Raw genomic sequence first — 57,671 nt, 5'->3', positions numbered from 1 at the left:
GGCACGCGACCTCTGGTGACCTGGTGGCGGTCAAGTACCTACTGGGGAACGCCGGGTCCAGCGCCCGGACGCGGTTCCGGGAAGAGGCGGTCCTGCTCGGCCGAGTCCGCGACCCCCACGTCGCCCGCCTCTACCAATTGGTCGAAGGCGAACAGGGCCTCGCGCTGGTCATGGAGGCCGTCGACGGCGTTCCGTTCCGGGAGATCCTCGCCCGCTACAGGTCCCTCGCGCCGGAGGCGGCGCTGACCGTCCTCAAAGGATCGCTACTCGGCTTGGCCGCTGCGCATGCGGCTGGGGTGGTGCATCGCGACTACAAACCGTCCAACGTGATCGTCCCGGCCGACGGCCAGAGCAAACTCATCGACTTCGGCGTCGCGACCATGACCGGCGCCGCGTCCGCTTCCGGGACGCCCGCGTACATGGCACCCGAACAATGGCTCGGCGAACCGGCCGGGCCCACCACTGACGTCTACGCCGCCACCTGCGTCTTCGTCGAGACCATCACCGGACACCGCCCGTACGCCGACGACCCGCGCAACGGACACCTCACCGGCCCCGTCCCCACCGACGAAGTCCCGGACGAACTGCGCCCGCTGATCGAGCGCGGCATGGCCAAGGCAGCGGAGTCACGCCCACCCGGAGCCGCCGCGTTCGTCAACGAACTCGAAGCCGTCGCACAAGCCGCCTACGGACCCGACTGGGAATCCCGTGGCGCCCATCTCCTCGCGGGCATCGCCATGGCGCTGGCATCCCTGTTCCCCCTCGCCGCCCTCACCGCAGGCGCCGGAACCGGTGCGGGCGCCGCAGGCGCGGGCGCGGGGGCGGCCGGAGCAGGCGCCGCGGGCGCGGGAACGGGGACGGCCGGGACAGGAGCGGCAACAGCGGGCGTCCTCGGCGGCAAGGCGGCCGCGGCGATCGCGGCGGCGGCCGTCCTCACGACGACGGCGGGGGGCTACGGCGTGTACCAGGCCGTCAAGCCGTCCGGGCCGCCGAAGCACCGGCCGGCCGCGTCCGCGTCGCCCACACGGGCGATGACGGTCGGCCGCATCTCGATCCGCACACCCCAGAGCTGGCAGTCACATCTGATCTCGTTCCCGGACCCCACACTCGGGCAGAAGAACGACAGCTACTTCGTCACGTTGGGCGGGCCCTGCCAGAGGGCGAGCGCGGGCGGGTACGGTCCGTTCCAGCTGCCCTGGTGCAGGGGTTTCGTCGTGATGGGACCGAGCTTCGCCGACCACGCGGACATCTACGTCGCCGACAGGTACTCCCCGGACGACACCTTCGCCTCGCGCTTCGGCCAGGACGAGGGCATGAGCTGCCCCACCGACTCGAAGCTGCGCGCGGGCACGAAGGACCTCGGGGCACGCAAGACCGTCGACAGGTCCGCCCGGCTCGGCAGCCACACGGCGCGGTACATCGAATGGTCGGTACCGTGCTGGACGCGCGACTACAGCAAGGACGGCATTCCCAAGGCGCGGACGTCCACCGCCTACACCGAACGGCTCTGGTACCTGCCGGACTCGAAGATCCTCATCGTGGACTTCTGGCAGACCCCGGGCCTGGAGAACGTCCTCGCCAAGGCGGCCTGGACGTAGCGGTGAAGGCTCCCCAGAGCGATCACCACGGCGGACGCCGCCGCCATGTCATGTGGCCTGCTGGAACGCGATGCTGCGCACGGACGCCGGGGCGTTGTCGGCAGCAGCCGGCAGGGGCCGGGTTCGTCCGGCGCGGACGCCGTTGGCGATGACGACGATCTCGGCGATCTCGTGCACGGCGACCACGGCCGCGAGGCCGAGCACGCCCAGCAACGCGAGCGGCATCAGTCCGACCACGATGGCCAGGGACAGGCCGACGTTCTGCAGCATGACGCGCCGGGCGCGCCGGGCGTGCTGCAGCGCTTGGGGCAGGTGGCGCAGATCCTCGCCCATGAGGGCGACGTCGGCGGTCTCGATCGCGACGTCGGCGCCCATGGCGCCCATGGCGATGCCGAGGTCGGCGGTGGCCAGGGCGGGTGCGTCGTTGACGCCGTCGCCGACCATCGCCGTCGCCCGCCGCTCGCGGAGCGTGGTGATGACGGCGGCCTTGTCCTCGGGACGCAGGTCGGCGTGGACGGTTTCGATGCCCGCCTCGGCGGCGAGGGCCTGAGCAGTGGCATGGTTGTCGCCGGTCAGCATCGCGACCTCGTAGCCGGTGTCGCGGAGCCGGGCGACGACCTCGGCGGCCTCGGGACGCAGTTCGTCGCGGACGGCGATCGCACCGATCACCCGGCCGTCGTCCTCGACCAGCACACAGGTCGCGCCCGAACGCTGCATTCGCGTGACCGTTTCGGCCAGGGCACCGGGTTCCAGCCAGCCGGGACGCCCCAGCCGTACCGGACGGCCGTCCAGGGTTCCGGTCAGGCCGGCGCCGGGAACGGCCTCCACGCCCTCGGCGGTGGGGGCGGCGTCAGTGGGGGCGGCGGCCAGGATCGCCCGCGCCAGGGGGTGTTCGCTGCGGGCCTCCAGCGCGGCCGCCAGTTCCAGCACCCGCGCCTGCGAGGCGCCGGGGACGGCGACGACGTCGAGGACGGCGGGCCGGTTGCGCGTCAGAGTGCCGGTCTTGTCCAGGGCGATCGTCCTGACCGCACCCAGCGCCTCCAACGCCGCGCCGCCCTTCACCAGCACCCCGAGCTTGCCGGCCGCGCCGATCGCGGCGACCACGGTGACCGGGACGGAGATGGCCAGCGCGCACGGCGACGCGGCGACCAGCACGACCAGGGCGCGTTCGACCCAGGTCCGCGGGTCGCCGAGCAGGCCGCCGACGACCGCGATCATCGAGGCGGCGATCATGACGCCGGGCACCAGGGGACGTGCGACCCGGTCGGCCAGCCGCTGACCGGCCCCCTTGCGGGCCTGCTCGGCCTCGACGATCGCCACGACGCGGGCCAGCGAGTTGTCCGCCGCGGTGGCGGTGACCTGGACCTCCAGCGCGCCGGTCCCGTTGATGGACCCGGCGAACACCTCGTCGCCCGGCCCGGCCTCGACCGGCACCGACTCCCCGGTGATGGCCGAGACGTCCAGCGCGGAGCGGCCGGACCGGACGATCCCGTCGGTGGCGATCCGCTCACCGGGCCTGACCACCAGCAGGTCGTCCACGACGAGCTCACCCGGGGCGACGACCGTGTCGGAGCCGTCGCGGCGCACGGTCGCCTCCTGCGGCACCAGCGCGAGCAGCGCCCGCAACCCGCGGCGGGTGCGGGCGAGGGAGTACTCCTCCAGCCCCTCGCTGACCGAGAACAGGAACGCCAGCATCGCGGCCTCGCCGACCTCGCCCAGCGCCACGGCGCCGACGGCGGCGATCGTCATCAACGTGCCGACGCCGATCCTGCCCTTGGCCAGGCGGCGCAGCGTGGACGGCACGAACGTCCACCCACCGGCGGCCAGCGCCAGCAGGTGCAGACCCGGCACCGACCACGCCGGCCCGCCCGTCCAACCGGACACGTAACCGGCGAGCAGCAGCACGCCGGAGAGCGCGGCCCAGCGCAGCTCGCCCACCTGCCAGAGCCGCTCCGGCTCGCGCTCCTCGGCCTGGCCTTCCGGCCCGGCCTCGTCACGGCCACAACCGCAGGCGTCGCTCACCGCGCGCTCCCGCTTCGCGCGTCGTCGCCGTGGGCCGGGCGCAGCGCGACCGCGTGCCCGGTCGCGGCCAGCAACCGCTCGGCCGCTTCCAGCACGTCCATCAGCTCCGGGCGGGTCAGCGCGTAGAACGACTGGCGTCCTTCGGCGCGGTAGTCGATCAGCCCGCAGTCCCGCAGGCACGCCAGGTGCTTGGACACCGTGGACTGGGCCAGTCCGAGTTCGCCGGTCAGATCCACCACGCGCGCCTCACCGCGCGCCAGCCGCTGGACGATGCGCAACCGTGTCTCGTCCGCCAGCGAGTGGAACAACGCGGCCGCCGGGGAGATCCCCGCCGCGATGTCGGCACGCACACACCGTCCACCCTCACCATCAATCGCCATATGGCGATGATATCCACTACTCTGAATGCATTGGAAGGCGCTGGCGATCAGCGGCGGCCCTCGGGAGACTGGCCCGGTGACGACCGACCCGGAGGCGGCACGCCGCGCCGCCCTTCTGCGCCGCGGCTTCGCCCTGGAGTACGTCACGCTCGGCTGGAACGTGATCGGCATCGTGGTCCTGGCCGTCACGGCGTGGAACGCCCGGTCCGTGGCGCTGGCCGGTTTCGGGCTCGACTCCCTCATCGAGATCGGCGCCTCGCTCGTGGTGATCTGGGAGCTGTCCGGCACCGGGCGGGCCCGCCGGCGGCGCGCGCTCAGGCTGATCGGCGGGGCGTTCGCCGCGCTGGCGATCTACCTGCTGATCCAGTCCAGTTGGGTCCTGGCGAACGGGTACCACCCTCACCCTTCACCCGCGGGCATCACCTGGACCGCGATCACCGCTGCGGTGATGTTCGTCCTCGCCGCAGGAAAGGCACGCACCGGCGCCGCGCTCGGGAATCCGGTGCTGCGCGCGGAAGGCCGCGTCACGCTCGTCGACGGCGTCCTGGCCACCGCCGTCCTGACCGGACTGGTCCTCAACACCGCGTTCGGCTGGTGGTGGGCCGATCCGCTCACCGGCTACGTCCGCCCGGGAGAGCGTGAAGACCAGCAGCCCGGCGCCGAGGGTGACGGTGCCCGCCGCCATCAGGGCCCGTGCGCTGACGCCGCGGCTGAGGAGCCGTCCGGCGAGGTTGGCGGTGACGATGACGGTGACGCCCATCGGCACCAGCCCGAGCCCCGACTCCAGCGGCGTGAACCCCAGGACACCCTGCAGGTACAGCGGGGAGAAGAACAGCAGCGCGATCACCACGCCGAAGAACACGACGGCCGCGACCGTCGAGGCCCGCACCGCCCGCGAACGGAACAGCTCCATGGGCAGCAGCGGTTCGGCGGTGCGCCGCTCCCACCCCACGAACACCGGCGTCAGCAGGGCCAGGGCCGCGGGCACCGACAGCGCCGCGCCGATCCCCTGGACGGCGCGGCGCGACGATCAAGGAGCCCGCTTCGGGCGCGAGCGCCGAGGCCGGCGCTCCGGCTGAACACGTCGGCGAGCCGTCCGCCGAGCAGCAGGAAGCCGCCGAACGTCACCGCGTATCCGGTGACCGTCCACTGCAGGGTCGCCGCCGAGATCGACAGGTCCCTGCCGAGGTCGGGCAGGGCCGCGTTCACGACCGTCAGGTCGCTCTGGTCCAGCCCGAGCGCGGACGAGATGACCACCAGCGACCAGAACTGGCGTCCGGAGAATCGAGCCCGGCCGGCGTCCACGACGCCGACGGTCTCGGTGGGTGCGCTCATGAGGAGTGGCCGACCTCTCAGCTGTAGGGCCGAATTCCGTCGGCCTCACGCTCCTCGACAGGCGGCGGGCCGGCCAGTGCCCCCCTCAGTGGTGGCAATCGGAGAACCACCACCCCGCCCGACGCTCGAGCCGTATGGCGCCACACCCCTCGGCAAGGAAGCATGCCGGTATGAGAACCCCGTTCGGTCGTCCGTCGCTCCGCCCGTATCTCGCCCACAAGCAACCTCGCGCGACCTCGCCAGACGGGCTGACCGCCCATTTCCTGGGCACGAGTTCGGTGTTGTTGTCCGACGGCGAGACCACACTCCTCTGCGACGGCTTCGTCACCAGGCCGAGCCTGCTGCGGGTCGGCCTGGGGAGGATCGCCCCGGACCGGACGCTGGTCCGGAGCGCGATCGACCGGTTGAAGGCGCACTCCCTCGACGCGGTGTTCTGCGCGCACTCCCACTACGACCACGCGCTGGACGCGCCGGTCTGGTCCCTGGAGACCGGCGCCGACCTGATCGGCTCGGAGTCGACCGCCAACATCGGACGCGGTCTCGGCGTCCCGGCATCGTCCCTGCGCGTGGTCGCGGACGGGGACGTCGTCACCTACGGACGGTTCGAGCTGACCTTCGTCGAGTCGGCGCACAGCCCAGGTGACCATTTCCCCGGGACCGTCACCGAACCCCTGGTCCCACCAGCACGCGCGGGCGCCTGGCAGACCGGCGAGGCGTTCTCCGTACTGGTCACCCACCCGAGCGGCCGGATCCTGCTGCACGCCAGCGCCAACTTCCGGCCCGGAATGCTGACCGGACACCGCGCCGACGTCGTTTACCTGAGCATCGGAGCCCTGGGCGGACAATCCCTCGACTTCGTCCACCGCTACTGGGATGAAGTCGTTCGCGCCACCAAGGCGCAACGGGTCGTCCTCGTCCACTGGGACGACTTCTTCACCGGTCTCAACAAACCCCTCCGTCCCATGGCCCGCTACGCCGACCGAATCGACACCGCCATCGCCGAACTCCTCCCCCTGGCCCGCCACGACAACGTCGACGTCCAACTCCCCGTCTCCTGGCAACCCACCAACCCCCTCAACGACCTGACGCGCTAGGCAACCCGCCCCAGCGGACGGATTGGGAGCTCCACATGCCAGAAAGTCCGCTACGGGACACCCACCCCTGGCCGCTCCGCGGCCGCCGGTGCGAGAACGAGAGCCTGGACGTCGTCTCGCCGCGAGGACAGCGCCAGACCTATGGCCCTCCGCTCTGCCCCGGCAGAACATGGCACGTTCACGCCCCTGCCCGTCCGTGACGAAAGTGTCCGTGGCGGCACGGGCAGTTCGTCGGGGCGTCCGCACAGCTCAGGCAAGGTCCAGGCGCCCAAGGCCGCCGATTCGTTCGTGGAGGACGCTGACTGTGTGAGTCAGAAGACGCAGACGGAATGGGGCGGAAGGGGCAGCATCGGGGACGGGCGGGGTGTCTGCTGAGGGGGAGCGGGCGCCCGGGGGCGCCCCGAGAAGGTCACCGAGTCGTCGTGGGAGGTTGGCAGGCAGGTGCCGCAGAAACGCGCTCCGGCGCGGAACGACGGTTCACCGGCTGCGCCGCGGCGACCGGTAGAAGCGGCCGGCGCCCGCGGCTCGGGCCTCAACGCCCCACTCCCCCCAAACGCCGCGGGCGCCGGTCTTTCCGTCCCGACACCGCGAGCCCCCTCCCCGGGAGGCTCGGAGAACGGACCCCCGTTGATCGAGAGGAAAATCCCGGTGCGTCCCGATGATTTCTGGGGCGCGCTGACGACCGCAGAGCGGGATGCGCTGCGGGCGGTGGCACGGCCCCGGTCGTTCCCCGCCCGGACGCCGCTGTGCCTGCAGGGCGACGAGTCGGACCACATCATCGTGATCGAGTCGGGGTGGGTGAAGGTCGCCTCGTCCACCGAGGACGGGCACGCCGTGGTGCTCGCCGTGCGGGGGCCGGGCGACCTGGTGTGCGAGAGCGCGGTGCTGGGCGCGCGGCACCGGTCGGCGACCGTGACGGCGCTGTCGACGGTGCGGGCGCGGGTGGTGCCGGCAGCCCGCTTCACCGCGTTCCTGGACGCGCACCCACGCGTGTGGCGACTGGTGAGCGGCACGTTCGTCCGCCGCCTGGACGACGCGGACCAGCGGGCCCGCGCGCACGTGGCGGTGCGCGGCGACCAGCGCCTCGCCCTGCTCCTGGCGCACCTGGCGGAGCTGTCGGCCCGGCACGCGTCACCCGCGCCGGACGGCGGCGTCGACATCGCCCCTCCCCTGTCGCAGCAGGAGCTCGGCTCATGGATGGACGCGTCGCGCGAGACCGTCGCGCGAGGCCTGAACCGGCTCCGCCAGGAGGGCCTGGTCCGCACGGGCTGGCGCCGGATCACCGTCGTCGACCTGCCCGGCCTCCTGGAGTTCGCGCGCCGCCCCGCCGACGACCTCGAGTGACCACCTTTACGCTGTAGATCATTACCGGGGGCGCTCCTTCACAGGGCGCCCCCGAACGTTCGGTGGGTGGCGATCGCACGCTTGGCACTCGCGTGTGATGGCCACCCACCGGGCAGATCAGGCGGAGCCGGTCAGGTCACGGACGTGTAGGCGACGACGCCACGGCGCATCGCGTCCATCGCACGCCGCGCGGTCTTGCGGATGTGACTGTTGGGCTCGGCCGCGTCGGCGACCTGCCCGAGCAGGTCCAGCAACTGCTTGACGGCGCGGACGAAGTCACCGGCGGTCATGCCGGCGTCGAACAGCACCTCGTCCAGCTCGTCGCCCTTCGCCCACCGGTACGCCGTCCACGCGAACCCCAGGTCGGGCTCCCGCAGGAACGACACGTGGTTGTCCTTCTCCACCGCGTCGAGCTGCCCCCACAGCCGGACCATCCCGGCGAGGGCGTCCTGCGCGGCGCCCGTGGGCGTGCGGGGCGTCGTCGCGTCGTCCGGCTGCCGAGACTCGTACACCAGCGCCGACACGCACGCGGCGAGCTCGGCGTGGTCGAGCTTCTCCCACAGGCCCTCACGCAGCGACTCGGCCGTCAGCAGGTCCAGCTCGTTGTAGATGCGGCCAAGGCGGCGGCCCTCGTCGGTGACGCCCTCACCGTCGAGGTACCCGAGCTGCTCCAGGACGGCGCAGACCCGGTCGAACGTGCGGGCGATCACCTGCGAGCGGCCCTCGACGCGGCGGCGCAGCAGCTCGGTCTCCCGCTCGAGCCGGAAGAACCGCTCGGCCCAGCGGGCGTGGTCCTCACGCTCGTCGCAGCCGTGCACGGGGTGCGCGCGCAGCTCGGCGCGCAGCCGGCCGATCTCCGCGTCGTCCCCGGCGGGGGTGTCCCGGACGCGCCGCCGGTCCGCGGCGTCGCCCGACACCTTGTTCCGCAGCGTGGACGCCAGGTCGCGGCGCATCTGCGGGTTGCGCGGGCTGAACGACTTCGGCACCCGGATCCGGTCGACGGGCTCCACCGGCCGCGAGAAGTCGTGGATCGACAACCGCTGCACCGACGCCCCGGCGGTCAGCACCAGCGGCGCGGCCCCGTCCGAGCGGCGGCCGAGGCCCGGGTCCAGGACGACGGCCAGGCCGGACCGCCGCCCCGACGGCACCAGGATCACGTCACCGGGACGCAGGTGCTCCAGCGACCGGGCGGCCTCGGCGCGCCGCGACGCCGACCGCTCCCGGGACAGCTCGGCCTCCCGGTCCGACAGGCGGCGGCGCAGAGCCGCGTACTCCATGAAGTCGCCCAGGTGGCATTCGGCGGCCTTGGCGTACCCGGCGAGCGCCTCCTCGTTCTTGCGGACCTGCTTGGCCAGCCCGACGACGGCCCGGTCGGCCTGGAACTGCGCGAACGACTGCTCCAGCAGGTTGCGGGCGCGTTCGGCCCCGACCGCGCCGACCAGGTTCACCGCCATGTTGTAGGACGGCCGGAAGCTGGAGTTCAGCGGGTAGGTGCGGGCTCCGGCGAGCCCCGCGACCGACGCGGGCTCCACGCTCGGCCCCCAGACCACCACGGCGTGGCCCTCCACGTCGATGCCGCGCCGTCCGGCACGCCCGGTGAGCTGCGTGTACTCGCCGGGGGTGAGGTCGACGTGCGCCTCACCGTTCCACTTGTCGAGCTTCTCGATCACCACGGTGCGCGCGGGCATGTTGATGCCGAGCGCGAGCGTCTCGGTCGCGAACACGGCCTTGATCAGCCCGCGGGTGAACAGCTCCTCGACGATCTCCTTGAACGTCGGGAGCATCCCCGCGTGGTGCGCGGCGATGCCCCGCTCCAGCGCCGCCAGGAAGTCGTGGTAGCCGAGGACGTGCAGGTCGGCGGGGTCGAGGTCGGAGGTGCGCAGCTCCACGTGCGCGCGGATCTCCTCCGCCTCCTCCTTGGAGGTCAGCCGCAGCCCCGCGTGCAGGCACTGCAGGACGGCCGCGTCGCAGCCGTTGCGGGAGAAGATGAACGTGATCGCGGGCAGCAGCCCGGCCCGCTCGAGCCGCTCCACGACGTCCGGACGCAGCGGGGGCCGGAAACGCTGCGGACGCGGCGCCCGGCGCCGCCCGGTGCGCCGGCCCTGGTTCACCTTCGCGCGCCGCACCTCCTCCACGGCCATCCGGGTGAGCTGCGGGTTCAGCTTCGCGCGACGCCCCTCGCCCTTGCCCTGCTCCATGAACAGGTCGTACAGGCGGGTCCCGACCATCATGTGCTGGAACAGCGGGACGGGCCGGTGCTCGTCGACGATCACGGCGGTGTCGCCGCGGACCTCCTGCAGCCACTCGCCGAACTCCTCGGCGTTGGACACCGTCGCCGACAGCGCCACGAGCCGCACCGACTCCGGCACGTGGATGATCACTTCTTCCCAGACCGCGCCGCGGAACCGGTCGGCGAGGTAGTGCACCTCGTCCATGACCACGAACGCCAACCCGGCGAGGGTCTGCGACCCGGCGTACAGCATGTTCCGCAGGACCTCGGTCGTCATGACGACGATCGGGGCCTCGCCGTTGACGCTGTTGTCGCCGGTGAGCAGGCCGACCTTCTCGGGCCCGTAGCGGCGGACGAGGTCGGCGTACTTCTGGTTCGACAGCGCCTTGATCGGGGTCGTGTAGAAGCACTTGCCGCCACCGAGCAGCGCCAGGTGGACGGCGAACTCCCCCACCAGGGTCTTGCCGGAACCGGTGGGCGCGGCCACCAGGACGCCGCTGCCGCCCTCCAGCGCCCGGCACGCCTCGATCTGGAACGCGTCCAGCTCGAAGTCGTACAGGGTCCGGAAGTCCAGCAGGGCGGGCCCGTTCCCGTCGGTGCGGGCCCGGAAGGCCCGGTACCGCTCCGCCGGGGACTGCTCGGCCGACCGCGTGTCGGGGGTGCTCATGTCTCCGAGCCTACGGTTTCGCCCGCCCGGATTCCCCATTCGGGGCTCAACATCTTCACTCGGACGATCTTCCCGCATCGGACACGCGCCCGCCTCCGATTTTACCGGCGGTCCCAGCCTTGACCCGCTGTTCTCTCTTCAACGCTCCGGCTTTACCCGCGGTTCCGCTTCTAGCGGCCCTCGCCGCGCCCTCCGCGCCCGCCGCTCTCCAACTCGGCGTCGATGCGGTCCAGGTCGAGCGGGGCGGCCTCGTCGTCGGACAGGCCCGCGTAGGGGTCGGGGGCGTTGGCCCGCCGCCGGTCGTTGAAGTACGCCAGCAGCTCCGCGACCTCGAACAGCACCACCGTGGGGATCGCGAGGGCCAGCATCGTGAAGGGGTCCTGGCTGGGCGTGGCGACCGCCGCGAACACGAAGATCCCGAAGATCATCATGCGCCGGAACCGGCGGATCGTGTTGTGCGGCAGCACCCCGGCCATGTTCAGGATGATCACGAACAGCGGCAGTTCGAACGCCAGTCCGAAGATCAGCAGCATCGCCTGCGCGTAGCCCAGGTAGGACTCCACGCCGACCAGCACCGTGGAATTGCCCGGAGCGAGCCCGATGAGGATCTTCAGGCCCTTGTCCATCGTGACGTACGCCAGGCCCGCGCCCGCCACGAACAGCGGCACCGCCGCCCCGATGAACGCGTACGTCCACCGCTTCTCCCGCTTGTACAGGCCGGGCGCGACGAACGCCCACAGCTGGTACAGCCAGATCGGGGAGGAGATCACCGCGCCCGCCAGCAGCGCGACCTTCATATGGATGAAGAAACCGTCGAAGATGCCGTGGACGACCAGATCGCACTTGTGGTTGATGCAGTGCTTGGGGTCGATCCGCGTGAACGGCTCGGTGACGAAGGTCCAGATCGGGCCGAAGAACAGCCACCCGACTCCGGTGCCGAGGGCCAGGCCCAGGATCGCCTTGATCAACCGGTTGCGCAGCTCACGCAGATGCGCCATGAGCGGCATCCGGCCCTCGGGGTCGACGGGCTGCCTCTTCATCTTCATGGTGGGCATTCAGGGGTCGGGGAGCGGCGCTCGGCCGGTCCGGGCGGAAGCCGTGGAGGCCGGGACGGTCAGCCGTTGGCGCGGTACTGGCCGCGCTCGACCGGCACACCCTCGATCGGCTCGCCGGACGCCAGCGCGCCGGGACGGCGCTCGGCCGCGGCCGCCTCACGCTCCAGCCGGGCCGCCTCCTCACGCAGCCGGGCCGCGCGATCACGGGCGTCGTCGGCCGGGGCGGCGGGAGCGGAGGCCTGCGCCCTGTCGGCGGCGGGCTTCGGCTCGTCGTCGTCGTCCTCGACCAGGCCCTTGGTCTCGGCCTTCAGGATGCGCGCGGACTTGCCGAGGGACCGCGCCAGCTGCGGCAGCTTCGCCGAGCCGAAGATCAGCACGACGATCAGCAGCAGAATGAGAATCTCGGAGGTGCCCAGTCCAGCCATGTCAGTCCTTCTCAGCAGGTGGTACTCACGACGATCGTACGCCCTCACCGGAGCCCGCAGGGGCACGGGAGTCCCGCAGGTCCCCCACCTCGGCATTCAGCGCCGACTGTTTCGGCTCGAGCCTCCGGCGCGTCCGCTCCAGTTCACGCGCCAGACGCCGCACGCCCAGCCACACGCGGAACGAGCACCAGGCCAGCACCGCCAGCCCCGCGAAACCGAGCGTCACCGCGATCGCCGTCCACGTCATCCCACTCACGGTAGCCGCCCCCTCACGCCAGGTCGTACAGGGCGAGGGCGCGCGCGGCCTCGCCCCGGACGGCCCCGGCGAGTGACGCGGGCGACACGATCCGCCCCTGGTCGCCCAGCCGCATCGCCAGCGCCCGCACCCACCGGGTGTCGGGGGTCCGCAGCACGATCCGCAGCCGCCCCTCCCCCAGCTCGGTGACCGACTCGCACGGATAGGAGTCGGCGACCCACCGGCCGCGCGGCGTCAGCTCCATCGTGACCGCCTCGTCCCGCGGGGACGGCCGGAACAGCCCGGCGTCCACGTCGATCGGCTCCGCGCCGTCCGGCACGTCCGCCGGGGCGTCCAGCACGGCGAGATCGGCGATCCGGTCGAGGCGGAACAACCGGACGGCCTCGGCGCGGCGGCACCAGCCCTCCAGATACGTCGTGCCCTCCACCACCAGCACCCGCATCGGGTCCACGTCCCGCTCGGTGTTCTCATCGCGGGTCGGCACGTAGTAGGTCAGATGGACGCGGCGCCGGGCGTCGATCGCGGCGCGCACCCGCGCGAGCGTGTCGCCGCGCGTCTCCACCTCCACCGCGACCTTTCCGGCGGCCTGCGCCGCCGTGCCCGCCGCGTCCTCCAGCTTGGCGATCAGCCGGGACAGCGCGTCCCGGTCGTGCAGCTCCGGCAGGCCCGCCAGCATCCGCAGCGCCACCAGCAGCGACGCCGCCTCGTCCGCCTTCAGCCGCAGCGGCCGCGCGATCGACTCGGCGTCGGTCACCGTGATCTCCCCGCCCTCGTAGGACAGGTCGATCGGGCAGTACGGGTCCGGCGCGCGCAGCTCCACGCACCACAGCATGTTCAGGTCGTCGATCAGCTGCTTCTCGGTCACCCCGAACGCGGCGGCCGCCTCGTCCACCGCCACCGCGTCCCGGTTCACCACATACGGGACGAGCGCCAGCAGCCGCGCCAGCCGCCCCGTCGACGTCGCACCGGGCCGCTTCGGCGCGTCACCCCGCGCCGCGCCGCCGCGGGCCGCGACGTCCTGGGACGCCTCCTCCTGAGGCGCCCCCATGCCGATACCGCTCATCGCTCCCCCGCCCGCGCCGCCGCGCCATCGACACCCGCGTCGACGCCCGCGGCCGCGCCCGCCGTCTCGTTGGCCGTCTCGTTCGCCGCCAGGACGGCCTTCAGATGCCCGATCACCGCGTCCCGCAGATCCGGCGGATCCAAAACCACCACGTCGGCGGAGAACCGCGCCAGATAGGGCGCGAACCGGTCCAGGTCGCGGAACGTCAGCTCCGCCTCGTCCCAGGCGCCGTCGCCGACCGGCCGCACATCCCGCGCCCACCGGCGCGGACCGTGCGCCGCACCGGCCCGCAGCCGCACCGTCGCCGGACGCGGCTCGGCGGTCCGGTCGTCCCGGTCGAACGCGATCGCCCGCACGTCCGCACCCTCGGGCACGGTCACACTGCCCACCGGGCCGTCCGGACGCACCTCACCGGCGATCCGGCTCAGCCGGAACACCCGCGGCTCACCCCGGTCGCGGTCGTGCCCGACCACGTACCAGCGGCCCCGCCGGCTCACCACACCCCACGGCTCCAGGTGCCGGCGCGCGCCGTGCGTGCGCCCCACACCCTGGTACTCGAACGTCACCGGACGGCCGTCCCGCACCGCCTCCCACAGCGGAGCGAACGCCGGATCGGCGGTGTCGACACGCGGCTCCACACCGACCGCGGTCGGCACGTCCGTCTCGACCCCCGCCGCGCGCAGCTTCAACAGCGCGCCGGACGCGGCCTCCGCCATGCTCGCCTGCTGCCACACCCGCGCCGCCAGACCCAGCACCGCCGCCTCGTCCGGCGACAGGTGGATCTCCGGAAGCTCGTAGGCCTGCTGCGGGATCCGGTACCCGATCTCCTCACCGCCGCCACCGGAGGCGTCGCTGCCGACCTCGAGGGGCACGCCGAGTTCGCGCAGCTCCTCCTTGTCGCGCTCGAACATCCGCTTGAACGCCTCGTCACCGTCCGGATACCCCGGAACGGCCCGGCGGATCTGCTCGGCCGTCAGGTAGCGCCGCGTGGCCAGCAGGCAGACCACCAGGTTGAGCAGGCGCTCGGTCTTGCGCCGCGACACTTCGCCACCACCTCTTCCGCGTCCGAATCCCTCGCCCAGCGGGCGCGCGCACCGGCCGACCGGCCGTGGACGCGCCCCGCGACGCCGCAGCCGGCGCACGAGCGCGCCGCCTCGTCGCCGCCCCCAGGAGGACGCTACCGTCTCCGGTGTGATCCGATGGCGCGAAGGCACAGTACGAGGCATCCGGCGTGAATGGCCCGGAGCGGTCGAGTTGGACGTCACGGTCGGGGGCGACGGCGACTGCCGCGCCCTGGCCTACCCCGCGCTCGTGGGCAGACCCGAACCGGGCGACACCGTCCTGCTCAACACTACGGCCTTGGCGATGGGTCTGGGGACCGGAGGCTACGCCATGGTCACCGCGATCCCCGACCGCCTCCCGCCCGACCCCACCGGCCCCGGCCACCTCGTCAAGGCCCGCTACACCCCGCTGCAGGCCACCGTCCTCGGCGTCGACGAGCAGGACTCCCCCCACCACGCCCTCCTCGAGGACGCCGACTCCCTCACCGGCATGCCGGTGATCGTCGCCGACCTGCACTCCGCGCTCCCCCCGATCCTCGCCGGTCTCCTCGCCGACCGGCCCGGCACCCGCGTCGTCTACGTCATGCCGGACGGCGGCGCGCTCCCCGCCTGGTTCTCCATGTCCATCGCCAAACTCAAGGACGCCGGGGCGCTCACCGCCACCGTCACCGTCGGGCAGGCGTTCGGCGGCGACCTCGAGGCCGTCACCGTCCACACCGGGCTGCTCGCCGCCCGCCTCGTCCTCGACGCCGACGTCGCCGTCCTCGCCCAGGGCCCCGGCAACCTCGGCACCGGCACCCGCTGGGGCTTCTCCGGCGTCTCCGCGGGAGAGGCCGTCAACGCCGCGTCCATCCTGTCCGGACGCCCCGTCGGCTCACTCCGCGTCAGCGAGGGCGACGCCCGCGAACGCCACCAGGGCGTCTCCCACCACAGCCTCACCGCCTACGGACGCGTCGCCCTCGCCCGCGCCGACATCCCCGTCCCCGAACTCGGCGGCCCCTTCGGCGAACGCGTCGCCGCCCAGGCCGCGACCCTCGGCGACCGGCACACCCTCGTCCCCACCGGCGTCACCGACCTGCGCGACGTCTGCGCCGCCGCAGAGAAGGACTGGGGCGTCCGCATGTCCACCATGGGCCGCAAGCTCGACGAGGACCTCGCCTACTTCCTCACCGCCGCGGCCGCCGGCCGCCACACCGCCGCACTCCTCTAGGACGTCCCGCCCCCGGGGCGTTCGGCGCGGGCCGGTCGCGGCCTCAGAACGCCCCGAGGACGTCCACCACGAACACCAGGCTGTCGTCCGCGCGGATCCCCGCCTGCGGCAGCCCTCCCAGCGGCTTGTAGGCCAGGTCCGGCGGGACGACCAGCAGCAGCCGGCTCCCCACCTTCCGCCCCACCAGCGCCTGGTCCCAGCCCTTGATGACCTGACCGGTCCCGATCGTCACCGCGTGCGGATGCCTCCCCGTCCAGGACGAGTCGAACTCCTTGCCGTTCCGCCAGAACACACCCTTGTACTGCAGCGCCAGCAGCTGCCCCTTGCGGACCTGCGCGCCGTCGCCCTGCACCAGCGTCCGCACCTGCAGCGACCTCGGCGCCGGACGCTTCGGCACCGTGATGGACGGCGCCTGCCCGGCACCGCCGTCCCCCACCTGCGGCAACGACGCGTCGCTCACCGCCTGGCTCTTCCCCTGCGCCATCGCCGACGCCCGGAACACGCCCCGCACGTCCAGCACGTACACCAGGGTGTCGTCCGGGCCGATCTGCCGACCCTGGTCCCCCGCGTCCCCGTACCCCTGCTTCGGCGGGATCTTCGCGACCACCCGCGCCCCGGGACGCGCCCCCTCGAACGCCTTCGCCAACCCCGGCACGATGTCCCACGTCGGGAACGCCTCCGGCTGCCCCGTCAGGTAACTCGACGCCAGCATCTTGCTGCCGTCCTTGCTCCACCGGTAGCCCACATAGTCCGCGATCACCAGATCGCCCTTGCGCGCCACCTCGCCCTTCCCCTTCGCCAGGGTCCTCGTCGCGAACCCGTCCTTCGGCGTCCCCTTCGGGATCCTCACCTCGGGACGCTGCCCCGCCGTCCCCTTCACCGACACCTGCACGTCCGACCCGCCGCACCCGGCGGCGAGGAACAACGGAGCGGCCAACACCACGGCCGCGGACACGGCGGAAACACGACGACGCATACAGGGGGTCCTTCACGGGGGGCGTCACGACATCCAGACTGGCCGCTCACCCTACCGGCCGGTCACCTCCCGGCAAGCGCCACCTCACCCCGCCGCCCACCGGCGCCAACGCGGCCCGCACGCGGCGCACGCGACGCGAACACAGCACGGACGCGGAACGGCCCGCGGGTTCGGCTGGGAAGCCGGGCCCGCGGGCCGTCCACTCGCCGTCACATACCGGCGATCAGCTTGTCCACCCGCTCGTCCACCGAACGGAACGGGTCCTTGCACAGCACCGTCCGCTGCGCCTGGTCGTTCAACTTCAGATGCACCCAGTCCACCGTGAAGTCGCGCCGCTTCTCCTGCGCCCGCCGGATGAACTCACCACGCAACCGCGCCCGCGTCGTCTGCGGCGGCACCGACTTCGCCTCGAAGATCTCCACGTCCCGCGCCACCCGCGCCACCGACCCCCGCCTCTCCAGCAGGTAGTACAGCCCGCGCTCCCGATGCACGTCGTGGTACGCCAGATCCAGCTGCGCCACCCGCGGCGAACTCAGCGGCAGATCGTACTTGCGCCGGTACCGCTCGATCAGCTTGTACTTCGTCACCCAGTCGATCTCCCGGCCGACCAGATCCAGATCACCGGTCTCCACCGCGCGCAGCGTCCGCTCCCACAGGTCCAGCACCCGCTTGGCCACCGGATCGCCGCCGCGCCGGTCCACGAAGTCCTTCGCCTTCCCGAAGTACTCCTTCTGGATCTCCAGCGAACTCGCCTCCCGGCCGTTCGCCAGCCGCACCTTCCGCCGGCCCGTCATGTCATGACTGACCTCGCGGATCGCGCGGATCGGGTTCTCCAGCGTCAGATCCCGCATCACCACCCCGGCCTCGACCATCCGCAGCACCAGGTCCGTCGCGCCCACCTTCAGCAGCATCGTCGACTCGGACATGTTCGAGTCCCCGACGATCACGTGCAACCGGCGGAACCGCTCGGCGTCCGCGTGCGGCTCGTCCCGCGTGTTGATGATCGGACGCGACCGCGTCGTCGCCGACGACACACCCTCCCAGATGTGCTCCGCCCGCTGCGACACGCAGTACACCGCACCGCGCGGCGTCTGCAGCACCTTCCCCGCACCGCAGATGATCTGCCGCGTCACCAGGTACGGGATCAGCACGTCCGCCAGCCGCCCGAACTCCCCGTGCCGCCCCACCAGATAGTTCTCGTGGCAGCCATAGGAGTTCCCGGCCGAGTCGGTGTTGTTCTTGAACAAGTAGATGTCGCCGGCGATGCCCTCTTCCCGCAGCCGCCGCTCGGCGTCCACGAGAAGCTCCTCGAGGATCCGCTCACCGGCCTTGTCATGCGTCACCAGGTCGACGACGCTGTCGCACTCCGGCGTGGCGTACTCGGGGTGACTGCCCACGTCCAGATAGAGCCGAGCGCCGTTGCGGAGGAACACGTTGCTACTGCGGCCCCACGACACGACCCTGCGGAACAGATAGCGAGCCACCTCGTCCGGTGACAACCGCCGCTGACCGCGGAAGGTGCAGGTGACGCCGTACTCGTTCTCAAGCCCGAAGATGCGCCTGTCCACACAGCGAGCCTATGCGTCCGGACGCCGACTTGGCAGCCTCCGCCGCCCCTTGATTCACCGGACCGAACGTGCTCCCGTCCCTCCGGGGCCTCGACCTTTACGGTGTAGATCAATTAATGGCGCGGAAAGAGCCCGCCACGGCAACCCGCGACGGGCCCTCCCCACAACAACCGACGACCCGCGTCAGGACTCCGGCGAACCCTCGCCCTCACCCTCGTCGTCCACGGCGGCCGCACCCGGCTCCTCCGACAACAACGCCGACACCCGCGCCTCGGCCAACCGCCGGAACAGACGATGTTCCCGATTCCGGTCCAGCACCGCCACCTCCAGCGAACGCGCCTCAAGCCGACGCTCGCTGTCCTGAGCCTCCAGCGAACGCACCGCCACCCGCAACGCCTCCGCCAGCGGCAGACCCTCCCCGAACCGCTCCTTCAACGCCTGCGACACCGCGTCCGCCTGACCGCCCATCGCCAGGAACCCGTGCTCGTCCGCCACCGAACCATCGAACGTCAACCGGTAGATCTGATCCAGATCCGCCGACTCACCGACCTCCGCCACCACGAGCTCCACCTCGTACGGCTTGTTGGTCTCCGTGAAGATCGTCCCCAGCGACTGCGCGTACACGTTCGCCAACCCGCGCGCCGTCACATCCCGGCGGTCGTACTGGTACCCGTTCACATCCGCGTACCGCACACCACCCAGCCGCAGATTCTCGAACTCGTTGTACTTCCCCACCGCCGCGAACGCGATCCGGTCGTAGATCTCACTGATCTTGTGCAACGCCCGCGACGGATTGTCCGCCACGAACAGAATCCCATCCTCATACTGAAGGACCACCACACTGCGGCCACGCGCGATCCCCTTACGCGCATAGTCCGCCTTGTCCTTCATCTGCTGTTCGGGCGACACGTAGAACGGCATGGACACCGGCCTGCATCCCTTCTATCGCAGCGGGGCGGTCGGACCGCCCGGCGCCTCGTAACGACCCTCGACCACGCTGCGCGCGAGCGCCCCCACCTCGTCCTCGCCCAGCCTCCGGTACCCGTCCGCCGTCACCGACGCCACCACCGGGAAGATCCCCCGCGTCAGATCCGGACCACCCGTCGCCGAATCGTCGTCCGCGGCGTCGTACAACGCCTGAACGCACACCAGCGCCGCGTCCTCCACCGACAGATCCGCCCGGAACAACTTCTTCAACGAACCCCGCGCGAACGGCGACCCCGAACCGATCGTGTGGAAGTCCCGCTCCTCGTACCGGCCGCCCGCCGGGTCATAGGAGAAGATCCGCCCCCGGTCCTCCACCTCGTCGTACCCCGCGAACATCGGCACCACCGCGAGCCCCTGCATCGCCATGCCCAGGTTCCCGCGCACCATCGCGGCCAGCCGGTTCGCCTTGCCCTCGATCGAGAGCGTCCGCCCCTCACGCTTCTCGTAGTGCTCCAGCTCCACCTGGAACAACCGCATCAGCTCCAGGCCGATCCCCGCCGTCCCCGCGATCGCGATCGCCGAGAACTCGTCCGCCCGGAACACCTTCTCGATGTCCCGCTGCGCGATCACATGACCCGCGGTCGCCCGCCGGTCCCCCGCCATCACCACACCGCCGGGGAACGTCACCGCCACGATCGTCGTCCCGTGCGGGATCTCCTCCGCCCCGGCGGCCACCTGCGGCAGCACCCGCCGCCCCGGCAGCGCGTCCGGCGCGTACGCCCCCAGGAACTCCGTGAACGACGAGGTGTCCGGACTCCCGAACAACCCTGGCAGACGCCCGCCAACCGCATCCTGCGACGCCACGCGACTCCTTCCCTCCAGCACGGCACCGGCTCCAGCCCCGCGAACACGACCTCACCGGCGCGGACACCTAGACCCTACTGTTCACCCCGCGCCCACCGCATACCCCGAAAGCCCCCACCCGCTCCGCCCACGGCGAACCCCCACACACCAGGCCCACACCACCAGGCCCGGCCCGCCGCCCGCCACACACACCAAGGCCGGACGGCCCACCCGGACCACCCGGCCTCCTCACCCCAGCCCGACCTCGGCCTCTCGGCCCACTCAGCCGGACCGCCCCGCCACGGCCAGCGCGAACGGATCAGCGAACGGGCCACCGAAACACCACTCCGCCTCCCACACCACGTCCCGCAGAGCCTTCCGATGCCGCACATCCGCGTCCCGGACGCGCCCCCAGCCGTCCGCCCCGACCCCGGCCGGATCCACATCCGGAAGCGTGAACGACAACCGCACCCCTCCCCCAGCACCCGGAACCTCCGTGATCAGCGAACCCTCCAGATACGCCGCCGCCCGCCGAATCACCCCCGGATCGTCCCCGAGCAGCCCCATCCCCGAGTTGCAGCCCACACACAGCGCACCCCGCACCGCCTCCGAGTCATGACAGTGATCGATGTGCTCCGGCTCCCGATCGCTACAGATCGCACACAGACCGCGCTGCAACTCCACCAGAGCGTCCGCCTCGGCCTCCGTGATCCCGTACTTCAGACGAAGCTTGTAGTGCCGCGCCGAACCCGTGTGGTCCGCCCGCTTCACTCCGCGCCGCATTTCCAAATGCCGCCGGGACTGTCCCAGGATCGCCGTCGACCCGAACTCAAGCCACAGACTCCGCGAATGCGAACTGCGCCCTTCCAGGTAGTCGGCGGCCTCCTCGAGCCGGCGGACCTCATCCTCGAACTGCCCGATGCCGTTGTTGCACTTGAAACAGAGCATGCCCCGGACCTGCCCGGTGTCATGGTCGTGGTCCACGTGCGAGGCGGGCTGGCCCAGGCAGATGACACAGATTCCGCCCTGCGCGGCGAGGAGCCGATCGGCCTCGCTCTCGGTGATCCCGTACCGCAGCTTGAGAAGGTAGTTCCGCCCACTCCCGTGGTTGCGTTCGCGGTTCTCCTTGATGATCCGGTTGTAGCAGGGCTTGCAGTACTGGGCGATCCCCGTACTTCTGGCACGGTTGCGGGCAAAGTCCTCGACCGGTTTGGTCCGCTCACAGCGGGGGCAGTACTTCATACCGTCCGGAACGATCCGACGCCGCTGGAACTCCTTCACCTCCCGGCCTTCGGCGGCCGCCTTCTTCCGATGCGAGCCGGCGTTCCGCAGGGCGAAACAGTCCCGACAATAAAGCGCAAGACCGTCCTTGGACGCCTTGCGCTTCCAGAACTCGGAGACCGGCTTCGCCTGACCGCAGTCGCGACACACCTTGGCCTTGTTCACCACTCCCACCCACCCCGGGGGCACCCCCGAAATCGAAACGTGGAACCGTCGTCGCGTTCGACTCTAACGGCTCACACGTTCGACCACTCTAGTTACTTCGGATCATCCGAGTCGCAAATCGGACAAATGCGGATCACTCCCCGCCTTTCTGGACGAAGCCACGGACAAATTCCTCCGCATTTTCCTCGAGGACCTCGTCGATTTCGTCCAGAATTGCGTCGACATCGTCCGAAAGCTTCTCCTGCCTTTCCTGGACGTCGCTTTCCGGGGCCGCCTGGGTCTCCTCGACCTCTTCAGTGCGGTGGGTGGTCTGCTTCTGACCGCCGGTGTCCTTCGTGGCCATGTCCCGTACCTCCACTCTGCCGGTACCCCCAACCCTATCCCCGATCACTGGCGGCGAGCGGGCACCGACGCCCAGGTCAGGCCGGGCGGCCGACGCGGGGGGCCTGGTGGGGTTATCGCCCGTCCGGCAACCACTGAAACGGGCATACCGGTCACGAATCCGCGTCGGTCGACGGCGTTCCGTGACGCCGCGCAGGACGGGTTGCGGAGCATGCGAAAAGGCCCTCCCGGACATCGTCCGGGAGGGCCTTTCGTCCGGCTTGGTCAGCGGTGTCCGGTGAGGGTGGCGACGAGGTCGGCGGCGGTGCGGCAGCGGTCGAGCAGGGCGCCCACGTGCTGCCTGGTGCCGCGGAGCGGTTCCAGGGTGGGGACGCGCTGGAGGGACTCGCGGCCGGGGACGTCGAAGATGACCGAGTCCCAGGAGGCGGCGGCGACGGAGTCGGCGTACTGGCTGAGGCAGCGGCCGCGGAAGTAGGCGCGGGTGTCCTCGGGCGGTTCCTCGACGGCGTGCCGGATCTGGTCCTCGGTGATGAGGTGCTCCATGCGTCCGCGGGCGGCGAGGCGGTTGTAGAGGCCCTTGCCGCGGCGGATGTCGGTGTACTGGAGGTCGACGAGCTGGAGGCGGGGGTGGGACCAGTCGAGGCCGTCGCGGTTGCGGTAGCCCTCGAGGATTTCGAGTTTGGCGACCCAGTCGAGTTCGCGGGAGAGCTGCATGGGGTCGTCGCCGAGGCGGTGCAGGACCGATTCCCAGCGGTCGAGGACGTCCTTGGTCATGTCGTCGACGTCGGCGCCGAAGCGGTCCTCGACGTACTTGCGGGACTGTTCGAGGTACTCCATCTGGAGTTGGACGGCGGTCATCTTGCGGCCGTCGCGGAGGGTGAGGAGGTGTTTGCAGGTGGGGTCGTGGGAGATGGCGCGGAGTGCGGCGACGGGCATGTCGACGGAGAGGTCGACGGTGAGGAAGCCGTCCTCGATCATGGCGAGGACGAGGGCGGTGGTGCCGAGTTTGAGGTAGGTGGAGATCTCGCTCATGTTGGCGTCGCCGATGATGACGTGGAGGCGCCGGTATTTCTCGGGGTCGGCGTGGGGTTCGTCGCGGGTGTTGATGATGGGGCGCTTGAGCGTGGTCTCGAGGCCTACCTCGACTTCGAAGAAATCGGCGCGCTGGCTGATCTGGAAGCCGTCGCCGCGGCCGTCGACGCCGATGCCGACGCGGCCGGCGCCGGTGACGACCTGGCGGGAGACGAAGAAGGGGGTGAGGTGCCGGACGATGTCGGCGAAGGGGGTCTCCCGCTTCATGAGGTAGTTCTCATGGCAGCCGTAGGAGGCGCCCTTGTTGTCGGTGTTGTTCTTGTAGAGCTGGATGGGGTGGGTGCCGGGGACGAGGCCGGCGCGGTGTGCGGCGTCGGCCATGACGCGTTCTCCGGCTTTGTCCCAGATGACGGCGTCGAGGGGGTTGGTGGTCTCGGGTGCGGAGTACTCGGGGTGGGCGTGGTCGACGTAGAGCCGGGCGCCGTTGGTGAGGATGACGTTGGCGAGGCCGAGGTCCTCGTCGGTGAGTTGGGTGGAATCGGCGACCTCGCGGGCGAGGTCGAAGCCGCGGGCGTCGCGGAGGGGGTTCTCCTCCTCGAAGTCCCAGCGTGCTCTTCTGGCTCGTGCCGCCGATGCCGCGAGGTAGGCGTTGACGACCTGGCTGGAGGTCACCATCGCGTTGGCCCCTGGTTGGCCGGGTACGGAGATGCCGTACTCGGTCTCGATGCCCATCACCCGCCGAACGCTCATATCGTCGAGCCTATCGGGGTGGGCGGGGTGGAGCCATGGGGCCGGGGTCCGGTGTTGCGGCGTGGTGGGTTTCGGTCGGCTCGGGTCCGGGGCGGCGGGTGAGCTGTGGGCGGGGCCGTGGGCGTGTTGGTGGTGGACGCGTCGTGGGCGTTTCGGGGGTGGGCGCGCCGACGGCGCGGTCCCCGGGTGAGGGGCCGCGCCGTCGGTGTGTGTCGTGCCGGCGGGTGCTACAGGTATTGGCCGGTGTTGGCGACGGTGTCGATGGAGCGTCCGGCTTCGGCGCCCTGTTTTCCGGAGACGAGGGTGCGGATGTAGACGATCCGTTCGCCCTTCTTTCCGGAGATGCGGGCCCAGTCGTCGGGGTTGGTGGTGTTGGGCAGGTCCTCGTTCTCGCTGAACTCGTCGACGCAGGCGGCGAGGAGGTGGGCGACTCGGAGGCCCTTCTGGCCGGTGTCGAGGAATTGCTTGATGGCCATTTTCTTGGCCCGGTCGACGATGTTCTGGATCATGGCGCCGGAGTTGAAGTCCTTGAAGTAGAGGACTTCCTTGTCGCCGTTGGCGTAGGTGACCTCGAGGAAGCGGTTCTCCTCGCTTTCGGTGTACATCCGTTCGACGACGCGCTGGATCATGGCCTCGACGGTGGCGTCGGGGCTGTCGCCGTGTTCGGCGCGGTCGTCGGGGTGGAGCGGGAGTCCGGGGAGGATGTACTTGGAGAAGATGTCCTTGGCGGCTTCGGCGTCGGGGCGTTCGATCTTGATTTTGACGTCGAGGCGGCCGGGCCGCAGGATCGCGGGGTCGATCATGTCCTCGCGGTTGGAGGCGCCGATGACGATGACGTTCTCCAGGCCCTCGACGCCGTCGATCTCGCTGAGGAGCTGGGGGACGATGGTGTTCTCGACGTCGGAGGAGACTCCGGATCCGCGGGTGCGGAAGATGGAGTCCATCTCGTCGAAGAAGACGATGACGGGGGTTCCGGCGGACGCCTTCTCGCGGGCTCGTTGGAAGACGAGCCGGATGTGGCGTTCGGTTTCGCCGACGTATTTGTTGAGGAGTTCGGGGCCCTTGATGTTGAGGAAGAAGCTCTTGCCCTCTTGGCCGGTCTTGTCGGCGACCTGCTTGGCGAGCGAGTTCGCGACGGCCTTGGCGATGAGGGTCTTGCCGCATCCGGGGGGGCCGTAGAGGAGGACGCCCTTGGGGGGCCGGAGGTGGTGTTCGCGGAAGAGGTCGGCGTGCAGGTAGGGCAGTTCGACCGCGTCGCGGATCTGCTCGATCTGGGGGCCGAGTCCGCCGATCTCCTCGTAGGAGATGTCGGGGACCTCTTCGAGGACGAGTTCTTCGACCTCGGCCTTGTGGATTTTCTCGTAGGCGTACCCGCTGCGGGTTTCGAGCATGAGGGAGTCGCCGGGGCGGAGCGGGACGCCGCGGAGGGGTTCGGCGAGTTTGATGACGCGTTCCTCGTCGGCGTGCGCGATGACGAGTGCGCGTTCTCCGTCGTCGAAGAGTTCCTTGAGCATGACGACTTCGCCCTGCTCTTCGAATTCGAGGGCCTCGACGACGTTGAGGGCCTCGTTGAGCATCACTTCCTGGCCGCGTTGGAGTTCGTCGACCTCGACGGCCGGGCTGACGTTCACGCGAAGTTTGCGTCCGCCGGTGAAGATGTCGACTGTTCCGTCGTCGCGGGCTTCCAGGAAGACACCGAATCCGGATGGTGGTTGTGCGAGCCGGTCGACCTCCTCCTTGAGGGCCACGATCTGTTCGCGGGCCTCCTTGAGGGTCGCCACGAGTCGTTCGTTCTGGCCTGTCACGGCGGCCAGGTTTGCTTGTGCCTCGTGGAGACGTTCTTCCAGTACGCGTACTTGGCGCGGGGATTCCGCGAGCTTTCGGCGCAGCACGGAGATCTCCTCCTCCAGGAAGGACACCTGCGTCTGGAGGTCTCGAACCTCCTTTTCGTGCTGCGCCTTGCGCGCCCCAGCTTCGTCACGAGCGGCCACGCCCCGTCACCTCCTCACGAAGAGCCGACGACCTACTGAGACCCTACCTATCTGGAGGGCTTCCGTAACCTGCCCATTCGGTGTTCGTGTCGTGCCGGGGTCGTCCGGGCGGGGGCGGGCCGGGGGCGTGGCGGGGTGGTTCCGGTCGCGGTGCGCGACGGCGGGGGCGGCTTGGAGGGTGCTTGGGAGGGTGTTTGCCGAGTTCGGCGGGTGTGGTGTCGGGTGCGGGCGTGTCGGGTGGGGGATGGGCGCCGGGTGGGGCGCCGGTGATCGGATTGTGATCTAGGACTCGTCGTCGCCGGGCGTGGCGGGAGTCGTGTTCGCCGCGGGGGTGGTGTCCGCGGCGGTGGGCGTGCCGTCCGGGGCGCCGGTGTCGGGCTGGGCGCCCTTGGCGGGGCGGCGGCGGCGCAGGGGCGGGGTGACGCCGTCGGCGAGGCGGCGGGCGGTGACGAGGAAGCCGGTGTGGCCGATCATGCGGTGGTCGGGGCGGACGGCGAGGCCCTCGACGTGCCAGGAGCGGAGCATGGTCTCGAAGGCGTAGGGCTCGGCGAAGGCGCCGTGGCCGCGGAGTTCCTCAACGATGCGCGACATCTGGGTGGTGGTGGCGATGTAGGCGCAGACGAGGCCGCCGGGGATGAGGGCCTTGGCGACGGCGTCGACGGTCTCCCAGGGGGCGAGCATGTCGAGGACGACGCGGTCGACCTCGGTCTCGGTGAGGGAGTCCTCGAGGGAGCCGACGGTGAGCTTCCAAGACGGGTGGGGGCCGCCGAAGAACTTCTCGACGTTGGCGCGGGCGATGTCGGCGAAGTCGGGGCGCCGCTCGTAGGAGGAGAGGGTGCCGTGTTCGCCGACGGCGCGGAGGAGGAAGCAGGAGAGGGCGCCGGATCCGGCGCCGGCCTCGATGACGCGGGCGCCGGGGAAGATGTCGGCCTGGGCGACGATCTGGGCGGCGTCCTTGGGGTAGACGACGGCGGCGCCGCGGGGCATGCGGACGGCGAAGTCGGACAGCAGGGGGCGGAAGGCGAGGTATTCGACGCCGCCGCTGGAGCGGAAGACGCTGCCTTCGGGGCTGCCGATGACGGTGTCGTGCTCGATGCTGCCCTTGTGGGAGTGGTACTGCTTCCCGGGCTGGAGGGTGATGGTGTTGATGCGGCCCTTGGGGTCGGTGAGCTGAACCTGGTCGCCGGGGCGGAAGGGGCCGTGCGGGATCCGGCCGGTGGCCGGGGCCTGCGCGGAGGTGGTGCTGGTGTCGCCCGAGGTCGGCGGCGTGGGTTCGCTCATGGACGTCAAGGCTAGCGGGCCCGCGGGACCGCTCGGGGCGTCCGGGTGGGGGTGCGGCGGGGTCAGATTCCGGCGAAGGCGCGGTCGACGTCGGCGATGGCGAGGACGCCGTAGACGCCGCCGTCGGGTTCGAGGAGCAGGTATTCGGTGGCGGGGGCGCGCCGGAGGGCGTTGATCAGGGCTTCCCCGGTGAGGTCGACGGGGAGGAACAGGTCGGGTTCGAGGCCGCGGGACAGGTCGCCGACGGTGATCCAGGGGCGGCGCTGTTCGGGGGTGGCGTTGACGGCCTTCTCGCTGACGAGGCCGAGGGGGCGGCCGTCGTGGTCGGTGACGACGAGGGCTCCGGCCTGGGCCTCGTGGGCGCGGCGGACGGCTTCGGCGAGGGGGGTGTCGGTGGTGACGAGGGTGGCGCGGCGGGCGAGGCGGCGCGCGGACAGCAGGGGGATGCGGTCGCGGACGCGTTCGGCGCGGAGGGCGTGGGTGGCGCCGATCCAGATGGTGGAGGCGACCATGGCGGACCAGAGCAGGGCGAGCCAGCCGAAGCCGCGTCCGGGCAGGGAGGCGAGCCAGACGCCGGTGAGGAGGCAGGCGACGGCGACGGCACGGCCGATCCAGGCGGCGGCGACGGCTCCGCTGCGGGCGTGTCCGGTGATCTTCCAGATGGCGGCGCGGACGAGGCGCCCGCCGTCCAGGGGGAGGCCGGGCAGGAGGTTGAAGACGCCGACGAGGAGGTTGGCGATGGTGAGGGCGTCGACGAGGAGTCCGGCGACGGGTGGCAGCGGCAGCAGGTAGTGGGCGGCGATGCCGAGGGCGGCGAGGACGAAGTTGACCAGGGGGCCGGCGAAGGCGATGAGGAATTCGCGGCCGGGTGTGGGGGCTTCGCGTCCGATGGAGGTCTCGCCGCCGAGGATGTTGAGGGTGACGGAGCGGACGGGCAGGCCGAGGCTGCGGGCGGTGACGGCGTGGCTGAGTTCGTGGACGAACACCGAGCCGTAGAGCAGGAGGGCGTAGGTGAACGCGACGAGGTAGCTGGCGGGGCGTCCGATGGCGTCGTGGACCTGGCCTTCGAACATGACGGTGACGAGCAGCGCGATGGGGAACCAGCTGGGTGAGACGTAGACGGGGACGCCGAAGGGGCGGCCCATGGGGATGCCGGGTGGGCGCCGTGTGGGCGGTTCGTCCTGGGGGCCGTCGTTGGAGGGCGTGTCTGAGGGGCCGTGGGCGCTGCCGGGGCCGTTGGACGGGCCGCCGGGGCCGTTGGACGCAGCGCCGGCGGGGCCGCCGGGCGGGGTGGTGTCGGGGCCGCCCGCCTCGTGGTCGGCCGGGGCGGTGGGCCCGGGGGCCGGGCCGTCGGCCGGGGCGCCGGTGGGGCGGCCGACGGGGTCTCCGGAGGGTCCGGAGCCGTTGGGGCCGCTGCCGCCGTCGGTCACGGGTGCGCTGTCAGTCACGTTGTCGATGCTACGGCCCCGGAGAAGGGGTTCCGCTCGTCCGGGCGGTGCGGGATTTCGTCGGCGGGGTCGCCTACCCTTGCTGGGCATGACGACGACCGGGGCCGGGAGCGGGACGGCGAGCGCGGCGGGAACGGCGGACGGGGCGGCGCCGGAGGCGGCACCGGGCCGGGATCCGGGCGCGGCGGGCGGGAAGCCGGAAGGAGAGCCGGGCGGGCCGGCGGCGGTGGTCGTGGACGGGCCCGCGGGGGCGGTCGATCCCGAGGTGACGGGGTCGCTGTCTCCGTCCCGGGCGGGCGATTTCATGACGTGTCCGCTGCTGTACCGGTTCCGGGTGATCGACAAGATCCCGGAGAAGCCGAGCCCGGCGGCGGTGCGGGGCACGCTGGTGCACGCGGTCCTGGAGCGGCTGTACGACCTGCCGACGGCGGGCCGCACCCCGGCGGCGGCGCTGGAGCTGCTGGGCCCGGAGTGGGAGCGGCTGTGCGAGGAGAAGCCGGAGCTGCTGGCCCTGTTCGAGGCGGACGCGGAGGGCGACGCCGAGCGGGAGGGCTGGCTGGCGGAGGCGCGGCGGATGGTGGAGTCGTACTTCTCGCTGGAGGATCCGCGTCGGCTCGAGCCGGCGGAGCGTGAGCTGTTCGTGGAGACGGTGCTCGATTCGGGGTTGCGGCTGCGGGGGTACATCGACCGGCTGGACGTGGCGCCGACGGGTGAGGTCCGGGTCGTGGACTACAAGACGGGGTCGGCGCCGCGCGCGGAGTTCGAGGCGCGGGCGTTGTTCCAGATGAAGTTCTACGCGCTGGTGCTGTGGCGGTTGCGGGGCGAGGTGCCGCGGTTGCTGCAGTTGATGTACCTGAAGAACGGCGAGGTCCTGCGGTACGCGCCCGACGAGGCGGATCTGCGGGCGACGCAGCGGAAGGTGGAGGCGCTGTGGCTGGCGATCCGCCGGGCGACGGAGTCGGGTGAGTGGCGTCCTCGGCCGTCCAGGCTGTGCGACTGGTGTGATCATCGGCAGCGGTGCCCGGAGTTCGGGGGGACGCCGCCGCCTCTGCCGACGGGGCCGGTGGCCCGGCGGGACGTGGTGGTGCCGGAGCCGTCGCCGGGTCTCGACGATCTCTGATCCCCGGTCGCGGGCCCCGTTTCCCGCGTCGTCGGCCTCGAGGCGCGTCATTCCGGGATTCGAGGCGTGGTGTGCCCGGGCGGTGGGCGGTGTGGGCGCGGTGTCTGAGCCTCGCGTACCGCGCCGGGGCGTCGTTCCTCCTTCTTGGGGAGGAGTGCGGATCGCCGCTCAGGAGGGCAATCGACCTGGTGTGACCTCCTAGGGTTGAGGCGTGTCACCCCGCATCCGTGGTCTTCGCACCTTCCGTGCCTGGCTGGCGGCGCGGCCGCAGGCGGCCGACGCCGTGCTGGCGCTCGCGCTGCTGGCCGTGGGGCTGCCGGAATTGTTCCTGACGGACCGTTCCGCGACGGAGTTGCGGTTGTTCGCCGCGCCGGACGCGCGGCAGGCGGTGCTGGTGACGGCGGTGACGTCGATGCTGGTGCTGCGGCAGCGGTTCCCGCTGACGACGCTGGGGATCGTCCTGGCCGGGGAGTGCCTGCTGGCGACGTGGCGGTACGTGCCGTCGATCCCGGACACGGTGTCGTTCATGGTCGCGGTGTACAGCGTGGCGGCGCACCGGGCGCTGGCGCACAGCGCGCTGGGCGGGGTGGTGGCGCTCGTCGGGTTCAACGGGCTGTTGCTGACGTTCCCGATGCAGCCGACGCTGCTGGAGTTCCTGACGAACAACGCGCTGCTGGTCGGCGTGTGGTCGCTGGGCCGGAATCTGCGGATGCGGCGGGCGTACTTCACGGAGTTGGAGAACCGGGCGGCCCGGCTGGAGCGGGCGCGGGGGTCGGACGCGCGGGCGGCGCGGGTCGAGGAGCGGTCCAGGATCGCGCGGGAGCTGCACGACGTGGTGGCACACCATGTGAGCGTGATGACGGTGCAGGCGGGGGCGGCTCGGCGGATCATCGACCGGGATCCGGGGGGCGCGCGGGAGGCGATGTCCACGATCGAGGAGGTCGGGCGGACGGCGCTGAGCGAGATGCGGCGGATCGTGGGGGTGCTGCGGACGGACCGGGACGAGCTGGCGAAGGGTGAGCTGGCGCCGCAGCCGGGGCTGGGTGATCTCGGGGAGCTGCTCGACCATGTGCGGGAGACGGGCCTGTCGGTGCAGTTGTGGATCGAGGGTGAGGCGCGGACGCCGTCGCCGGGGGTGGACGTGGCGGCGTTCCGGCTGATCCAGGAGGCGTTGACGAACACGTTGAAGCACGCGGGTCCGCAGGCGCGGGCGTGGGTGCGGTTGCGGTACTCGGCGGAGGACCTGACGGTGGAGATCGAGGATGACGGGCGCGGTACGGCGACGATCGTGGCGGACAACGGCGACAAGCCGGGGCATGGGCTGGTGGGGATGTACGAGCGGGTGGCGTTGTACGGGGGCGAGCTGCGGATCGGGCCGCGGGTCGGCGGGGGTTTCGGGGTGCGGGCCCGGTTCCCGCTGTCGGCGTGACGGCGCGTAAGGTGGCGGGATCGTGGAGTGCGTTGAGGGACGGGACGGTGGCGGCGTGAGCACGGTGCGGGTGCTGCTGGTGGACGACCAGCCGTTGCTGCGGACGGGGTTCCGGCTGATCCTTGAGGCCGAGCCCGACCTGGCGGTGGTCGGTGAGGCGGGGGACGGCGCGGCGGCGGTGGAGCTGACGCGGTCGCTGCTGCCGGACGTGGTGCTGATGGACATCCGGATGCCGGGTGTGGACGGGATCGAGGCGACGCGGCGGATCATCCGGGACGGTGCGGCGTCGCATGATCCGCGGGTGCTGATCCTGACGACGTTCGATCTGGACGAGTACGTGATCGAGGCGGTGCGGGCGGGGGCGAGCGGGTTCCTGCTGAAGGACTCGCCGCCGGAGGATCTGGTGACGGCGATCCGGATCGTGGCGGCGGGTGACGCGATCGTGGCGCCGAGTGTGACGCGGCGGCTGCTGGACCGGTTCGCGACGCGGCTGCCGGCGGTGCGGGACGCCTCTCCCCCGCCGGGGCTGGACACGTTGACCGAGCGGGAGCGCGAGGTGCTGTCGCATGTGGCGCGCGGGCAGTCGAACGCGGAGATCGCCGCCGATCTGGTGGTGAGTGAGACGACGGTGAAGACGCACGTGGGGAACGTCCTGGCGAAGCTGGGGTTGCGGGACCGGGTGCAGGCCGTGGTGTACGCGTACGAGACGGGCATGAGCCGCCCGGGCCAGCAGTAGCCCTCCGGCTCGGTCAGCGGTGGTCCTCCGGCCCGTCGGCGGTGCCACCGCGGGGTCACGCGGCGGTGCCACCGTGGTGTGAGGGGGGCCGTCCGGGGCGGATCGGCGTGCTCGTCCGGTTCGTCCTGGCGAGGTGCCCCTGAGATGTCCCTGATCGGTTTCCCCCGGGTGCGTCTCAGGGTGGTCTACTCCCCACGGACGAGGGTGGGTGGACGCCTCCTGCCCTGGGTGGAGTCGAAAGTCCGTTCCGTCGGGTCATCCTCCGAAGCGCTGTAACTTCTACTGTTTCGTGTGGGCCGGATCACCACCTCGCCGGTCCGTCCATGGCCGGTTCCGCGACGGTGCCGCCACATGACTCAGGAGGAGTTCACGTGACTGATTCCGCCCGCTCGACAAGCGACGCGGCACCCGCGCCCGGGGCGGGGGACTTCGCCGCGCGAGCGCACCGGATCTCCAAGGTGTACGGCTCGGGCGACGCCCGCGTGATCGCGTTGGACGGTGTGACCGTCGGGATCCCCAAGGGCCGGTTCACGGCCATCATGGGGCCGTCGGGGTCGGGCAAGTCGACGCTGATGCACTGCATGGCGGGGCTGGACGCGGTGTCGGAGGGCGAGGTGTTCATCGGGGACACCGAGCTGACCAAGCTGCGGGACAAGCAGCTGACGCGGCTGCGCCGGGACAAGATCGGGTTCATCTTCCAGGCGTTCAACCTGGTGCCGACGCTGACGGCGCTGGAGAACATCACGCTGCCGATGGACATCGCGGGCCGCCGCCCGGACCCCGAGTGGCTGGACCGGGTGATCGACACGGTGGGGTTGCGGCCGCGGCTGAAGCACCGTCCGTCGGAGCTGTCGGGCGGCCAGCAGCAGCGGGTGGCGTGCGCGCGGGCGCTGGCGTCCCGCCCGGAGATCATCTTCGCGGACGAGCCGACCGGGAACCTGGACTCGCGGTCGGGGGCCGAGGTGCTGTCGTTCCTGCGGGACTCGGTGCGGGAGATGGGGCAGACGATCGTGATGGTCACCCATGACCCGTCCGCGGCGGCGTACTCCGACCAGGTGCTGTTCCTGACCGACGGGCAGATCGTCGACACGATGCAGCAGCCGACGGCCGAGCGCGTGCTGGAGCGGATGAAGGGCTTCGAGCTGCCGGGGGTCGGGGCGCGATGAATTCGGTTCCGATGGCGCGGGTGACGCTGCGCAACCTCGCCGCGCACAAGATCAGGCTGGTGCTGACGGCCGTCGCGGTGATCCTCGGTGTGGCGTTCGTGGCGGGGACGCTGGTGTTCACCGACACGATGAACGGGAAGTTCGACGATCTGTTCAACCGGATCGGGAAGAACGTCGCGGTGGACGTCCGGGCCGCGAAGGTGGTGGATTCGGGCGGTGACGGGCAGGACGCGCGGCCGCCGCTGCAGGCGTCGGTGCTGGCGAGGGTGCGGTCGGTGCCGGGTGTGAAGGACCCGGTGGGGACCGTCGACGGGTACGCGGCGCTGGTCGGTAAGAACGGGAAGATCGTCGGGTCGGGCCAGAACGGCCCGCCGCAGCTCGGCACGAACTGGACGGGCGACGGGATCGCGCGGCTGGCGTCGGGGCGGGCCCCGGCGGCCGCGGGCGAGGTCGTGATCGACAAGGCGTCGGCGAAGAAGGCCGGGTTCGCCGTCGGCGACCAGGTGACGGTGCTGGTGAAGTCGGGGCCGCAGCGGGCGACGCTGGTCGGGACCGCCGACATCGGCGACATGATGGGGTCGACGCTCGTCGCGTTCGACACCCCGACCGCGCAGCGGCTGCTGCTGAAGCCGGGCTACTTCACCGAGATCCGGGCGGGGTCGACCGGCCCGGACGAGGTGACGCTGCGGGACCGGGTCGCGAAGGTCCTGCCGAGCGGCACGGAGGCCGTGACGGGCACCAAGCTGCGGGACGAGAACAAGTCCCAGGTGGCGTCGTTCCTCGGGTTCTTCCGGACGTTCCTGCTGGTGTTCGCGCTGATCTCGATCTTCGTGGGCGCGTTCATCATCTTCAACACCTTCTCGATGCTGGTGGCGCAGCGGACGCGTGAGCTGGCGCTGCTGCGGGCGATCGGCGCGGGCCGGTCGCAGGTGACGCGGGCGGTGATCGGCGAGGCGGTCGCGGTCGGGTTCGTCGGGTCGTCGCTGGGCCTCGCCGCCGGTGTCGGGCTGGCGGAGCTGCTGCAGTCCACGACCGGTGGCGGCGGCAAGCTGACGTTCACGGCGACGCCGGTGATCTGGTCGTACGTGGTCGGGATCGTCGTGACGGTCGTGTCGGCGTACTTCCCGGCGCGGCGCGCGGCGAAGGTGCCGCCGGTCGCGGCGATGCGCGACGACGTGGCGCTGCCGCAGCGGTCGATGCGGATCCGGCTGGCGATCGGGTCGCTGCTGACGCTGGCGGGCGCGGCGCTGATGGGCCTCGGCCTGTCCGGGCACGCCTCGAACGCGGCGGTGCTGGTCGGCGTGGGCGCGTTCGCGGTGTTCCTCGGGGTGGCGCTGCTCGCCCCGGTGATCAGCAAGCCGGTGGTGCGGGTGCTGGGGTGGCCGTTCGCGCGGCTGCTGCGGACGCCGGGCCGGCTGGCGCGGCAGAACGCGCTGCGGAACCCGCGGCGGACGGCGGCGACGGCGTCCGCGCTGATGATCGGCCTGGCGCTGATCACGGCGGTGAACGTCCTCGGGTCGTCGATGCGGTCGTCGGTGGAGTCGCAGGTCGACACGCAGTTCGGCGCGGACTACGTGATCGAGCCGACCGGCGCGGGCGGCCTGTCGACGGACCTGGTCGCGAAGGTGAAGGCGACCAGCGGCGTGAAGGACGCTGGCGCGATGTACTCGGGGAGCGCGAAGGTCTCCGGGAAGCGCGTTCGGTACGCGGCCGGCGACACGGCGGAGATGCTGAGCGGCACCCGCGCGAAGATCGTGTCGGGGTCCGGGACGGTCGGCCGTGACGGGATGCTGGTGGACGAGGACACCGCGAAGAAGAACTCGCTGTCGGTGGGGTCGCCCGTGCCGATGCTGTTCCCGGACGGGAAGAGCGAGACGCTGCGCGTCGGCGGCGTGTACGCCAAGAACCAGTTCCTGGGCGGACGGGTGATCTCGCAGGGCGCCTACCTGGCGCACACGACGGACCCGTCCGTCGAGGTGATCATCGTGAACGCGGACAAGGCGGGCGCTGCGACCAAGGACGCGCTGCTGAGGACGCTGTCGGCGCGTCCGGACGTGAAGGTGCAGGACCAGGCGGGCCTGAAGGCCGACGCGCGCAAGCAGGTCGACGGGTTCGTGACGTTCCTGACGATCCTGCTGGTCATGTCGGTGATCATCGCGGCGGTGGGTGTGATCAACACGCTGGCGCTGTCGGTGATCGAGCGGACCCGGGAGATCGGGCTGCTGCGCGCGATCGGGATCAGCCGCCGGCAGCTGCGCCGGATGATCCGCGCGGAGTCGGTGGTGATCGCGGTGTTCGGCGCGGTGCTCGGCATCGGCATCGGGGTGGCGTTCGGCGCGGCGCTGCAGCACGCGCTGCGCAAGGACGGCCTGAACGTCCTGTCGGTGCCGGTCGGGACGCTGGTGGGGTACCTGGTCGTGGCGGCGGTGATCGGCGTCCTGGCGGCGCTGTGGCCCGCGTGGCGCGCCGGGCGGATGGACGTCCTCAAGGCGATCTCCACCGACTGACCCCGCGGGGATAGGGAACAGCAGAGAAGCGACCGGCCCGTACGGAGGGGATCCGTACGGGCCGGTCGCTTCTGTGCGGGTGGCGCCTGCCGTGTCCGCGGGGCGGTGCGGGACGGGACGAGCTCCCGGTCGTCCCGTCCCGCGGACCGTCAGTCGACCTCCGGGGAGACCACGGCGGCCTTGGCGACCACGTCGGTCTCCGACACCGTGGTGTTCTCCGGGAAGTGGCACGCCGTCATGTGGCCGGGCGACAGCTCGACCAGCGGCGGCTCGACCTGCTTGCAGATGTCCTGCGCCTTCCAGCACCGGGTGTGGAAGCGGCAGGCGGGCGGCGGGTCGAGCGGGCTCGGCACGTCGCCCTGCAGGCGGATCCGGTCCCGTCCCTCACGCTGGGCGGGGTCGGGCACCGGCACCGCCGACAGCAGCGCGGTGGTGTACGGGTGCATGGGGCGCTCGTACAGGTCGTCCCGGTCGGCGATCTCGACCAGCTTGCCGAGGTACATGACCGCGACCCGGTCGGAGATGTGCCGGACGACCGACAGGTCGTGCGCGATCACCACGTAGGTGAGGTCGAGCTCGTCCTGGAGGTCCTCCAGCAGGTTCACGACCTGCGCCTGCACCGACACGTCCAGCGCCGACACCGGCTCGTCCGCGACGATCAGCTTCGGCTTGAGCGCCAGCGTCCGGGCGATGCCGATGCGCTGCCGCTGACCGCCGGAGAACTCGTGCGGGTACCGGTTGTAGTGCTCGGGGTTGAGCCCGACCATTTCCAGCAGGTCCTGAACGGCCTTCTTGACGCCGTTCTCGGTCTCGATGTTCTGCAGGCGGTACGGGGCCCCGACGATCGCGCCGACCGTCTTGCGCGGGTTCAGCGACGAGTAGGGGTCCTGGAAGATCATCTGGATGTCCCGCCGGAGCGGACGCATCTTGCCCTGGGAGTACTTGGTGATGTCGTGGCCCTCGAAGTTGATCTTCCCCGAGGTAGACTCCAGCAACTTCATGATCATCCGGCCGGTCGTGGTCTTGCCACAGCCGGACTCCCCCACCAGGCCGAGCGTCTCGCCCTTGTGGACCGAGAAGCTCACCCCGTCGACCGCCTTGACGGTGGCGACCTGCCGGCGCAGCAGCCCGGCGGTCACCGGGAAGTGCTTGCGCAGGTCGGTCACTTCGAGCAGGGGCTCGCCCGTCCGGACGGGCTTGGCGTTGGCGCCCGGCGCGGCCGCGGCGTCCCCGGCGCCCGCTGGGCTCTGCGATGTGCTCACGATGTCTCCGCGATCTTGCTAGGGGGGAGCGGGTCCCCCGGGTGTGCGCCGGTCTCCACGAGCAGGGCACGCCGGGCCGGTTCGGCTCCGGCGTGCGCCATGCGCGGGGTCACAGCTTCGGCCGGATCTCTTCGGTGAAGATCTGCCGCCGCCGGTCCGCGTGCAGGTGGCAGGCCACCAGGTGCCCCGTGGCGCTCTCGCGCAGCTCCGGCCGCTCGCTGGTGCTGAGCCCGTCGGTCTGGTCCGAGTAGGGGCAGCGCGGGTTGAACGCGCACCCCGACGGCAGGTTGATCAGGCTGGGCGGAGACCCGGGGATCGGCTGGAGCCGCTCGCTGCGGCCCCGGTCCAGACGCGGCATCGACCCGAGCAGGCCCCAGGTGTAGGGGTGCTCCGGCTCGTGGAACACCTCGTTCGCGGTGCCCTTCTCGATGCACCGGCCGCCGTACATGACCAGCACGTCGTCGCTCAGCTCCGCCGTCACACCCAGGTCGTGGGTGATCATGATGATCGCGGAGTTGAACTCCTGCTGCAGGTCCCGGATCAGGTCCAGGATCTGCGCCTGCACCGTCACGTCGAGCGCGGTGGTCGGCTCGTCGGCGATCAGCAGCTCCGGGTCGCAGGACAGCGCCATCGCGATCATCGCGCGCTGCCGCATGCCGCCGGAGAACTGGTGCGGGTAGTCGTCCACCCGCTTGTCCGGCTTCGGGATGCCGACGCGGCCGAGCATGTCGATCGCGTGCTTGCGCGCGACCGACTTCGACACCTTGTGGTGCACCCGGTACGCCTCGATGATCTGCGCGCCGACGGTGTAGAAGGGGTGCATCGACGACAGCGGATCCTGGAAGATCATCGCCATGTTCCGGCCGCGGAGCTTGCGGACCTGCTCCTCCGACGCCGACACCAGCTCGGTGCCGTCCAGCCAGATCTCGCCGGACACCTTGGCGTTGCGGCGGTTGTGCAGGCCGAGGATGCCGAGGCTGGTCACCGACTTGCCGGAGCCGGACTCGCCCACGATGCCGAGGGTCTTGCCCCGCTCCAGCTTGAACGACAGGCCGTCGACGGACTTGACCAGGCCGTCGTCGGTCGGAAAGTGGATCTTCAGGTCGCGCAGTTCCAGGAAGGCCGAGGACGGCGCGGAACCCGCCGCGACCTCCGCCGGCCCGCCGCTCAGGGTCTCCGCGGGACGCTTGGCGTCACTCATCAGCCCAGCCTCACTCTCGGGTCGACGACCGCGTACAGCAGGTCCACGATCAGGTTCGCCAGCACGATGAACAGCGCGGCGATCAGGGTCACGCCGAGAACGACGGGCAGGTCGTTGCCGGTGATGCCGTCGATGGACAGCTGCCCGAGCCCGGCGATGCCGAAGGTGTGCTCGGTCAGCACCGCGCCGCCGAGCAGCAGGCCGATGTCCATGCCGAAGATCGTGAGGATGGGGGTCAGGGTGGAGCGCAGCGCGTGCTTGGTGATGACCGTCCGCTCGGGCAGGCCCTTGGCCCGCGCGGTGCGGATGTAGTCCTCGCCGAGCGTCTCCAGCATGCCGGCGCGGGTGAGCCGCGCGTAGGTCGCCGCGTAGAGGAACGCCAGCGTCGTCCATGGGAGGATCAGCGACTGGAACCATGTCGCGGGGTCCTGCGAGAACGGCACGTAACTGCCGCCGCCCGGGAGCAGGTCGAGCTTGTAGGAGAAGATCGCCAGGGCGAGCAGGCCGGTGAAGTAGATCGGCAGCGACACGCCGCCGAGCGCGATCACCATCGTGATGCGGTCCCAGATGCTGCCGCGCTTGAGCGCCGACAGGACACCGATCGAGACACCGGAGATCAGCCAGATCACCGCGGCGCCCGCGGCGAGCGACAGGGTCGCCGGCGCGCGGTCCTCCAGCTGCGGGAGGACGGCCTGGTTGGTCTTGAACGAGTAGCCGAAGCACGGGGACGAGCAGTGCTCGACGGACGGGCCGTTGTTGAAGTCCTGCCCGATGACGACACCCTTGACCCACTTGCCGTACTGGACCCAGATCGGCTTGTCCAGATTGAGCCGGTGCTTGGTCTGTGCGATCGCCTCCGCGGTGGGGGCCTTGCCGACGAAGGAGGCGGCGAGCTGGTCGTTGCTCTGCCCGGCGAGCTTCGGGATGCCGAAGAAGATGCCGAACACCACCATGCTGACGATCACCAGCATGAGGACGGCCCCGATGACGCGTCTGATGAGATATGCGAACACAATGCGCGGCACCGCCCGCCGACCAGAGCTGACCGGTGGGTCACCTCCGGTCGGCGGGCGTCGCCTTCACCTGCCTTCAGGAACTTCGAGTAGCGGGGCCGCTACTACTTCTTGACACCCATGTTCAGGTAGTCGTACTGGCCGCCGTAGCCCTGGGTGATGCCCACGTTGGTCAGGTTCGACGGACGGTAGAGCAGAGCCTTGGCGTAGATGATCGGGATGTCGACCGCGTCGGTCATCGCCATCTGGTCGATCTGGCCGTACAGCTTGGCGCGGGTCGCCGGGTCGGTGTTACCGATCGCGTCGTCGAACGCCTTGTTGATCTGCGGGTTGTCCTCTTCAGGCAGGTTGTTGCCGCCGGCGGGCTTGATCGCCCGGCCGTCGAGGATCTGCGAGAGGAAGCCGTAGCCGGTGGGCCAGTCGGCGGACCACGCCATCAGCATGATGCCGACGCCGTTCTTGTGCACGAACTCGGGGGCGCCGACGTACTTGTTGAAGTAGTCACCGGCCGGGTACTGCACGATGTCGGTCTGGATGCCGACCTGCTTCAGACCCTGCTGCATGGCCTGCGCCATGGCGATTTCCTTCGCGCGGTCGGAACGGCCGGCGATCTTGGTCTTGAAGCCGTTCGGCTGGCCGCACTGCTGCAGCTCCGACTTGGCCTTCGCGATGGTCGCGTCGTCGAGACCGCCACCCTGCTTGTACTGCTGCGGGTACTGGTCGAACTTCTGGTACCCGACGATGCTCGGCGGCAGGATCGTCGTGGCGACGTCACCACCGGCCAGCGGACCGCCGTAGGCGGACTGCATGGCGACCTTGTCGGTGGCGTACTGGACGGCGCGACGGCAGTGCACGTTGTCCAGCGGCTTGACGTGGACGTTCAGCGACGCGAACCGCAGGTAGCCCTGCAGCGGGTTGTCGGTGTTGGCCTTCTTGGCCGGGTCGGTCAGCAGCTTGCCCTGCGTACCGGCCTGGACACCCACACCCGCGGCGTCGACGTCGAGCGAACCGGCCAGCAGGCGGTTGTCGATGTCGTCACCGGACTGCTTGAGCTGCAGGGTGATCTTGTCCGGCAGCGCCTTGCGGATCGGGTCGGTGCTCTTGTCCCAGTTGGGGTTGCGGGACAGGATCATCGACTTGCCGCGCTCGTACGAGTCGACCTTGTACGGGCCGGACGAAACGATCTTCTGCTCGTACTTCAGACCGGTGTCCTTGGCCTGCGGCACCGGCATCGTCTGCGACATCGCGACCAGGTAGTCGAACTCCGAGAACGGCTTCGACAGCTTGAACGTGATGGTGCTGTCGTCCGGGGTCTCGATGGACTTCAGGCCCTCGGGGCTCTTGTCCTTGTAGGGACCCTTGTACGCCGGGCTGTTGTCGATCAGGTAGGTCTTGAAGTACTTCGGGCCCAGCTGGAGCTCGTTGGTGAAGTTCGAGCGCTCGACGGCGTACTTGACGTCCTTGGACGTGACGGGCGTGCCGTCGTCGAACTTCACCCCCGAACGCAGCTTGTAGGTCCAGGTCTTGCCGTTGTCCGGGGTCGTGCCCGGGCCCTGCGCGAGGTCAGGGATGACGGTGTTGCTGTCCGCGCCGGCGGTCGGCTTGAAGGTCAGCAGGCCGCGCCCGTACAGGCGGGCGAAGTTCTGCGACCAGGCGTAGTAGGTGTTACCCGGGTCCGGCGAGTCGAAGTCGTCGGAGATCGCCATGCGGAGTTCTCCGCCTTTGGTGTCCGACGCGTTGATCACCTTGTCGACGGCCGCGTTGTAACCGGCGCCCTTGCTGGAGCCGCTACCCGAGCCGCCGCCGCAGGCGGCGAGGCCAGAGGTGGCGACCAGGCCGACAGCGACTGCCGCGAGTGGTCTGATCTTCTTCATGTGCAGGCGCACCCCTTCACTTGAGGGTTAAACCCGGTGTCACTTAGCCCGGGGGTCGAGAGCGTCCCGGAGCCCGTCACCAAGAAGGTTGAAGGCCAGGACGGTAATGAAGATGGCCATGCCGGGCACGACCATGAACCATGGGTCCGCGGAGTAGATCGGCACCGCCAGCGACAGCGTCGCGCCCCAGGACGGGGTCGGCGGGTTGATGCCGACACCGAGGAACGACAGCGCCGCCTCGAACAGGATGTTGGTCGGGATCAGCAGGGTCGAGTAGACCAGGATCGGCGCGACCAGGTTCGGCAGCAGCTCCTTGAACAGGATGTAGCCGGGCTTGGCGCCCATGCTGCGGGCGGCGTCCACGAACTCCCGCTCGCGCAGCGACAGCGTCTGCCCGCGGATGATGCGGCCGATGTACGGCCAGTTGAAGAAGCCGATCACGAAGATCAGCACTCCGATGCGCAGGTTGTTGCCCTGCATTCCGAACGCCGAGCCGGTGCCGACGACGCCCACCAGGGCGATCGCGAACAGCAGCAGCGGGAAGGCGAGGAACACGTCCATCGTCCGGCTGATGAGGGTGTCGACCCAGCCGCCGAAGAATCCGGCGGTGATGCCCATGATCGTCCCGATCGTCACGGAGAGCACGGTGGCGAAGAACGCCACCAGCAGCGAGATCCGGGCCCCGTGCACGGTTCGGGAGAGCATGTCGCGGCCGCTGCCCGGCTCGACGCCGAGCCAGTGGCTGGCGCTGATGCCGGAGTGCCAGATGCCGTTCTTGGGGCGGTTGTACGTCGGGTCGACCAGGCTCTGGTGGTAGGCCAGGGGGTCCGACACCAGGAACGGCCCGACGACGGCGAGCAGGATCAGGAAGACGATGATGACACCGCCCGCCAGTGCCACCTTGTCGCGCTTGAGCCGCAACCAGGCGATCTGCCCGAGGGAACGGCCCTGGATCGCCTTGCCTTCGACGCCGGCGAGGACGCTTTCCGGCTGGGCCTCCTGTTGCGCCCCGGTCGCCTCGATCGGTGCGGTCACGCTCCGTACCTCCTACTAATGGGCCACACGCCCGCGGCGTGTGCCGCGCGGCAGCGGAGATCGTCCACTGTTCGTGCCCGTTACACCGCGTTTGCTGGAGGGAAAACTAGTGCTTCGGCCACGACTGTCCATCCGTGAAGCCGCCGATGCCAGTACCCGTATCTGACTTGTGATCTCGTCGTCATCTAGGGCACACGTGAGATGGACAACACATCGGACGAAAGTGCCCAGATCGTACGATTCCACCCACGGGTGCAGGCAAGCGGAACAGGGCTCCGACCGGCAAGCTTTATCGGACCGAGTCCGTTTTGAGATGAATCGTCCGCGATCTGGACTCCTGGGACGTGAAAACGGCGGACCGTGACCCCTCAGGGGTCACGATCCGCCGTGAACACGCAGGTCACACGAACAACGCCGGTCACACCCGGCCCTGGGGCCGGGTCACCGCGCGCGGGGGCGCCCGGAACGGTCCGGGCCCGCCCGCGCGGTCCGGCTACTTGATCCCGCGGTTGCGGAGGATGTCCTCGATGTCGGCGAGGTCCGGGTCGCCCGCGGTCGGCGCGGCGCCGCCGACGGCGCCCTTCGGCGCCTTGCCCGCGCCCGCCCGCTTGACCTTGGGCGCCTTCCGCCGGGCCTTGCCCTCCTCACCCTCGGTCACCGAGCGGCGGCTCAGGGCCGCGCCGGACGTCAGGTACAGGACGACGGCGAGGCCGGCCACCGCCACACCCGCCCACTTCATCGGGCTGAACACCAGGTCGGCGAGGAACTTGGTCACCCCGGTCATCGACGCGGCCAGCGGGACCAGCGACAGCGCCGCCCCCCGCGCGCCGGACGCCGCCCCGCGCCGCCGGTAGACCCCCCAGCTGGCGACCAGGCCGACGAGCGTCACCCCCAGGCTGATCGCGAAGATTGCTGCGTCGCTCATGACGGCCCCCAGGTCGATCGTGCTGCTCTCGGCTCCCATCCTCACACGCCCGAACGCGGATGGGGCTCCTCCGTTCGAACGGTTTGCCCGTGATCAGGCCTCCTCCTCGCGCGTGATCCACCCCAGGGGCCGTTCAGGGTTCCCCCTGGGGTCGTCCCCGCCGAACGAGGCGCTGAGAGCGTCGCTCAGCCGTTCGAAGCCACGCGGACGAACGGAGGGACAAGTTCGGGCGAAAAGCGCATGTCAGGCGAACAGGGAGCGCAGGAACGGCACGTCCACCTCGGTGAGGGACGTCACGACCGTCCGGCCCGGCGCCTCGCCGAGCGCGATCACGCCCGGCACCGCGATCGTCCGGCAGCCCGCCGCCTCGGCGGACGCCAGCCCGCTCGGGGAGTCCTCCAGCACCACGCAGCGCGCCGGCTCGACGCCGAGGCGCGCGCACGCCGTGAGGTACGGCTCGGGGTCGGGCTTGGTCCGGGACACCTCGTCCCCGGCCAGGGTCAGGTCGAAGTGGTCGCGGCCGATGCCGTCCAGGGCGGGCTCGAGCAGCGCGCGGTGGCTGGAGGTGACCAGCGCGGACGGCAGGCCCTCCGCGCGGACCTCGGTGAGCAGCTCCTTCGCGCCGGGCAGCAGCGGGACGTTGGTCCGCATCAGCTCGATCATGCCGTCCAGCAGGCGCCGTCCGACCTCCTCGGCCGGGACGTCGCTCCCCGACCGCTCCACCATGTAGGCGGACGCGATCGCCAGGTTCCCCCCGACCAGGTGCTCCTGGTCGGCGTGCGTCCAGACGCCGCCGAGGAGCTCCATCACCTCGCTCTCGACCTCGAACCACAACCGCTCGGAGTCGATGAGGGTGCCGTCCATGTCGAACAGCACCGCCTGCGGAACTCCCTGTACGCCCCGTGTCACGCCGCCTGACCTCCTCTGTCCACGATCGTCCAGGTTAGGTCAGACGGCGCGTCCCGCCGAACCGGCGCGGCTCGAGCGGCGCGCGGTCCGGCGGGTCCGGGTCCGGATCAGGTGTTGAAGTACTTCGCCTCCGGGTGGTGGACGACCAGCGCGTCCGCCGACTGCTCGGGGGCGAGCTGGAGCTCCTCCGACAGGGTCACCCCGATCCGCTCCGGCTCGAGCAGCCGCACCAGCTTGGTGCGGTCCTCCAGGTCCGGGCAGGCGGCGTAGCCGAAGGAGTAGCGGGCGCCCCGGTAGCCGAGCTTGAAGAAGTCCTCGACGTCGGCGGAGTCGTCCCCGCCGAAGCCCAGCTCCGCGCGGATCCGGGTGTGCCAGTACTCCATCAGCGCCTCGGTGAGCTGCACCGACAGGCCGTGCAGCTCCAGGTAGTCGCGGTAGGCGTTCTTCGCGAACAGCTCCCCGGTCGCCTCGGCGATCTTCGATCCGACCGTGACCAGCTGGAACGCGGCCACGTCGGTCTCCCCCGACTCGCGGGAGCGGAAGAAGTCCGACAGGCACAGGTGGCGGTCGCGGCGCTGGCGCGGGAAGGTGAACCGCTCCCGGTCCGAGCCGTCGTCGTTGAGGACGACCAGGTCGTTCCCCTCGGACACGGCCGGGTAGTAGCCGTACACGACGGCGGCCTCGATCAGGCCCTCGGTCTGGATGCGGTCGAGCCACATCCGCAGCCGCGGCCGGCCCTCGGTCTCGACGAGCTCCTCGTAGGACGGCCCGTCCCCGCCGCGCGCGGGCTTCAGGCCCCACTGGCCCATGAAGGTGGCGCGCTCGTCCAGGAACGCCGCGTAGTCGGCCAGCGCGATGCCCTTGACGATCCGGTCGCCGAGGAACGGCGTCCTCGGCAGGGCGTTGTCGGCGGCGACGTCGGAGCGGGCCGGCATGTCCTGCGGCTCGGTGACCTTGAGCGTCGCGCCCTTGCGCACCCGGCGCTCGCGCAGCGGCGGCAGGGTCGCGCCGTCCACGCCGCGCTTGACCGCCATGAACGCGTCCATGAGCCGCAGCCCCTCGAACGCGTCGCGGGCGTAGCGGACCTGGCCGTCGAACAGGTCGGCGAGGTCCTGCTCGACGTAGGCGCGGGTGAGGGCGGCGCCGCCGAGCAGCACCGGCCAGTTCTCGGCCAGGCCGCGGCTGTTCAGCTCCTCCAGGTTCTCCTTCATGATCACCGTGGACTTCACCAGCAGCCCGGACATGCCGATCACGTCGGCGCGGTTCTCCCGCGCGGCGTCGAGGATCGACGACATCGGCTGCTTGATGCCGATGTTCACGACCTCGTAGCCGTTGTTGGACAGGATGATGTCCACCAGGTTCTTGCCGATGTCGTGGACGTCGCCCTTGACCGTCGCGAGCACGATGCGGCCCTTGCCGCCGTCGCCCTCGAGCTTGTCCATGTGGGGCTCGAGGTAGGCGACCGCGGTCTTCATCACCTCGGCCGACTGGAGGACGAACGGCAGCTGCATCTGGCCGGAGCCGAACAGCTCGCCGACGGTCTTCATGCCGTCCAGCAGGACGTCGTTGACGATCTCCAGGGCGGGGCGCTGGGTGAGCGCCTCGTCCAGGTCGGCGTTCAGGCCGTCCAGCTCGCCGTCCACGATCCGGCGCTTGAGCCGTTCCCACAGCGGCAGCGCGAGCAGCTCGGCGGCGCGGTCGGCCTTCATCGCGGCGGTGTCGACGCCCTCGAACAGCTCCATGAACCGGTGCAGCGGGTCGTAGCCGTCGCCGCGCCGGTCGTAGACCAGGTCGAGCGCGACCTTGCGCTGCTCCTCCGGGATCCGGTTCATCGGCAGGATCTTGGAGGCGTGCACGATCGCCGAGTCGAGCCCGGCGTCGGCGCACTCGTTGAGGAACACCGAGTTCAGCACGATGCGGGCGGCCGGGTTCAGGCCGAAGGACACGTTCGACAGGCCGAGGGTGGTCTGGACGTCGGGGTAGCGGCGCTTCAGCTCGCGGATCGCGTCGATCGTCTCGACGGCGTCCCGGCGGGACTCCTCCTGCCCGGTGCCGATCGTGAAGGTCAGGGCGTCGATGATGATGTCGCCGACGTCCATGCCCCACTCGGACGTGAGGTACCCGATCAGCCGGGCGGCGATCTCGACCTTCTTGTCGGCCGTGCGGGCCTGGCCCTGCTCGTCGATGGTGAGCGCGACGACGCCCGCGCCGTGCTCCTTGACGGCGGGCATGAGCCGCACCATCCGGGAGTCGGGGCCGTCGCCGTCCTCGAAGTTCACCGAGTTGATCACGGCGCGGCCGCCGATCATCTCCAGCCCGGCGATGATCACGTCGACCTCGGTGGAGTCGAGGACGATCGGGAGCGTGGAGGCGGTGGCGAACCGGAACGCCAGCTCCTTCATGTCCGCGACGCCGTCCCGGCCGACGTAGTCGACGCACAGGTCGAGCATGTGCGCGCCGTCCCGGGCCTGGTCGCGGGCGATCTTCACGCAGTCGTCCCAGCGGCGCTCCAGCATCGCCTCGCGGAAGGCCTTGGAGCCGTTGGCGTTGGTGCGCTCGCCGATCGCCAGGTAGGAGGTGTCCTGCCGGAACGGGACGTGCTGGTACAGCGAGGCGGCGCCCGCCTCGTGCCGGGGGCGGCGCGGGGCGACCTCGCGGCCGCGGACCCGCTCGACGACCTTCGCCAGGTGCTCGGGCGTCGTGCCGCAGCAGCCGCCGACCAGCGACAGCCCGAACTCGCGGGTGAAGGTGTCGTGGGCGTTGGCCAGCTCGTCCGGGGTCAGGGGGTAGTGGGCGCCGTCGGAGGTCAGCTCGGGCAGGCCCGCGTTCGGCATGCAGCTCAGCCCGATCCGCGCGTTGCGGGCCAGGTAGCGCAGGTGCTCGCTCATCTCGGCGGGGCCGGTGGCGCAGTTCAGGCCGATCAGGTCCAGGCCCATCGGCTCGAGCGCCGTGAGCGCCGCGCCGATCTCCGAGCCCATCAGCATCGCGCCGTTCTGCTCGATGGTGACCTGGCCGATCAGGACGGTGTCGGTGCCGGCGGCGTCGATCGCGCGGCGGGCGCCGATCAGCGCGGCCTTGGCCTGCAGCAGGTCCTGGCAGGTCTCGACGAGGATCGCGTCCGCGCCGCCCTGGATGAGGCCCTCGGCGTTCAGCTGGTAGGCGTCGCGCAGCTCGGCGAACGACACGTGCCCGAGGGTGGGGAGCTTGGTGCCGGGGCCGACCGAGCCGATCACCCAGCGCGGGCGGTCCGGGGTGGTGTACTCGTCGGCGACCTCGCGGGCCAGCCGGGCGCCGGCCTCGGCGAGCTCGAAGATCCGCTCGGTGATGTCGTACTCGCCGAGGTTGCCGAGGTTGGCGCCGAAGGTGTTGGTCTCGACGCAGTCGACGCCCGCCTCGAAGTAGGCGCGGTGCACCGACCGGACGATGTCGGGCCGGGTCACGTTCAGGATCTCGTTGCAGCCCTCGTGCCCCTGGAAGTCGTCCAGCGTGGGGCCGGCGTCCTGGAGCATCGTCCCCATGCCCCCGTCGGCCACGACGACGCGTTCTTTCAGGGCCTGGCGCAGGGAAGCCGCGGTGGGAGTGCTCATGGGGACCAACCCTATCGGGCCGGACACCGGCGCCCGTCGGCCGTCCCCGTGACGGATGGGTGATCGGAAGGCTAACGTTCGCCCTGTCTACCAACGGGTAACGCGCCCTGGACGCCCCCGGACGCGCCGCCCGGACGGAGCAGTACGAGACGGAGCAGTACGAGACGACCGCCGAGGGTGACACGCGCCCCGGCGACGACAGCAGGGAGCGGCCGTGAGCGCCTACCGCACCATCCTCGTCGGGACCGACGGGTCGGACACCTCGTTCCGCGCGGTCGACCGCGCCGCCGCGCTCGCCGCCGCCACCGGCGCGACGCTGCTGCTCGCGACCGCCTACACCCCCATGCCCGAGCGGGAGCGGCTGTCGGCCGCCGACCAGCTCGGCGACCTGGCCTACAAGGTGCAGGGCTCCACCCCCGCCGACGACGCGCTGCGGGCGGCCCGCGAGCGCGCCGTCGCGCAGGGCGCCACCGACATCGACCAGGTCGCGCTGGAGGGCGACGCGGTCGACGTGATCGCCCGGATCGCCCGCGACCGCAAGGCCGACCTGGTCGTCGTCGGCAACCGCGGCCTCAACAGCCTCGCGGGGCGGATCCTCGGTTCGGTCCCGGCGAACCTGTCGCACCGTTCCCCCGTCGACGTGCTGATCGTGCACACCACGGACGGGAAGTGACCCGATCGTGACACGGCAGGGCCCCGCGCGACCCTCGGTCAGGTCTGGGGCGGCGAGGGGTGGGGTAGTTCTGGGACAGGACGTAGGCTGACAGCCACCGATCATGAGCGGGGCCCCCGAACCCCGGGAATGGACGGTCCCCCGGTGACGCTGTACAGGGCGTCGGAAGGAGGCAGCGCGTGATCGAGCTTGAAGGCGTTCCGGACCTCGTCGATCCGGTCGTCGTGGCCGCCTTTGAAGGGTGGAACGACGCAGGGGAGGCGGCCAGCGGGGTGATCACCCATCTGGAGGGCGCCTGGGACGCGACGCCGATCGCCGAACTCGACCCCGACGACTACTACGACTTCCAGGTCACCCGGCCGATGGTCGAGATGATCGACGGCGAGACCCGCGGCATCTCCTGGCCCACCACCCGCATCTCCCGGGCCCGGCTCCCGACCGGCAGGGACGTCGTGCTGATCCACGGCATCGAGCCGAACATGCGGTGGCGGTCGTTCTGCCGCGAGATCGTCGACAAGATCCACGAGCTGGGCGCGCGGGAGGTGGTGCTGCTCGGCGCGCTGCTCGCCGACGCCCCGCACACCCGTCCCGTCCCGGTGACGGGCGCGGCGAACGACACGGCGATGGTCACCGACCTCAACCTGGAGCCCGCGCGCTACGAGGGCCCGACCGGCATCCTCGGCGTGCTCCAGGACGCCTGCGCCAAGGCCGAGCTGCCGACGGTGTCGCTGTGGGCGGCGGTGCCGCACTATGTCGCGCAGCCCCCGTCGCCGAAGGCGACCCTCGCGCTGCTCCGCCGCGTCGAGGACCTGCTCGACGTCGCCATCCCGCTGGGTGAGCTGCCGGAAGAGGCGCGCGCCTGGGAGAACGGCGTGAACGAGCTCGCCGAGGAGGACTCCGAGGTGGCCGAGTACGTCCGGACGCTGGAGGAGCAGAAGGACGCGACGGAGCTGCCCGAGGCGAGCGGCGACGCGATCGCCCGCGAGTTCGAGCGGTACCTGCGGAGACGCGACGCGGGCTGATCCCCGCGGAGCGCGCGCGGAACGGCGGCGCTCACGCAAGGCATGTCGAGGACCTTGCCGACCGGTGGTCGGCAAGGGCCTTCGGCTTGCCCGAGGAGGCCGTCCGCTCCCGGACAGGCGACGGTGAACGCTCGGCGACGGCGCACTCACCTGCGGTAGGGGGTTGCGGACCGGGTCGAACCTGCGCAAGCATTCACTTACCGGACGTCCGGTCCCCCGCATCCCTCTCCCGGACGGCCGTCCCGACCCCGGCGCAAGGAGTCCCCCGTGACCTCCCCGGCCCCCGCCGCCGCCCGCGACCGGGACGCGCTGCGGCTGCTCGCCGCCGAGCCCGCCGTGATGCTCGCCGCGGGCCGCGCGCTGCTCCTCCAGGTCGCCCACCCGAAGATCGCGCAGGGTGTCGCCGACCACAGCGACCTGCGGGACCGCCCCCTCGACCGGCTGTTCGGCACGCTGGACTTCCTCACCATCGTCGCGTTCGGCACCGACGAGGAGGCCGCCCGGCTCGGCCGCGGGCTGCGCCGCCTGCACGACCGGATCACCGGCCCCGGCTACTCCGGCAACGACCCCGACCTGCAGGCATGGGTGAACGCCACCCTCACCGACGCCGCCCTGTACGTGTACGAGGAGATCCTGCGCTCCCCCAGCGGCGACCTCGGCGCGGCCTACGTCGACCAGGCCCGCCTGGTCGCGGAGGTGCTCGGCTGCCCGCCGGAGGCGCAGCCCGCCGACCGCGACGCGTTCCGCCGCTACTTCGACGCCACGGTCGCCTCACTCGAGGTCACCGACGCCGGACGCGAGGTCATGCGGGCCGTCCTGTGGTCGCGCAGGCTCCGCTGGCTCGGGCCAGCCCTGTGGTTCAACCGGTTCGTCACCACCGGCCTGCTGCCCGAGCCCGTCCGCGTCCAGTACGGGCTGCCGTGGGGGCCGCGCCGCGACCGCTGCCTGTGGATCCTGCTGCGGACGGGCGCGGTCTCCTACCGGCTCGTCCCCGGACGGCTCCGCCGCGCAGGCGTCCCCCTCATCCTGTGGCGGTCCCGTCAACGCCTCGCGCGCAAGGCCCGGAAGGCCAAGCAGGCCGGGCAGGCCGGGCAGGCCGGGCAGCCTCGAAAGGTATGAGGCGGACGGCATGAGAGAGCCCCGTCCGGAACCGGCCGGACGGGGCTCGCTCTCGGACGTCCTACAGCTCGACGCCCAGCAGCGCATCGGCGATCGCGCGGACCCGGGCCGGAGCCTCGGCGTCGTCGCCGATGCCGGCGAGCGCCGCGTCGGCCCAGGCGTCGATCGCGGCGAGCGCGCCCGGCGCGTCCAGGTCGTCGTTCAGGCGCTCGCGGACGGTCTCCAGCACGTCCCCGGCGGACGGGCCGGCGGGCGCGGCGACCGCGGCGCGCCAGCGCGCGACCCGCGTGGTGGCCTCGTCGAGCTGGCCCGCCGTCCACTCCCAGTCGGACCGGTAGTGGTGCGCGAGCAGCGCCAGCCGGATCGCCATCGGGTCGGCGCCGCCGCGCCGCAGCGTCGACACGAACACCAGGTTCCCGCGCGACTTGGACATCTTCTCGCCGTCCAGGCCGACCATGCCCGCGTGCACGTAGGCGCGCGCGTGCGGGCGCTCGCCCGTCGCGACCTGCGCGTGCGCCGCGCCCATCTCGTGGTGCGGGAACGCCAGGTCCGAGCCGCCGCCCTCCACGTCGAACGCCATGCCGAGGTGCTCGACGGAGATCGCCGAGCACTCGATGTGCCAGCCCGGACGGCCCTTGCCGAACGGCGAGTCCCAGCCCGGCTCGCCCGGACGCTGCGCCAGCCACACCAGCGCGTCCAGCGGGTCGCGCTTGCCCGGACGGTCCGGGTCGCCGCCGCGCTCGGCGAACAGCGACAGCATCTGATCGCGGTCCAGGCGGCTGACCTCACCGAACGCCGGGTCGGAGGCGATCGGGAAGTACAGGTCGCCGTCGACCTCGTACACCGCGTCCCGGGCCCGCAGCTCCTCGATCATCTTCACCACGAGCGGGATCGCCTCGACCGCGCCCATGTACTGGTCCGGCGGCAGGACCCGCAGGGCCGTCATGTCCTCGCGGAACAGTTCGATCTCCCGGTCGGCCAGCTCGCGCCAGCTCAGGCCGTCCCGCTCCGCTCGTTCCAGCAGCGGATCGTCGACGTCGGTGGCATTCTGCACGTAGTGGACCCGGCGGCCCTGGTCCCGCCACACGCGGTTCACCAGGTCGAACGCGAGGTAGGTGTTGGCGTGGCCCAGATGCGTGGCGTCGTAGGGGGTGATCCCGCACACGTACATCCGCGGGGTCGGCCCGGGGTCGGTGGCCCGCGCCTCCCCGGTGCCGGTGTCGTGCAGCCGCAGCGGACCGGCGCCGCCGGCCAGGCCGAATTCGGGGAGACTGGGAACTTCTGGAGCGGGCCACGATCGCATGATTGAACCTTATCCGCGCGGTCCGGATAGCTTGACACCGAGATCGTCCCGACCGTCCTCCCTTGTCCCCGCAACCCCCCGAACGGGTGGAACGGAGTCCGACCGAGTCCATGGCACGCCATCGCAAGTCGCCTGAGCGCCGCGGGCTGCCCCGCGCGGCGCACGGCGGCATCGCCGTCCTGGTCGCGCTGCTGCTGACCGCCACGATCGTGGTCGGCGTCGGCCGCGTCCGGCACGGCCTGGCCACCGGCGGGCACACCGCCGCCGAGCCCGACGAGCCTCCGCCCGCCCTCCCCGCGCACGTCGGCGCCTACACCTCCAAGGTGCGGCTGCCGGACGAGAAGACCGCCCGCGACCTGGTGGTGTACCGGCCGAACGTGCCCGACTCGTCCAAGCTGCCCGTGGTGTACTTCCTGCACGGCGTGCCCGGCGACCCCCGGACGCTGGTGGACGACGGGCTGGTCGACGAGCTGAGGAAGTACCTCGCCAGGGGCGGGCAGCCGTTCGTCCTGGCCGTCCCGGACGGCAACGGCGACCACCACGACGACACCGAGTGGGCCGACGCCGCCGACGGGTCCGACCGGGTCGAGACGCGGCTGCTGAGGGCCGTCATCCCCGCCGTCGAGGGCGACCGCCCGCGCGACGCCGGGCACCGCGCGATCGCCGGGTTCTCCATGGGCGGGTACGGCGCGCTGAACCTCGGGCTGCGCCACCCCGACCTGTTCGGGCAGGTCGTGTCGCTCGCCGGGTACTACGGCGTGGACGACCCGGACCACATGTTCGGCGGCCGCGAGGACCTCGAGGCCGCCAACAGCCCCGACCGGCACCTCGACGCCGCCAAGCAGGTCCGGATCTTCATGGCCGTCGGGCAGGACGACGGGAACCCCGTCGTCGAGGGCAGCTCCCAGCAGTTCAAGCGGCTCCTCGACGCCGCGCACGTCCCGGCGACACTGCAGGTGCTGCCCGGCGAGCACGACTGGGACTTCGTCACCCGCGCCCTGCCCGCCGGGTTCGACTTCCTGCGGCAGGGCTGGGCGCGGAACGCCTCGACCGGACGCTGATCCCCCGGTCGGCCGGTGACGGCCCGGCCGGGGTTCAGGAGAGGCGGACGCGCGGGTCCAGGAACGAGTAGCCGATGTCCACGATCAGGTTCGCGATCACCACGAACAGCGTCACCATCAGCGTCACGCCGATGATCACCGGGGTGTCGCCGAGGTTGATCGACTGGTACACCAGCTGACCGACGCCCTGCAGGCCGAACACCCGCTCGATCACGATCGTCGAGCCGATCAGCGCGCCCACGTCGATGCCGAACTGCGTCACGACCGGCGTCAGCGCCGACCGCAGGCCGTGCCGGAAGATCACCCGCCGCTCAGAGATGCCCTTCGACCGCGCGGTGCGGATGTAGTCCTCGCCCAGCACGTCCAGCATCGAGCCGCGGGTGAGCCGCGTGTAGGTGGCGACCATCAGGAACGCCAGGCCGATCCAGGGCAGGATCATGCGGCGGAAGAAGTGCTCCTGCAGCGGCGGGCCCGCCTCGAAGAAGTGGATGCCCAGCTCGCCCAGCTTCGTGGAGAAGACGTACAGCAGCACCAGCGCCATCACGAACGACGGCAGCGACAGCCCGATCAGCACGGTCACCGTGATGATCCGGTCGGAGCCCGATCGCGGGTGCGTCGCCGAGTACACGCCGGACGCGACGCCGCCGACGAACCAGATCACCGCGGCGCCCGCCACCAGCCACAGCGTCGTCGGCAGCCGGTTGCCGATGATGGACACGACCGACGTGCCGTTCAGGTACGACTGGCCGAGGTCGCCCTTGACGAGATTCCCGAGCCAGGAGAAGTACTGCACCAGCACCGGCTTGTCGAGGCCGAGGTTCCGGCGGATCTGCTCCAGCGTCTCGGTGGACGCGCGCGGCCCGCCGATCGTCCGCTCGACCGACGTCGGCGACAGGTGCAGGAACACGAAGACCAGCGTCGACACCAGCCACAGCACCAGGATCGCGTACAGCAGGCGGCGGATGACGTAACGGAGCATGGGTCACTTCCCCCCGGACTGGCGGTCCGCGCGCGGGTCCATCGCGTCCCGGATCGCGTCGCCGAGCAGGTTGAACGACAGCGTGGTCAGCAGCAGGAGGACGGCCGGGACGACCAGCAGCCACCAGGCGGTCTGGAACACCTCGCTGCCCTCGCCGAGCATCGCGCCCCAGCTCGGCATCGGCGGCCGCACCCCGACGCCGAGGAACGACAGCGTCGACTCGAACACGATCGAGGTCGGGATCAGCAGCGAGGCCAGCACCGTGATCTGCGCGACCAGGTTCGGCAGCACGTCCACGAACATGATCCGCCAGCGGCTCGCGCCCAGCGACCGGGCCGCCTCGATGAACTCCTTCTGCTTGATCGACATGACCTGGCCTCGGATGATCCGGCCGGTCGCGGCGAACGAGAAGAACGCGATCACCGCGATCGTCATCGTCAGGCTCCCGGCGACCGACTGCACCTGGAACGTCACCGCCAGGGTGATCGCGATCAGCAGGTACGGCAGGGCGAGGGTGATGTCCATGACCCGGGCCAGGACCCCGTCCAGCGCGCCGCCCACGTAGCCGGCGAGCACCCCGACGACCACGCCGACCAGCGACGCGAGCGCCGAGGCGGCGACGCCCACCAGCAGCGAGATCCGCGCCCCGTAGGAGGCGCGGACCAGCACGTCCCGGCCGAGCTGGTCGGCGCCCAGCCAGAAGTCCTTGGACGGCCCGATCGGCTGCCCGCTGGCGTTCAGGCCCGTCTTGGGGAACGTCGCCGCGTACGGGTGGCCCGTCCACGACGCCCACAGCGGCGCCATCAGGGCGAACACCACGATCAGCACCAGGATCACCAGGAACGCCAGCGCGACCTTGTCGCCCCGGAACCGGGCCCACGCCAGTTGCAGCGGCGAGCGGCCCCGGACCCGTTGCTCCGCGGCGTCCGCCGGGACGATCTCGGGTTCGAGTTCGGACAGGCTGGTCACGGGGTCGCCTCCGGCAGGTCCGGTTCGGTGGAGACCTGGGCGATGGCGGCGTGCTCGCCCGCCAGGTTCTCGCCGCGTCCCACCGGGAAGTGGCAGGCGGTCAGGTGGTCGGCCGCGTCGCCCTCGCGGGCGACGAGTTCCGGGTCGTCGGTGACGCAGCGGTCCCGCGCCTTCGGGCAGCGCGGATGGAACCGGCAGCCGGACGGCGGGTCGATCGGGGACGGCACGTCCCCGGCCAGCACGATCCGCTCCGCGCGCTCGGCCTCGTCCGGGTCGGCGATCGACGCCGCCGACAGCAGCGCCGCCGCGTACGGGTGCCGCGGGCCGCCGTACAGCTCGTTCCCGGCGGCGTTCTCCACGACCCGTCCGAGGTACATGACCGCGACCCGGTCCGACACGTACCGGACGACCGACAGGTCGTGCGCGATGAACACGTAGGTCAGGCCCAGCTCGTCCTGCAGGTCCTTCAGCAGGTTGATGACCTGGGCCTGGATCGACACGTCCAGCGCCGACACCGGCTCGTCGCAGATGATCAGCTTGGGTTTGAGCGCCAGCGCGCGGGCGATGCCGATGCGCTGCCGCTGCCCGCCGGAGAACTCGGCGGGGAACCGGTTGTAGTGCTCGGGGTTCAGCCCGACGAGCTCCATCAGCTCCTGGACGCGGCTCTTGCGCTCCGCGCCGTCCGCGAGGCCGTGGATCGCGTACGGGTCGCCGATGATCGAGCCGACGCGGCGGCGCGGGTTCAGCGACCCGTACGGGTCCTGGAAGATCATCTGGACGTCGCGGCGGAACGCCTTCAGCGCCGCCGCCGACATCGTGGTGATGTCGGTGCCCTCGAACAGGATCCGGCCCCGGGTGACCGGGTGCAGCGCCGCCAGGCAGCGCGCGAGGGTCGACTTTCCACAGCCGGACTCGCCGACGATGCCGAGGGTCTCCCCGCGCCGGACGGTCAGGTCCACGCCGTCCACCGCGTGGACGCGCGCGATCTCCTTCTTGAACACGATGCCCTGCCGGATCGGGAAGTGCTTGAACACGCCCTCCGCCGACACGAGCACGTCGTGCCCGCCGGTCTGTGTCACTCGGTCCCCCCGTCCGGCGCGCCCGGCCCCTTCGGCTCCTGCCCCCGCGGTCCCGGCCCCGCGTCCGGCCCCTCCGCTTCCGTCCCTCGCGGCTCCGGTCCCTGCGCCTCCCGCTTCTGCGACTCCGGACCGGTTTCCGGGCCGGTGCCGGGGCCGGTTTCCGGCTTCGCGCCGGAGGGCGGCTCGGCGGGTTTGGCGCCCTTGTTCTTGCGTCCGGCCTCGGCGGCGGCGAGGCGGCGGGCCTGGGCGTCCTCGCCGAGGCCGACGGCCTCGTGCGGGAGCCAGCAGGCCGAGGTGTGCGAGGGGTCGTGGCCGTCCGCGCCCGCCGGCGGCCCGGCCGGGTCGAGGGTGGGCTCGTCGACGCGGCAGCGGTCCATCGCGAACTCGCAGCGGGGGTGGAAGACGCAGCCGCTCGGCAGGTTGATCAGGCTCGGCGGCTGGCCGGGGATCGGCCGCAGCCGCTCGCCGCCCGCCGCCGTCGGCACCGACCGCAGCAGGCCCATCGTGTACGGGTGGTGGCCCCGGTAGTACAGGGTGCGGCGCTCGGCCTTCTCGGCGGGCTTGCCGCCGTACATGACCAGGACGTCGTCGGCCATGTCGGCGATCACCCCGAGGTCGTGGGTGATCATGATGAGGGCGGTGTCGAACTCGGCCTGGAGCCGCCGCATCAGGTCCAGGATCTGCGCCTGGACGGTCGCGTCGAGGGCGGTGGTCGGCTCGTCGGCGATGATCAGCTTGGGGTTCAGCGCCAGCGCCATCGCGATCATCACGCGCTGCCGCATGCCGCCGGAGAACTGGTGCGGGTAGTCGTCCACCCGCTTGTCCGGCTTGGGGATCCCGACCAGGCCGAGCATCTCCACGGCGCGCTTGCGTGCCTGGTCCTTGGAGATCCTCCGGTCGTGCGCGCGGATCATCTCCTCGATCTGCCAGCCGACCTTGTACAGGGGGTGCAGGCTGGACAGCGGGTCCTGGAAGATCATCGCGATCTCGGCGCCGCGCAACTCGCGCATCCGGTCGTCGCTGACGGTGAGCAGGTCCTGGCCCTCGAACAGGGCGGTGCCGGACACCTTCGCGCCGGGGGACAGCCGCATCAGCGTCTGCGTCGACACGCTCTTGCCGGACCCCGACTCCCCGACGATGCCGAGGGTGCGGCCGCGGTCCACCGAGAACGACATCCCGCGCACGGCGTGGACCACGCCGTCGGCGGTGTGGAAGGAGACCTGGAGGTCGGTCACCTCGAGAAGACTCATCGACGCCCCTTCGCGCCCGTGCCGCGCCCGACCGGACCGGGCCCGCCGCGCCCGGACGGCCCTCGCCGTCCGGGCGGACCCGCCGTGCCCGCGTCCCGGCCGGGCCCGCGCGGCGCGGTCCCGGCCGGGACGGCGGTCACTGGAGTTTGACGAGGTTGTAGTCGTAGCCCTGGAACTGCGGCAGGTACATGGCGTTCTTCACCCGGGACGAGTGGTAGATCGGGTACTTCTGGTTCATCAGCGGGACGACCGCCGCGTCCTGCATGATCTGCCGGTCGGCCTGCGCCCACGAGTTGGCGGCCGCGTCCACGTTCTTGGACTCCAGCGCCTGGTCGATCAGCTTGTTCACGGCCGGGTTGTTGTAGCCGCCGTAGTTGGTGGAGTTCGGGCCGTAGTGCCGTCCGTCGAACAGCGGGACGATGTTGGTGCGGCCGTTGTTGCCGTACCAGTCCGGCACCCAGCCGGGCCCGGCGATGTCCCACTTGCCGGCCTTGGCGTCCGCCGGCGTCACCAGCGTCTTGCTGTAGAACGTGCCGTTGGTGTCCGGCGTGAGCTGGGCCTTGATGCCGCACTTGGCGAGGTTCGCCTGGACGGACTGGGCGATCTTCGGGTGGTTGCTGGAGACCCGGTAGGGGAACTTCAGCGTGAGCCCGTTCGGATACCCGGCGCCGCTCAGCATCGACTTGCACTTGTTCGGGTCGCCCGAGTCGCCCGGCGTCGGGTACAGGTTGAACGGCTTGTAGCCGACGCTGCGCGGCGGGATGACCTGGTTCAGCACGTTGCTGACGTCCGGGCCGCCGTAGATCTGGATCGCCGCGGCCTTGTCGATCGCGTAGTTGATCGCCTGCCGCACCGCGACCTTGCCGAGCGCCCCGCCGTTGTTCGGGCTGAGCGTGTTGAACACGATGTAGGGGTTGCTGGACGACCCGTCCATGATCTTGAAGTTGGAGTTCGACTTCAGGCTCGGGATCTGCCCGGTCGGGACGGTCTGGTCCCAGGACAGGTCGGCCGCGCCGGACTCCATCTGCTGCTGGACGGTCTCGGGCGAGTCCTGCCCCATCGTGATCTGGACGCCGTCGGGGTTCTGCTCCCGGATCGGGTCCGAGTC

General features: G+C 71.1%; 47 protein-coding genes (1 of these 47 running past the window's edge). 13 read left to right on the top strand and 34 right to left on the bottom strand.

The features are described from left to right. Window positions 1-1,598 carry the 3' portion of a serine/threonine-protein kinase gene (locus AB0L06_RS18550; RefSeq protein ID WP_500232242.1) on the top strand. 76 nt of this gene lie to the left of the window's left edge, so 1,598 of the gene's 1,674 nt are visible here — the last part of the coding sequence; the start codon falls outside the window, past its left edge; the stop codon is at window positions 1,596-1,598. Window positions 1,599-1,646: 48 nt separating this feature from the next. On the opposite strand, the gene AB0L06_RS18545 is transcribed toward AB0L06_RS18550, so the two are convergent. The 4 genes from AB0L06_RS18545 to AB0L06_RS18530 all read right to left on the bottom strand — a co-directional run bounded on the left by AB0L06_RS18545 (window position 1,647) and on the right by AB0L06_RS18530 (window position 5,335). Further along, window positions 1,647-3,620, bottom strand: a complete 1,974-nt coding sequence (locus AB0L06_RS18545) for a heavy metal translocating P-type ATPase (protein WP_500232241.1) — start codon at window positions 3,618-3,620, stop codon at window positions 1,647-1,649. Further along, the gene (locus AB0L06_RS18540; RefSeq protein WP_500232240.1) at window positions 3,617-4,000 is read right to left on the bottom strand and encodes an ArsR/SmtB family transcription factor; all 384 of its coding nucleotides are present in this window, start codon (window positions 3,998-4,000) and stop codon (window positions 3,617-3,619) included. The genes AB0L06_RS18545 and AB0L06_RS18540 overlap by 4 nt, the downstream gene beginning before the upstream one ends. A gap of 406 nt (window positions 4,001-4,406) precedes the next feature. Continuing rightward, the gene (locus AB0L06_RS18535; RefSeq protein WP_500232239.1) at window positions 4,407-4,988 is read right to left on the bottom strand and encodes a hypothetical protein; all 582 of its coding nucleotides are present in this window, start codon (window positions 4,986-4,988) and stop codon (window positions 4,407-4,409) included. Then, entirely contained in the window at window positions 4,964-5,335 is a 372-nt protein-coding gene (locus AB0L06_RS18530; RefSeq protein WP_500232238.1) for a hypothetical protein, read from the bottom strand. Before AB0L06_RS18530 ends, AB0L06_RS18535 begins: the two co-directional genes overlap by 25 nt. 170 nt (window positions 5,336-5,505) lie before the next feature. Between AB0L06_RS18530 and AB0L06_RS18525 the strand changes: the two genes are divergently transcribed. Together AB0L06_RS18525 and AB0L06_RS18520 are read left to right on the top strand one after the other, a co-directional pair. Then, window positions 5,506-6,429: an MBL fold metallo-hydrolase gene (locus AB0L06_RS18525; RefSeq protein ID WP_500232237.1), complete on the top strand. Its 924-nt coding sequence runs from the start codon at window positions 5,506-5,508 to the stop codon at window positions 6,427-6,429. Window positions 6,430-7,077: 648 nt separating this feature from the next. After that, window positions 7,078-7,773: a Crp/Fnr family transcriptional regulator gene (locus AB0L06_RS18520; RefSeq protein WP_500232236.1), complete on the top strand. Its 696-nt coding sequence runs from the start codon at window positions 7,078-7,080 to the stop codon at window positions 7,771-7,773. 131 nt (window positions 7,774-7,904) lie between these two features. On the opposite strand, the gene AB0L06_RS18515 is transcribed toward AB0L06_RS18520, so the two are convergent. From AB0L06_RS18515 to AB0L06_RS18490, 6 genes are all read right to left on the bottom strand, one after another. Then, the gene (locus AB0L06_RS18515) at window positions 7,905-10,670 is read right to left on the bottom strand and encodes a DEAD/DEAH box helicase (RefSeq protein ID WP_500232235.1); all 2,766 of its coding nucleotides are present in this window, start codon (window positions 10,668-10,670) and stop codon (window positions 7,905-7,907) included. A 170-nt stretch (window positions 10,671-10,840) separates the two neighbouring features. Beyond that, on the bottom strand, window positions 10,841-11,716 hold the full coding sequence (gene tatC, locus AB0L06_RS18510) for a twin-arginine translocase subunit TatC (RefSeq protein ID WP_500232234.1): 876 nt from the start codon (window positions 11,714-11,716) through the stop codon (window positions 10,841-10,843). A gap of 68 nt (window positions 11,717-11,784) precedes the next feature. After that, a complete protein-coding gene (tatA, locus tag AB0L06_RS18505; protein WP_500232233.1) occupies window positions 11,785-12,150 on the bottom strand; it encodes a Sec-independent protein translocase subunit TatA in 366 nt (121 codons plus the stop codon). Window positions 12,151-12,175: 25 nt separating this feature from the next. Beyond that, complete coding sequence (locus AB0L06_RS18500; RefSeq protein WP_500232232.1) at window positions 12,176-12,397, bottom strand: hypothetical protein; 222 nt, start codon at window positions 12,395-12,397, stop codon at window positions 12,176-12,178. A gap of 22 nt (window positions 12,398-12,419) precedes the next feature. Next, window positions 12,420-13,469 (bottom strand): helix-turn-helix transcriptional regulator, encoded by a 1,050-nt coding sequence (locus AB0L06_RS18495; protein WP_500232231.1) that lies wholly within the window; start codon window positions 13,467-13,469, stop codon window positions 12,420-12,422. Continuing rightward, window positions 13,466-14,512 carry a helix-turn-helix transcriptional regulator gene (locus AB0L06_RS18490; protein WP_500232230.1) on the bottom strand — a complete coding sequence of 349 codons (1,047 nt, stop codon included), beginning with the start codon at window positions 14,510-14,512 and terminating at the stop codon, window positions 13,466-13,468. The genes AB0L06_RS18495 and AB0L06_RS18490 overlap by 4 nt, the downstream gene beginning before the upstream one ends. A 148-nt stretch (window positions 14,513-14,660) precedes the next feature. Here AB0L06_RS18490 and AB0L06_RS18485 point away from each other — a divergent pair, with 148 nt between their 5' ends. Then, window positions 14,661-15,740: a DUF3866 family protein gene (locus tag AB0L06_RS18485; protein ID WP_500232229.1), complete on the top strand. Its 1,080-nt coding sequence runs from the start codon at window positions 14,661-14,663 to the stop codon at window positions 15,738-15,740. Window positions 15,741-15,783: 43 nt separating this feature from the next. Here the strand turns inward: AB0L06_RS18485 and AB0L06_RS18480 are convergent, their stop codons facing one another. The 10 genes from AB0L06_RS18480 to AB0L06_RS18435 form a co-directional block, all read right to left on the bottom strand. Beyond that, complete coding sequence (locus AB0L06_RS18480) at window positions 15,784-16,716, bottom strand: FKBP-type peptidyl-prolyl cis-trans isomerase (RefSeq protein WP_500232228.1); 933 nt, start codon at window positions 16,714-16,716, stop codon at window positions 15,784-15,786. 209 nt (window positions 16,717-16,925) lie between these two features. Further along, window positions 16,926-18,284 carry a Pup--protein ligase gene (gene pafA, locus AB0L06_RS18475; protein WP_500232227.1) on the bottom strand — a complete coding sequence of 453 codons (1,359 nt, stop codon included), beginning with the start codon at window positions 18,282-18,284 and terminating at the stop codon, window positions 16,926-16,928. Window positions 18,285-18,467: 183 nt separating this feature from the next. Then, window positions 18,468-19,205 (bottom strand): proteasome subunit alpha, encoded by a 738-nt coding sequence (gene prcA / locus AB0L06_RS18470; protein WP_500232520.1) that lies wholly within the window; start codon window positions 19,203-19,205, stop codon window positions 18,468-18,470. A 21-nt stretch (window positions 19,206-19,226) separates the two neighbouring features. Next, complete coding sequence (prcB, locus tag AB0L06_RS18465; protein ID WP_500232226.1) at window positions 19,227-20,075, bottom strand: proteasome subunit beta; 849 nt, start codon at window positions 20,073-20,075, stop codon at window positions 19,227-19,229. A gap of 261 nt (window positions 20,076-20,336) precedes the next feature. Further along, complete coding sequence (locus AB0L06_RS18460) at window positions 20,337-21,500, bottom strand: endonuclease VII domain-containing protein (protein ID WP_500232225.1); 1,164 nt, start codon at window positions 21,498-21,500, stop codon at window positions 20,337-20,339. Between the two features lie 133 nt (window positions 21,501-21,633). Further along, on the bottom strand, window positions 21,634-21,843 hold the full coding sequence (locus AB0L06_RS18455; protein ID WP_253882794.1) for a ubiquitin-like protein Pup: 210 nt from the start codon (window positions 21,841-21,843) through the stop codon (window positions 21,634-21,636). 263 nt (window positions 21,844-22,106) lie between these two features. After that, window positions 22,107-23,624, bottom strand: coding sequence for a depupylase/deamidase Dop (dop, locus tag AB0L06_RS18450; protein ID WP_500232224.1), 1,518 nt, complete (start codon window positions 23,622-23,624; stop codon window positions 22,107-22,109). Window positions 23,625-23,851: 227 nt separating this feature from the next. After that, window positions 23,852-25,615 (bottom strand): proteasome ATPase, encoded by a 1,764-nt coding sequence (gene arc, locus AB0L06_RS18445; RefSeq protein WP_500232223.1) that lies wholly within the window; start codon window positions 25,613-25,615, stop codon window positions 23,852-23,854. 282 nt (window positions 25,616-25,897) lie between these two features. Beyond that, entirely contained in the window at window positions 25,898-26,896 is a 999-nt protein-coding gene (locus tag AB0L06_RS18440) for a tRNA (adenine-N1)-methyltransferase (RefSeq protein ID WP_500232222.1), read from the bottom strand. Between the two features lie 62 nt (window positions 26,897-26,958). Continuing rightward, window positions 26,959-28,344 carry a site-2 protease family protein gene (locus AB0L06_RS18435; RefSeq protein ID WP_500232221.1) on the bottom strand — a complete coding sequence of 462 codons (1,386 nt, stop codon included), beginning with the start codon at window positions 28,342-28,344 and terminating at the stop codon, window positions 26,959-26,961. A gap of 88 nt (window positions 28,345-28,432) precedes the next feature. Between AB0L06_RS18435 and AB0L06_RS18430 the strand changes: the two genes are divergently transcribed. The 5 genes from AB0L06_RS18430 to AB0L06_RS18410 all read left to right on the top strand — a co-directional run bounded on the left by AB0L06_RS18430 (window position 28,433) and on the right by AB0L06_RS18410 (window position 35,302). Continuing rightward, a complete protein-coding gene (locus AB0L06_RS18430) occupies window positions 28,433-29,464 on the top strand; it encodes a RecB family exonuclease (RefSeq protein WP_500232220.1) in 1,032 nt (343 codons plus the stop codon). Between the two features lie 211 nt (window positions 29,465-29,675). Continuing rightward, window positions 29,676-30,893 carry a sensor histidine kinase gene (locus AB0L06_RS18425; protein WP_500232219.1) on the top strand — a complete coding sequence of 406 codons (1,218 nt, stop codon included), beginning with the start codon at window positions 29,676-29,678 and terminating at the stop codon, window positions 30,891-30,893. Window positions 30,894-30,948: 55 nt separating this feature from the next. Further along, on the top strand, window positions 30,949-31,629 hold the full coding sequence (locus tag AB0L06_RS18420) for a response regulator (protein WP_500232218.1): 681 nt from the start codon (window positions 30,949-30,951) through the stop codon (window positions 31,627-31,629). A 371-nt stretch (window positions 31,630-32,000) separates the two neighbouring features. Further along, window positions 32,001-32,795, top strand: coding sequence for an ABC transporter ATP-binding protein (locus tag AB0L06_RS18415; protein WP_500232217.1), 795 nt, complete (start codon window positions 32,001-32,003; stop codon window positions 32,793-32,795). A gap of 11 nt (window positions 32,796-32,806) precedes the next feature. Next, window positions 32,807-35,302 carry an ABC transporter permease gene (locus tag AB0L06_RS18410; RefSeq protein WP_500232519.1) on the top strand — a complete coding sequence of 832 codons (2,496 nt, stop codon included), beginning with the start codon at window positions 32,807-32,809 and terminating at the stop codon, window positions 35,300-35,302. 149 nt (window positions 35,303-35,451) lie between these two features. On the opposite strand, the gene AB0L06_RS18405 is transcribed toward AB0L06_RS18410, so the two are convergent. From AB0L06_RS18405 to metH, 8 genes are all read right to left on the bottom strand, one after another. Further along, a complete protein-coding gene (locus AB0L06_RS18405; protein WP_500232216.1) occupies window positions 35,452-36,564 on the bottom strand; it encodes an ABC transporter ATP-binding protein in 1,113 nt (370 codons plus the stop codon). A gap of 109 nt (window positions 36,565-36,673) precedes the next feature. Beyond that, entirely contained in the window at window positions 36,674-37,765 is a 1,092-nt protein-coding gene (locus AB0L06_RS18400; RefSeq protein ID WP_500232215.1) for an ABC transporter ATP-binding protein, read from the bottom strand. Then, window positions 37,765-38,778 carry an ABC transporter permease gene (locus AB0L06_RS18395; protein WP_500232214.1) on the bottom strand — a complete coding sequence of 338 codons (1,014 nt, stop codon included), beginning with the start codon at window positions 38,776-38,778 and terminating at the stop codon, window positions 37,765-37,767. The genes AB0L06_RS18400 and AB0L06_RS18395 overlap by 1 nt, the downstream gene beginning before the upstream one ends. 104 nt (window positions 38,779-38,882) lie before the next feature. Beyond that, window positions 38,883-40,652, bottom strand: a complete 1,770-nt coding sequence (locus AB0L06_RS18390; protein ID WP_500232213.1) for an ABC transporter substrate-binding protein — start codon at window positions 40,650-40,652, stop codon at window positions 38,883-38,885. Between the two features lie 39 nt (window positions 40,653-40,691). Beyond that, the gene (locus AB0L06_RS18385) at window positions 40,692-41,687 is read right to left on the bottom strand and encodes an ABC transporter permease (RefSeq protein WP_500232212.1); all 996 of its coding nucleotides are present in this window, start codon (window positions 41,685-41,687) and stop codon (window positions 40,692-40,694) included. A gap of 493 nt (window positions 41,688-42,180) precedes the next feature. Further along, on the bottom strand, window positions 42,181-42,612 hold the full coding sequence (locus tag AB0L06_RS18380; protein WP_500232211.1) for a hypothetical protein: 432 nt from the start codon (window positions 42,610-42,612) through the stop codon (window positions 42,181-42,183). A 243-nt stretch (window positions 42,613-42,855) separates the two neighbouring features. Further along, entirely contained in the window at window positions 42,856-43,521 is a 666-nt protein-coding gene (locus AB0L06_RS18375) for an HAD family hydrolase (RefSeq protein ID WP_500232210.1), read from the bottom strand. A 107-nt stretch (window positions 43,522-43,628) separates the two neighbouring features. Next, window positions 43,629-47,108 (bottom strand): methionine synthase, encoded by a 3,480-nt coding sequence (metH, locus tag AB0L06_RS18370; protein WP_500232209.1) that lies wholly within the window; start codon window positions 47,106-47,108, stop codon window positions 43,629-43,631. Window positions 47,109-47,322: 214 nt separating this feature from the next. Between metH and AB0L06_RS18365 the strand changes: the two genes are divergently transcribed. The 3 genes from AB0L06_RS18365 to AB0L06_RS18355 all read left to right on the top strand — a co-directional run bounded on the left by AB0L06_RS18365 (window position 47,323) and on the right by AB0L06_RS18355 (window position 49,922). Continuing rightward, a complete protein-coding gene (locus AB0L06_RS18365) occupies window positions 47,323-47,781 on the top strand; it encodes a universal stress protein (RefSeq protein WP_500232208.1) in 459 nt (152 codons plus the stop codon). Between the two features lie 179 nt (window positions 47,782-47,960). Beyond that, on the top strand, window positions 47,961-48,803 hold the full coding sequence (locus AB0L06_RS18360; protein ID WP_500232207.1) for a PAC2 family protein: 843 nt from the start codon (window positions 47,961-47,963) through the stop codon (window positions 48,801-48,803). A gap of 267 nt (window positions 48,804-49,070) precedes the next feature. Further along, complete coding sequence (locus tag AB0L06_RS18355) at window positions 49,071-49,922, top strand: oxygenase MpaB family protein (RefSeq protein ID WP_500232206.1); 852 nt, start codon at window positions 49,071-49,073, stop codon at window positions 49,920-49,922. A 61-nt stretch (window positions 49,923-49,983) separates the two neighbouring features. Here the strand turns inward: AB0L06_RS18355 and mshC are convergent, their stop codons facing one another. After that, on the bottom strand, window positions 49,984-51,225 hold the full coding sequence (mshC, locus tag AB0L06_RS18350; protein ID WP_500232205.1) for a cysteine--1-D-myo-inosityl 2-amino-2-deoxy-alpha-D-glucopyranoside ligase: 1,242 nt from the start codon (window positions 51,223-51,225) through the stop codon (window positions 49,984-49,986). A 110-nt stretch (window positions 51,226-51,335) separates the two neighbouring features. Between mshC and AB0L06_RS18345 the strand changes: the two genes are divergently transcribed. Then, the gene (locus AB0L06_RS18345) at window positions 51,336-52,286 is read left to right on the top strand and encodes an alpha/beta hydrolase (RefSeq protein ID WP_500232204.1); all 951 of its coding nucleotides are present in this window, start codon (window positions 51,336-51,338) and stop codon (window positions 52,284-52,286) included. A 34-nt stretch (window positions 52,287-52,320) separates the two neighbouring features. Here the strand turns inward: AB0L06_RS18345 and AB0L06_RS18340 are convergent, their stop codons facing one another. The 5 genes from AB0L06_RS18340 to AB0L06_RS18320 all read right to left on the bottom strand — a co-directional run. Next, complete coding sequence (locus tag AB0L06_RS18340; protein WP_500232203.1) at window positions 52,321-53,265, bottom strand: ABC transporter permease; 945 nt, start codon at window positions 53,263-53,265, stop codon at window positions 52,321-52,323. A gap of 3 nt (window positions 53,266-53,268) precedes the next feature. Continuing rightward, the gene (locus tag AB0L06_RS18335; RefSeq protein ID WP_500232202.1) at window positions 53,269-54,234 is read right to left on the bottom strand and encodes an ABC transporter permease; all 966 of its coding nucleotides are present in this window, start codon (window positions 54,232-54,234) and stop codon (window positions 53,269-53,271) included. Next, on the bottom strand, window positions 54,231-55,313 hold the full coding sequence (locus AB0L06_RS18330) for an ABC transporter ATP-binding protein (RefSeq protein WP_500232201.1): 1,083 nt from the start codon (window positions 55,311-55,313) through the stop codon (window positions 54,231-54,233). The genes AB0L06_RS18335 and AB0L06_RS18330 overlap by 4 nt, the downstream gene beginning before the upstream one ends. Further along, window positions 55,310-56,563 (bottom strand): ABC transporter ATP-binding protein, encoded by a 1,254-nt coding sequence (locus AB0L06_RS18325; RefSeq protein WP_500232200.1) that lies wholly within the window; start codon window positions 56,561-56,563, stop codon window positions 55,310-55,312. The genes AB0L06_RS18330 and AB0L06_RS18325 overlap by 4 nt, the downstream gene beginning before the upstream one ends. Before the next feature lie 136 nt (window positions 56,564-56,699). Beyond that, the coding region (locus AB0L06_RS18320) for an ABC transporter substrate-binding protein (protein ID WP_500232199.1) at window positions 56,700-57,671 on the bottom strand (972 nt) is incomplete at its 5' end.

The organism is Spirillospora sp. NPDC052269, from assembly GCF_040679435.1.
GTDB lineage: Bacteria > Actinomycetota > Actinomycetes > Streptosporangiales > Streptosporangiaceae > Spirillospora.
The sequence above is the reverse complement of the archived record's forward strand: the minus strand, read 5'-3'. Positions and strand labels throughout refer to the sequence as shown.

Coding starts and splice junctions, on each gene's coding strand:
- AB0L06_RS18540 (WP_500232240.1), bottom strand. CDS start 4,000: ATGGCGATTGATGGTGAGGGTGGACGGTGTGTGCGTGCCGACATCGCG.
- AB0L06_RS18530 (WP_500232238.1), bottom strand. CDS start 5,335: ATGAGCGCACCCACCGAGACCGTCGGCGTCGTGGACGCCGGCCGGGCT.
- AB0L06_RS18525 (WP_500232237.1), top strand. CDS start 5,506: ATGAGAACCCCGTTCGGTCGTCCGTCGCTCCGCCCGTATCTCGCCCAC.
- AB0L06_RS18515 (WP_500232235.1), bottom strand. CDS start 10,670: ATGAGCACCCCCGACACGCGGTCGGCCGAGCAGTCCCCGGCGGAGCGG.
- tatC (WP_500232234.1), bottom strand. CDS start 11,716: ATGAAGATGAAGAGGCAGCCCGTCGACCCCGAGGGCCGGATGCCGCTC.
- tatA (WP_500232233.1), bottom strand. CDS start 12,150: ATGGCTGGACTGGGCACCTCCGAGATTCTCATTCTGCTGCTGATCGTC.
- AB0L06_RS18500 (WP_500232232.1), bottom strand. CDS start 12,397: ATGACGTGGACGGCGATCGCGGTGACGCTCGGTTTCGCGGGGCTGGCG.
- AB0L06_RS18495 (WP_500232231.1), bottom strand. CDS start 13,469: ATGAGCGGTATCGGCATGGGGGCGCCTCAGGAGGAGGCGTCCCAGGAC.
- AB0L06_RS18480 (WP_500232228.1), bottom strand. CDS start 16,716: ATGCGTCGTCGTGTTTCCGCCGTGTCCGCGGCCGTGGTGTTGGCCGCT.
- prcA (WP_500232520.1), bottom strand. CDS start 19,205: ATGCCGTTCTACGTGTCGCCCGAACAGCAGATGAAGGACAAGGCGGAC.
- AB0L06_RS18455 (WP_253882794.1), bottom strand. CDS start 21,843: ATGGCCACGAAGGACACCGGCGGTCAGAAGCAGACCACCCACCGCACT.
- dop (WP_500232224.1), bottom strand. CDS start 23,624: ATGAGCGTTCGGCGGGTGATGGGCATCGAGACCGAGTACGGCATCTCC.
- AB0L06_RS18440 (WP_500232222.1), bottom strand. CDS start 26,896: ATGAGCGAACCCACGCCGCCGACCTCGGGCGACACCAGCACCACCTCC.
- AB0L06_RS18430 (WP_500232220.1), top strand. CDS start 28,433: ATGACGACGACCGGGGCCGGGAGCGGGACGGCGAGCGCGGCGGGAACG.
- AB0L06_RS18410 (WP_500232519.1), top strand. CDS start 32,807: ATGGCGCGGGTGACGCTGCGCAACCTCGCCGCGCACAAGATCAGGCTG.
- AB0L06_RS18400 (WP_500232215.1), bottom strand. CDS start 37,765: ATGAGTGACGCCAAGCGTCCCGCGGAGACCCTGAGCGGCGGGCCGGCG.
- AB0L06_RS18390 (WP_500232213.1), bottom strand. CDS start 40,652: ATGAAGAAGATCAGACCACTCGCGGCAGTCGCTGTCGGCCTGGTCGCC.
- AB0L06_RS18380 (WP_500232211.1), bottom strand. CDS start 42,612: ATGAGCGACGCAGCAATCTTCGCGATCAGCCTGGGGGTGACGCTCGTC.
- metH (WP_500232209.1), bottom strand. CDS start 47,108: ATGAGCACTCCCACCGCGGCTTCCCTGCGCCAGGCCCTGAAAGAACGC.
- mshC (WP_500232205.1), bottom strand. CDS start 51,225: ATGCGATCGTGGCCCGCTCCAGAAGTTCCCAGTCTCCCCGAATTCGGC.
- AB0L06_RS18345 (WP_500232204.1), top strand. CDS start 51,336: ATGGCACGCCATCGCAAGTCGCCTGAGCGCCGCGGGCTGCCCCGCGCG.
- AB0L06_RS18340 (WP_500232203.1), bottom strand. CDS start 53,265: ATGCTCCGTTACGTCATCCGCCGCCTGCTGTACGCGATCCTGGTGCTG.
- AB0L06_RS18325 (WP_500232200.1), bottom strand. CDS start 56,563: ATGAGTCTTCTCGAGGTGACCGACCTCCAGGTCTCCTTCCACACCGCC.